Source organism: Roseobacter sp. MED193, assembly GCF_000152965.1.
Classification (GTDB): domain Bacteria; phylum Pseudomonadota; class Alphaproteobacteria; order Rhodobacterales; family Rhodobacteraceae; genus Pseudophaeobacter.
This window is the reverse complement of sequence record NZ_CH902583.1, coordinates 3,090,556-3,145,761: the sequence shown is the minus strand read 5'-3', so window position 1 is coordinate 3,145,761 and position 55,206 is coordinate 3,090,556. Positions and strand designations below refer to the sequence as shown.

The 55,206-nt window shown below is 56.8% G+C and carries 61 protein-coding genes and 1 riboswitch (2 of these 62 cut by a window edge); of the genes, 29 read left to right on the top strand and 32 right to left on the bottom strand.

Annotated features, from left to right (window positions below; genetic code table 11):
- From MED193_RS17555 to MED193_RS17545, 3 genes are all read right to left on the bottom strand, one after another.
- Positions 1-9: the beginning of a branched-chain amino acid ABC transporter permease gene (locus MED193_RS17555; protein WP_009811102.1), read on the bottom strand. Its footprint begins 855 nt before the window's first position; only the first 9 of its 864 coding nucleotides appear in the window; the start codon lies at positions 7-9; its stop codon lies beyond the left edge, outside the window.
- 62 nt (positions 10-71) lie between these two features.
- The gene (locus MED193_RS17550) at positions 72-1,289 is read right to left on the bottom strand and encodes an amino acid ABC transporter substrate-binding protein (RefSeq protein ID WP_009811101.1); all 1,218 of its coding nucleotides are present in this window, start codon (positions 1,287-1,289) and stop codon (positions 72-74) included.
- Positions 1,290-1,331: 42 nt separating this feature from the next.
- The gene (locus MED193_RS17545) at positions 1,332-2,759 is read right to left on the bottom strand and encodes an aldehyde dehydrogenase family protein (RefSeq protein WP_050757603.1); all 1,428 of its coding nucleotides are present in this window, start codon (positions 2,757-2,759) and stop codon (positions 1,332-1,334) included.
- A gap of 108 nt (positions 2,760-2,867) precedes the next feature.
- Between MED193_RS17545 and MED193_RS22360 the strand changes: the two genes are divergently transcribed.
- Complete coding sequence (locus MED193_RS22360; protein ID WP_009811099.1) at positions 2,868-3,731, top strand: AraC family transcriptional regulator; 864 nt, start codon at positions 2,868-2,870, stop codon at positions 3,729-3,731.
- 123 nt (positions 3,732-3,854) lie between these two features.
- Here the strand turns inward: MED193_RS22360 and MED193_RS17535 are convergent, their stop codons facing one another.
- Entirely contained in the window at positions 3,855-4,775 is a 921-nt protein-coding gene (locus MED193_RS17535; protein ID WP_039966350.1) for a nucleoside hydrolase, read from the bottom strand.
- Between the two features lie 217 nt (positions 4,776-4,992).
- The gene (gene ychF / locus MED193_RS17530) at positions 4,993-6,090 is read right to left on the bottom strand and encodes a redox-regulated ATPase YchF (protein ID WP_009811097.1); all 1,098 of its coding nucleotides are present in this window, start codon (positions 6,088-6,090) and stop codon (positions 4,993-4,995) included.
- Between the two features lie 227 nt (positions 6,091-6,317).
- On the opposite strand from ychF, the gene MED193_RS17525 reads away from it, so the two are divergent.
- The 3 genes from MED193_RS17525 (at position 6,318) to MED193_RS17515 (ending at position 9,004) form a co-directional block, all read left to right on the top strand.
- Complete coding sequence (locus tag MED193_RS17525; RefSeq protein ID WP_039966348.1) at positions 6,318-6,812, top strand: acyloxyacyl hydrolase; 495 nt, start codon at positions 6,318-6,320, stop codon at positions 6,810-6,812.
- A gap of 91 nt (positions 6,813-6,903) precedes the next feature.
- Positions 6,904-7,695, top strand: coding sequence for a tryptophan synthase subunit alpha (gene trpA / locus MED193_RS17520; protein ID WP_009811095.1), 792 nt, complete (start codon positions 6,904-6,906; stop codon positions 7,693-7,695).
- A 142-nt stretch (positions 7,696-7,837) separates the two neighbouring features.
- Positions 7,838-9,004 (top strand): alpha-hydroxy acid oxidase, encoded by a 1,167-nt coding sequence (locus MED193_RS17515; RefSeq protein WP_009811094.1) that lies wholly within the window; start codon positions 7,838-7,840, stop codon positions 9,002-9,004.
- 12 nt (positions 9,005-9,016) lie between these two features.
- Here the strand turns inward: MED193_RS17515 and MED193_RS17510 are convergent, their stop codons facing one another.
- Together MED193_RS17510 and MED193_RS17505 are read right to left on the bottom strand one after the other, a co-directional pair.
- Entirely contained in the window at positions 9,017-9,715 is a 699-nt protein-coding gene (locus MED193_RS17510) for an HTTM domain-containing protein (protein ID WP_009811093.1), read from the bottom strand.
- Between the two features lie 5 nt (positions 9,716-9,720).
- Positions 9,721-10,146: a hypothetical protein gene (locus tag MED193_RS17505; RefSeq protein ID WP_009811092.1), complete on the bottom strand. Its 426-nt coding sequence runs from the start codon at positions 10,144-10,146 to the stop codon at positions 9,721-9,723.
- Between the two features lie 276 nt (positions 10,147-10,422).
- Here MED193_RS17505 and MED193_RS17500 point away from each other — a divergent pair, with 276 nt between their 5' ends.
- From MED193_RS17500 to MED193_RS17475, 5 genes are all read left to right on the top strand, one after another.
- Complete coding sequence (locus MED193_RS17500) at positions 10,423-11,052, top strand: 50S ribosomal protein L25/general stress protein Ctc (protein ID WP_009811091.1); 630 nt, start codon at positions 10,423-10,425, stop codon at positions 11,050-11,052.
- Positions 11,053-11,641: 589 nt separating this feature from the next.
- Positions 11,642-12,388, top strand: coding sequence for an aminoacyl-tRNA hydrolase (gene pth / locus MED193_RS17490; protein ID WP_009811089.1), 747 nt, complete (start codon positions 11,642-11,644; stop codon positions 12,386-12,388).
- A gap of 77 nt (positions 12,389-12,465) precedes the next feature.
- Positions 12,466-13,629, top strand: coding sequence for a serine hydrolase (locus tag MED193_RS17485; RefSeq protein WP_039966347.1), 1,164 nt, complete (start codon positions 12,466-12,468; stop codon positions 13,627-13,629).
- A gap of 10 nt (positions 13,630-13,639) precedes the next feature.
- Entirely contained in the window at positions 13,640-14,029 is a 390-nt protein-coding gene (locus MED193_RS17480) for a DUF2237 family protein (RefSeq protein ID WP_009811087.1), read from the top strand.
- Positions 14,030-14,184: 155 nt separating this feature from the next.
- Positions 14,185-14,505 carry an antibiotic biosynthesis monooxygenase gene (locus MED193_RS17475; RefSeq protein ID WP_009811086.1) on the top strand — a complete coding sequence of 107 codons (321 nt, stop codon included), beginning with the start codon at positions 14,185-14,187 and terminating at the stop codon, positions 14,503-14,505.
- An 87-nt stretch (positions 14,506-14,592) separates the two neighbouring features.
- On the opposite strand, the gene trpB is transcribed toward MED193_RS17475, so the two are convergent.
- The 5 genes from trpB to rpsA form a co-directional block, all read right to left on the bottom strand.
- Complete coding sequence (trpB, locus tag MED193_RS17470) at positions 14,593-15,852, bottom strand: tryptophan synthase subunit beta (RefSeq protein ID WP_009811085.1); 1,260 nt, start codon at positions 15,850-15,852, stop codon at positions 14,593-14,595.
- A 142-nt stretch (positions 15,853-15,994) separates the two neighbouring features.
- Positions 15,995-16,645, bottom strand: coding sequence for a phosphoribosylanthranilate isomerase (locus MED193_RS17465; protein ID WP_009811083.1), 651 nt, complete (start codon positions 16,643-16,645; stop codon positions 15,995-15,997).
- Between the two features lie 9 nt (positions 16,646-16,654).
- A complete protein-coding gene (locus tag MED193_RS17460; RefSeq protein WP_009811082.1) occupies positions 16,655-17,005 on the bottom strand; it encodes a lipopolysaccharide assembly protein LapA domain-containing protein in 351 nt (116 codons plus the stop codon).
- Positions 17,006-17,290, bottom strand: coding sequence for an integration host factor subunit beta (ihfB, locus tag MED193_RS17455; RefSeq protein WP_009811081.1), 285 nt, complete (start codon positions 17,288-17,290; stop codon positions 17,006-17,008).
- 413 nt (positions 17,291-17,703) lie between these two features.
- Positions 17,704-19,380, bottom strand: a complete 1,677-nt coding sequence (gene rpsA, locus MED193_RS17450; RefSeq protein ID WP_039966346.1) for a 30S ribosomal protein S1 — start codon at positions 19,378-19,380, stop codon at positions 17,704-17,706.
- Between the two features lie 396 nt (positions 19,381-19,776).
- Between rpsA and MED193_RS17445 the strand changes: the two genes are divergently transcribed.
- Positions 19,777-20,541: a hypothetical protein gene (locus MED193_RS17445; RefSeq protein WP_009811079.1), complete on the top strand. Its 765-nt coding sequence runs from the start codon at positions 19,777-19,779 to the stop codon at positions 20,539-20,541.
- Between the two features lie 48 nt (positions 20,542-20,589).
- On the opposite strand, the gene MED193_RS17440 is transcribed toward MED193_RS17445, so the two are convergent.
- Positions 20,590-21,222, bottom strand: a complete 633-nt coding sequence (locus tag MED193_RS17440) for an NAD(P)H-dependent oxidoreductase (RefSeq protein ID WP_009811078.1) — start codon at positions 21,220-21,222, stop codon at positions 20,590-20,592.
- Positions 21,223-21,481: 259 nt separating this feature from the next.
- Here MED193_RS17440 and MED193_RS17435 point away from each other — a divergent pair, with 259 nt between their 5' ends.
- Positions 21,482-21,922, top strand: coding sequence for a BLUF domain-containing protein (locus MED193_RS17435; protein ID WP_009811077.1), 441 nt, complete (start codon positions 21,482-21,484; stop codon positions 21,920-21,922).
- On the opposite strand, the gene MED193_RS17430 is transcribed toward MED193_RS17435, so the two are convergent.
- The 14 genes from MED193_RS17430 to miaB all read right to left on the bottom strand — a co-directional run bounded on the left by MED193_RS17430 (position 21,919) and on the right by miaB (position 35,339).
- A complete protein-coding gene (locus MED193_RS17430; RefSeq protein ID WP_009811076.1) occupies positions 21,919-22,530 on the bottom strand; it encodes a d(CMP) kinase in 612 nt (203 codons plus the stop codon). The genes MED193_RS17435 and MED193_RS17430 overlap by 4 nt on opposite strands.
- On the bottom strand, positions 22,527-23,003 hold the full coding sequence (locus MED193_RS17425) for a hypothetical protein (RefSeq protein WP_157041401.1): 477 nt from the start codon (positions 23,001-23,003) through the stop codon (positions 22,527-22,529). Before MED193_RS17425 ends, MED193_RS17430 begins: the two co-directional genes overlap by 4 nt.
- A 32-nt stretch (positions 23,004-23,035) precedes the next feature.
- The gene (gene aroA, locus MED193_RS17420) at positions 23,036-24,382 is read right to left on the bottom strand and encodes a 3-phosphoshikimate 1-carboxyvinyltransferase (RefSeq protein WP_039966345.1); all 1,347 of its coding nucleotides are present in this window, start codon (positions 24,380-24,382) and stop codon (positions 23,036-23,038) included.
- Between the two features lie 120 nt (positions 24,383-24,502).
- Positions 24,503-25,279, bottom strand: coding sequence for a tRNA (guanosine(46)-N(7))-methyltransferase TrmB (locus MED193_RS17415; protein WP_039966997.1), 777 nt, complete (start codon positions 25,277-25,279; stop codon positions 24,503-24,505).
- Positions 25,280-25,421: 142 nt separating this feature from the next.
- Entirely contained in the window at positions 25,422-26,135 is a 714-nt protein-coding gene (locus MED193_RS17410; protein WP_009811072.1) for an ATP-dependent Clp protease proteolytic subunit, read from the bottom strand.
- 95 nt (positions 26,136-26,230) lie between these two features.
- Positions 26,231-27,091, bottom strand: coding sequence for a bile acid:sodium symporter family protein (locus tag MED193_RS17405; RefSeq protein WP_009811071.1), 861 nt, complete (start codon positions 27,089-27,091; stop codon positions 26,231-26,233).
- A gap of 108 nt (positions 27,092-27,199) precedes the next feature.
- Positions 27,200-28,381, bottom strand: coding sequence for a methionine adenosyltransferase (metK, locus tag MED193_RS17400; RefSeq protein ID WP_009811070.1), 1,182 nt, complete (start codon positions 28,379-28,381; stop codon positions 27,200-27,202).
- Positions 28,382-28,387: 6 nt separating this feature from the next.
- Positions 28,388-28,436: riboswitch (SAM-SAH riboswitch) on the bottom strand.
- Positions 28,437-28,497: 61 nt separating this feature from the next.
- Positions 28,498-30,078, bottom strand: a complete 1,581-nt coding sequence (gene lnt, locus MED193_RS17395) for an apolipoprotein N-acyltransferase (protein WP_039966344.1) — start codon at positions 30,076-30,078, stop codon at positions 28,498-28,500.
- A gap of 23 nt (positions 30,079-30,101) precedes the next feature.
- Positions 30,102-31,004: a hemolysin family protein gene (locus MED193_RS17390; protein ID WP_009811068.1), complete on the bottom strand. Its 903-nt coding sequence runs from the start codon at positions 31,002-31,004 to the stop codon at positions 30,102-30,104.
- Between the two features lie 22 nt (positions 31,005-31,026).
- On the bottom strand, positions 31,027-31,539 hold the full coding sequence (gene ybeY / locus MED193_RS17385; protein ID WP_009811067.1) for an rRNA maturation RNase YbeY: 513 nt from the start codon (positions 31,537-31,539) through the stop codon (positions 31,027-31,029).
- Positions 31,540-31,600: 61 nt separating this feature from the next.
- On the bottom strand, positions 31,601-32,608 hold the full coding sequence (locus MED193_RS17380) for a PhoH family protein (RefSeq protein ID WP_009811066.1): 1,008 nt from the start codon (positions 32,606-32,608) through the stop codon (positions 31,601-31,603).
- Between the two features lie 163 nt (positions 32,609-32,771).
- Positions 32,772-33,077: a hypothetical protein gene (locus MED193_RS17375; RefSeq protein WP_039966343.1), complete on the bottom strand. Its 306-nt coding sequence runs from the start codon at positions 33,075-33,077 to the stop codon at positions 32,772-32,774.
- Positions 33,078-33,091: 14 nt separating this feature from the next.
- Positions 33,092-33,658: an OmpA family protein gene (locus MED193_RS17370; protein WP_009811064.1), complete on the bottom strand. Its 567-nt coding sequence runs from the start codon at positions 33,656-33,658 to the stop codon at positions 33,092-33,094.
- A gap of 358 nt (positions 33,659-34,016) precedes the next feature.
- Positions 34,017-35,339 carry a tRNA (N6-isopentenyl adenosine(37)-C2)-methylthiotransferase MiaB gene (gene miaB / locus MED193_RS17365; protein WP_039966994.1) on the bottom strand — a complete coding sequence of 441 codons (1,323 nt, stop codon included), beginning with the start codon at positions 35,337-35,339 and terminating at the stop codon, positions 34,017-34,019.
- Positions 35,340-35,477: 138 nt separating this feature from the next.
- Here miaB and MED193_RS17360 point away from each other — a divergent pair, with 138 nt between their 5' ends.
- Positions 35,478-36,347, top strand: a complete 870-nt coding sequence (locus MED193_RS17360; RefSeq protein WP_039966342.1) for a hypothetical protein — start codon at positions 35,478-35,480, stop codon at positions 36,345-36,347.
- A 117-nt stretch (positions 36,348-36,464) separates the two neighbouring features.
- On the opposite strand, the gene MED193_RS17355 is transcribed toward MED193_RS17360, so the two are convergent.
- The gene (locus MED193_RS17355) at positions 36,465-37,262 is read right to left on the bottom strand and encodes a phytanoyl-CoA dioxygenase family protein (RefSeq protein WP_009811061.1); all 798 of its coding nucleotides are present in this window, start codon (positions 37,260-37,262) and stop codon (positions 36,465-36,467) included.
- Positions 37,263-37,415: 153 nt separating this feature from the next.
- Here MED193_RS17355 and MED193_RS17350 point away from each other — a divergent pair, with 153 nt between their 5' ends.
- Positions 37,416-38,336 carry a LysR family transcriptional regulator gene (locus tag MED193_RS17350; RefSeq protein WP_009811060.1) on the top strand — a complete coding sequence of 307 codons (921 nt, stop codon included), beginning with the start codon at positions 37,416-37,418 and terminating at the stop codon, positions 38,334-38,336.
- A 4-nt stretch (positions 38,337-38,340) separates the two neighbouring features.
- Here the strand turns inward: MED193_RS17350 and irr are convergent, their stop codons facing one another.
- Positions 38,341-38,757 (bottom strand): Fur family transcriptional regulator Irr, encoded by a 417-nt coding sequence (irr, locus tag MED193_RS17345; protein WP_039966341.1) that lies wholly within the window; start codon positions 38,755-38,757, stop codon positions 38,341-38,343.
- Positions 38,758-38,966: 209 nt separating this feature from the next.
- Between irr and fabA the strand changes: the two genes are divergently transcribed.
- On the top strand, positions 38,967-39,476 hold the full coding sequence (gene fabA, locus MED193_RS17340; RefSeq protein WP_009811058.1) for a bifunctional 3-hydroxydecanoyl-ACP dehydratase/trans-2-decenoyl-ACP isomerase: 510 nt from the start codon (positions 38,967-38,969) through the stop codon (positions 39,474-39,476).
- A 96-nt stretch (positions 39,477-39,572) separates the two neighbouring features.
- On the opposite strand, the gene MED193_RS17335 is transcribed toward fabA, so the two are convergent.
- Positions 39,573-40,049 carry a DUF4304 domain-containing protein gene (locus MED193_RS17335; protein WP_039966340.1) on the bottom strand — a complete coding sequence of 159 codons (477 nt, stop codon included), beginning with the start codon at positions 40,047-40,049 and terminating at the stop codon, positions 39,573-39,575.
- Positions 40,050-40,270: 221 nt separating this feature from the next.
- On the opposite strand from MED193_RS17335, the gene fabB reads away from it, so the two are divergent.
- Entirely contained in the window at positions 40,271-41,500 is a 1,230-nt protein-coding gene (gene fabB, locus MED193_RS17330; protein WP_009811057.1) for a beta-ketoacyl-ACP synthase I, read from the top strand.
- Positions 41,501-41,507: 7 nt separating this feature from the next.
- Complete coding sequence (locus MED193_RS17325; protein ID WP_009811056.1) at positions 41,508-42,299, top strand: enoyl-ACP reductase; 792 nt, start codon at positions 41,508-41,510, stop codon at positions 42,297-42,299.
- Between the two features lie 121 nt (positions 42,300-42,420).
- Here MED193_RS17325 and MED193_RS17320 read toward each other — a convergent pair whose 3' ends face one another.
- Positions 42,421-42,798 carry a VOC family protein gene (locus MED193_RS17320; RefSeq protein WP_039966337.1) on the bottom strand — a complete coding sequence of 126 codons (378 nt, stop codon included), beginning with the start codon at positions 42,796-42,798 and terminating at the stop codon, positions 42,421-42,423.
- Positions 42,799-42,978: 180 nt separating this feature from the next.
- Between MED193_RS17320 and MED193_RS17315 the strand changes: the two genes are divergently transcribed.
- Positions 42,979-43,383 carry a winged helix-turn-helix transcriptional regulator gene (locus MED193_RS17315; protein ID WP_368072273.1) on the top strand — a complete coding sequence of 135 codons (405 nt, stop codon included), beginning with the start codon at positions 42,979-42,981 and terminating at the stop codon, positions 43,381-43,383.
- A gap of 135 nt (positions 43,384-43,518) precedes the next feature.
- Here MED193_RS17315 and MED193_RS17310 read toward each other — a convergent pair whose 3' ends face one another.
- Entirely contained in the window at positions 43,519-43,947 is a 429-nt protein-coding gene (locus tag MED193_RS17310) for a peptidylprolyl isomerase (protein ID WP_009811053.1), read from the bottom strand.
- 217 nt (positions 43,948-44,164) lie between these two features.
- On the opposite strand from MED193_RS17310, the gene MED193_RS17305 reads away from it, so the two are divergent.
- The 12 genes from MED193_RS17305 to MED193_RS17250 form a co-directional block, all read left to right on the top strand.
- Positions 44,165-44,851 (top strand): haloacid dehalogenase type II, encoded by a 687-nt coding sequence (locus MED193_RS17305; protein ID WP_009811052.1) that lies wholly within the window; start codon positions 44,165-44,167, stop codon positions 44,849-44,851.
- Between the two features lie 14 nt (positions 44,852-44,865).
- Positions 44,866-45,699, top strand: a complete 834-nt coding sequence (locus tag MED193_RS17300) for an alpha/beta fold hydrolase (RefSeq protein ID WP_009811051.1) — start codon at positions 44,866-44,868, stop codon at positions 45,697-45,699.
- The gene (locus tag MED193_RS17295; protein ID WP_009811050.1) at positions 45,699-46,676 is read left to right on the top strand and encodes a threonine/serine dehydratase; all 978 of its coding nucleotides are present in this window, start codon (positions 45,699-45,701) and stop codon (positions 46,674-46,676) included. Before MED193_RS17300 ends, MED193_RS17295 begins: the two co-directional genes overlap by 1 nt.
- A 36-nt stretch (positions 46,677-46,712) precedes the next feature.
- On the top strand, positions 46,713-47,924 hold the full coding sequence (locus MED193_RS17290) for an endonuclease/exonuclease/phosphatase family protein (protein WP_009811049.1): 1,212 nt from the start codon (positions 46,713-46,715) through the stop codon (positions 47,922-47,924).
- Positions 47,925-48,004: 80 nt separating this feature from the next.
- Positions 48,005-48,796: a 3-oxoadipate enol-lactonase gene (gene pcaD / locus MED193_RS17285; protein WP_009811048.1), complete on the top strand. Its 792-nt coding sequence runs from the start codon at positions 48,005-48,007 to the stop codon at positions 48,794-48,796.
- A complete protein-coding gene (locus tag MED193_RS17280; protein WP_009811047.1) occupies positions 48,789-49,499 on the top strand; it encodes an alpha/beta fold hydrolase in 711 nt (236 codons plus the stop codon). The genes pcaD and MED193_RS17280 overlap by 8 nt, the downstream gene beginning before the upstream one ends.
- Positions 49,500-50,837 carry an adenylosuccinate lyase family protein gene (locus MED193_RS17275; protein WP_009811046.1) on the top strand — a complete coding sequence of 446 codons (1,338 nt, stop codon included), beginning with the start codon at positions 49,500-49,502 and terminating at the stop codon, positions 50,835-50,837.
- 80 nt (positions 50,838-50,917) lie between these two features.
- Positions 50,918-52,117 carry a tetracycline resistance MFS efflux pump gene (locus MED193_RS17270; protein WP_009811045.1) on the top strand — a complete coding sequence of 400 codons (1,200 nt, stop codon included), beginning with the start codon at positions 50,918-50,920 and terminating at the stop codon, positions 52,115-52,117.
- Between the two features lie 80 nt (positions 52,118-52,197).
- Positions 52,198-53,298 (top strand): Zn-dependent alcohol dehydrogenase, encoded by a 1,101-nt coding sequence (locus MED193_RS17265; RefSeq protein ID WP_009811044.1) that lies wholly within the window; start codon positions 52,198-52,200, stop codon positions 53,296-53,298.
- Positions 53,299-53,312: 14 nt separating this feature from the next.
- Positions 53,313-53,681 (top strand): hypothetical protein, encoded by a 369-nt coding sequence (locus MED193_RS17260; protein ID WP_009811043.1) that lies wholly within the window; start codon positions 53,313-53,315, stop codon positions 53,679-53,681.
- Positions 53,682-53,685: 4 nt separating this feature from the next.
- Positions 53,686-54,918: a mandelate racemase/muconate lactonizing enzyme family protein gene (locus tag MED193_RS17255; RefSeq protein WP_009811042.1), complete on the top strand. Its 1,233-nt coding sequence runs from the start codon at positions 53,686-53,688 to the stop codon at positions 54,916-54,918.
- A 177-nt stretch (positions 54,919-55,095) separates the two neighbouring features.
- Positions 55,096-55,206 carry the 5' portion of a metalloregulator ArsR/SmtB family transcription factor gene (locus tag MED193_RS17250; RefSeq protein WP_050757642.1) on the top strand. It continues 180 nt past the right edge of the window, so the window shows 111 of its 291 coding nt (coding positions 1-111); it begins with the start codon at positions 55,096-55,098; the stop codon falls past the right edge of the window.

Here is a 55,206-nt window from a genome sequence, read left to right as displayed (position 1 = left end):
AATATCCATTGATACTTAGCCTTTAATCAGTGTGATCCGCCCGAGATCCCGGGCGGATCAATCAGCAGGAGTTAGTTCCAACCGTCTTTGGCAACCGCGGAAACAGAATCTCCCATGCCGGTGTCAGCAACTGCCCGGAACACACCGTCACGCCACTGCCCCACAGACCAGTAACGTTCAGAATTGTTATTCTCATCGAAGGATATTGTGCCGATCACAGTGTCAAAACTGTTGGTCTTGATGAACTCCACCGTCGCAGCGCGATCAATGGTGCCGACACCTTCGATCGCTTGTTCCAGAACCTGCAGGCTGGAATAGTAGGTCGCAGAGGCCCAGTAATCGGCCTCCTTGCCTGTGACCGCCTTATGATTGGTACGGTATTCTTGCATGATCGGCGTATCCGGGTTCACCCCGCCTGCACCAATGTTGCCCTCAATCTTTGCACCAAACTTTCCCGCATAGGCAGGGAAAGCGGTGGCAACGGCTGTGTAGAAGACCTTTACATTCAGGTCTTCAATGATCGCCTGTTCGGTCAGCCCAAATGTATCTGGGGGATAAGACCAGGCCACAAAGGCATCTGGCTCTGCGTTTTTTGCGCCCTTGATGACCGGAGACAAATCCGGTGTCCCCAGCGGGTAGGATTTGTCATAGACGATTTCAAAACCCGCCTCTGCCAGCATTGGGCGCGCTTTGTCGGCCAGCTCGATACCAAAGGCATCTGCCACATTGACCATGGCCACCCGGTTACCGATGGTACCGGCATCGCGCATTGTCACCAGAGTATCGCGCACCCCTTCGACAAAACCCGAGGTGGTGCCAAGGGTAAAGAACATATTGGGAAAGCGTTTGGTCAGGGTTGGGATCTGGTCAGTGATAGCGCTGACGGCCACCAGCGGGTAATTGTATTTTGCGTAGATCGGAGCAGCCGCGATGTTGAAGCCAGTGCCATAGGGCGACAACATAAAGTCGACTTCATCTTGAGTGGCCAGACGCTGAACCGCTTTGATATGTTCGGCGGGGTTTGTCTTGTCATCGTAAGTGATGATTTCAACAGGACGCATCTCCCCGTCGACCTTCAGGCCTCCGCGCGCATTGACCTGATTGGCCCAGAATTCAATATTGGGTGTATGGGTCACCGCCTCCCCACCAGCCAAAGGCCCGGTCAGATGCGCAACAACACCAAATTTGATCGGCTCTGCTGCCAGGGCAGTAGATGTCATCAAGGTCGAGATGCCAAGCGCTGCACCAGCGCCAAACACCATCGCGCGGCGTTTCAGTTTATAGGTCATGGTTTCCTCCTCCGGTTTTTGTTCTTATCTGCGACCTTCGCCTTAGGCCTCAGATCTACGAGCACTGGTGAGCCAGCGTAGCTCGGTAAATTCGTGGATCGCCCAGCGCCCCCCAAAACGGCCGTAACCGCTTGATTTTACGCCACCAAAGGGCGCATGGGGCGTGTCATCGATGGTGCATCGGTTGATATGGCAAATGCCGCTATGCAACTGCTGTGCAACATTTTCAGCGCGCTCCTCATTCGCGCTGAACACCGAACAGGCCAAGCCGTATTCACTGTCATTGGCAACGGTAATCGCTTCCAGATCATTTGCGACACGGGTCACCGCCAAGATTGGACCAAACACCTCCTCGCGATAGACGCGCATATCCGGTTCAACCCGATCCAGCAGGGTCGGCTCAAGAAAGGCATCCCTCGCACGCGCGCCGCCAACCAGTTCTGCGCCCTTAGACATTGCGTCACTGATCAACCCGCTCAGCCGCTCTGCTGCGTCGATGCTAATGACAGGGCCGACCTGAGTCGCCAGGTTTCGCGGATCGCCAAATTTCAGTTTCCGGCGCCCTTCTTCGATACGGGCAATCAGCGCATCAGCAAGGTCATCGGCGACAATCAGACGCTCAGTCGACATGCAAACCTGCCCCTGATTTGTATAGGCCCCCTCTAGAGCCGCAGCAGCTGCCAGGTCGATATCCGCATCGCCAAGAACCAGCATTGCCGATTGTCCACCCAGTTCGAGCAGGGAGCGCTTGAGATGCTTGGCCGAGAGTTCCGCCACCCGCCTTCCCACCCGGGTAGAGCCCGTAAAATTCACCCGGCGCACCACAGGAGAAGCAATCAATGCCTCAACCACCTCTTCGCTGTCTTCGGCGCGGGTCAAAATCACCCGAGCAACTCCCTTAGGAAGCCCTGCGGCCTCTAGCACCTCGCCAAACAGCCGGAAGGTACGTGGGGCAAATTCACTTCCTTTCAGCAACACGGTATTGCCACACAACAGCGGCATGGCGATCGCCCGTGCCCCCAACACCAGGGGGGCGTTCCAGGGCGAGATACAAAGGCAAACCCCGCAGGGCATGCGCACCGCCCGACTATTTAGCCCCTGCCTCTGGGGGAGCGGCTCAACCTGCTCTACCTCTTGAGCATATGTGGCGGTTTCGCGCAGGATTTCTCCAGCGAAGTTAAGATTCTGCAGAGCCCACTCCACAGGTGCGCCGATCTCATCTGCCATTGCAGCCAGGAAATCGTCCCGCCGCTTCTCCAACTCCTGGGCAGCAGCCACCAGAAAACCCGCGCGCTCTGCAGCCTGCAAACCTGACCATCGAGGAAAAGCCGCCGCAGCCTGTGCGGTAAAGCCCAGACATTGCTCCTTATCATAGGCCGTCTCGAGGCTAACCACACGCCCATCTACCGGGCTTACTCGCTCAAGCCTGTAATCAACAGCGGACCGCTGTTGCGCTGACAATGCTGCCATAATTCCACATCAGGCCAAAGCCTGCCTCCCTGCGCCCTAGTATGATTGAAATACATTGACATGAAATGCTCATTTCTGGACAAGTATTGTGAAAAAATGGCATTCCGAATGAACAAGAGCTACGCAACTGCACAGGATGAATCAGAAGCGCTACACAACAGAGTGCTGCGTTTCCGCTTACCTGACGGGTTTTCAACGCTGCTATTACTAGAACAAGGCGAGCTTTTGGTCGGAGAAGGCGAACAGGATATCATTGGGCCCGCGCTATGTTATTGGCCAGTTGACCAACGTCCCACGCTATGCCTGAAGGCAGGTGCCCGTGCCCGCATTCTGGGTTTGAGCGATACAATCATTCTGGATTCAATCGGCGCACGCGCGGAATCCGTCCATCTGCGTATGCTCACGGAGCACCCGTTTTTCGCTCCGCTACAGCAACCAGCGCCCCTGGAGCAGATCATGGCCTTGGTCCACTGGTTTGTCACCGAACTAACAGAGGCCGAAATACAATCTCCGATGTCGCTCTCTGCACAGCTGCGCCTGATCTTTATTGGCGCCTTGCGGCTTCACCACCCCGAGAAGGGCGACAACGGCATGGAAAAGACCCATATACTACGACAGTTTCGCCATCTGGTGGAGCTACATTACCGTGCCCATTGGCCCGTCGCCGACTATGCCCAAAAGCTCGGTATCGACTATGATCGCCTGCACCGAACCTGCAAGCGGGAAACCGGGCGCAGCCCAGGTGAATTGGTGCATGAGCGGCTGACAGCAGAGGCCAAGGTACGCCTGGAAAAATCAGGCACCCCACTGAAACAGATCGCGGCGGACTTGGGCTTTCCCGATGCGACCCGTTTCAGCCACTTTTTCAAACGCCGTACCGATATGGCACCTGGAGCCTACAGGGCAATCGTTTCGCGCCCCGACGGTGAAGACCTCATCGAACTGCGGCGCGGCTTTTCTGACTGGCCTTAGGCGCAAGATCCCGAGGGGAAGGCAAACCAAAACCGTGGGCAGGTTTGGTTTTTGGATCGCACCCTAGCTGGCAAAGGCCCACCATTCCCGCGCACAGCCGCCATAACGCCTGTTGCCTGGCACCTAGGGCAAAAGGGCCAGGCGTGCCATAAACAGAGTTTTCACCGTCTCGGCCTCCACTGTCAGGCACACAGCTGTCGCCCCTCGGCTGCCTTTGGGCGCTTGCAGGGTCGCACCTGAAGTTTCCCCCTCACAGGACACATGAATTGGCATTTTTTTGACCTTGAACAGCTCTGGGTGGGAACAGGCGATCACCGCTGCGGGATCATGCAAGGAACAGCCATCAAGTTTTCCGACGGTTTCATAGAACCTCAGATAAAACTCTGACATGGACTGCAACATCCCCCCCAATTCGGGCGACTGCGCGGCAATAGAGGCAAAATCTGCCTTGGTGCACAAAATACGATGGGTGACATCCAGCCCCACCATAAGCAACTCGCCTCCGGCGGCAAAAACCACATCCGCCGCATGGGGGTCATGGTAGATATTTGCTTCGGCATGGGGGGTGATATTGCCCCCTTCCTCGAGGGAACCGCCCATAATGACGATACGTTTGAGGTTTCTGACAAATTCGGGATCCCGCTGGATGGCCAATGCGATATTGGTGAGAGGGCCGATCGGGCAGAGCACCAGTTCGCCCCGATGTTCGCGCGCCATACGGATCAGAAAATCAGCGCCGTCTTCGGCCACGGGCACGCCTTTGGGGTCCTCGGCTGGGATGTCGCCAAAGCCCTCTTGTCCATGCACCTGGGAAGAGGGGGCAAAGGGCGGCAGAGAGAGCGGCCCATGCGCGCCCTCAGCCACTGGCAGTTCCAAACCCGCCTTTTCCAACAAGCGCAGTGCGTTGCGCGTGGCAATCGGCGTGGTGACATTGCCAAAGATCGTCGTGAGCCCCAGCAACTCGATGTCTGTTGCTGCCGCAGCATAAAAAATCGCCATGGCATCATCAATGCCCGGGTCCGTGTCGATAATCAGTTTAATCATGGCTGCCTCCACCGCAGTCACCGTTTCTGGCAATCCGGCCTAGCACTTGCACCGCGGCCCCGACAAGGCCCACAGTGCACAGTTGCAGCTTTGATAGCGCACATAAAAACGCCCGTGCAAATGCGTTGCACGGGCGTTTTGGGATCACATGAGAACTCTGAGCATCTGGATATGAGAAAACCCAGGCCACCTGGACAGAGGCAGCAGCCGCAGGAGCTCAGGTATTGAACAGGAAGTGCATCACATCGCCGTCTTTGACGATATAGGATTTCCCTTCTGCACGCATCTTACCCGCTTCTTTGGCGCCCTGTTCCCCATTGCAGGCGATGAAATCCTCATAGGCAATGGTTTCAGCGCGAATAAAGCCCTTTTCAAAATCGCCGTGGATCACCCCAGCAGCCTGTGGCCCAGAGGTACCCTGCCGAATGGTCCAGGCGCGGGCCTCTTTGGGGCCGACGGTGAAATAGGTCTCCAGGTGCAGCAGCTCATAGCCTGCGCGGATAAGCCGGTCGAGTCCGGCCTCTTCAAGACCCATTTCCTCCAGAAACATCTGCGCTTCTTCGGCTTCGAGCTGGCTGATCTCTTCTTCGATCTGCGCCGAGATCACCACATGGGAGTTCCCCTGCGCCGCCGCCATTTCTGCCACTTTCGCAGAATGGGCATTTCCTTCAGCAGATTCCGACTCACCAACGTTGCAAACATAGAGCACTGGTTTTGTGCTCAGCAGCTGCAACACTTTCCAGGCCTTGGCATCCTCATCGTCGACTTCAACCAACCGCGCAGGCTTACCTTCTTCCAGCATCGCCTGGGCTTGGGCCAGCAAGCGCTCTTGCTGCTGGGCCTCTTTGTCATTGCCTTTGAGCTTGCGGACCAGATTGGCGCGTCGCTTCTCGATGCTTTCCAGATCCGCCAGCATCAGCTCGGTTTCGATGGTTTCAGCATCCGCCACCGGATCAACGCGTCCGTCGACATGGGTCACATCACCGTCTTCGAAACAGCGCAAAACATGTGCAATTGCATCGGTTTCACGGATATTGGCCAGGAACTGGTTGCCAAGCCCTTCCCCTTTGGAGGCGCCCTTTACCAAACCAGCAATATCCACAAAGGTCATACGCGTCGGGATGATCTGTTTGGAGCCAGCAATCGCTGCAAGTTTATCAAGGCGGCTGTCTGGAACGCCGACTTCACCCACATTGGGTTCGATGGTGCAGAACGGAAAATTCGCAGCCTGCGCCGATGCGGTTTTAGTCAATGCATTGAACAAGGTCGACTTGCCGACGTTCGGCAGGCCCACAATTCCCATTTTAAAGCCCATCTCAGCCTCCTGATGCCACTTGGGAAAGGCTTCTAGGCAGCATTGTCCCCCGGCGCAAGCCAGCAATGCCATTTGGCGCTGGGTCTCTCATATATGTTGACGCACCGCTTTTGATCGAGAAAGGTAGCAAACGCCTTCACAAATTGTCTCGTAAACGTGTGGGCAGGTTTAAACGAACAATCGCGACCCTATCTCCTCCCGAGTTCCAAGATGTTATGGGGAAAGAAATGAAAAATAGAATTGCCCTCTCAGCTGCCTTATCCGTGGCGCTGGCTAGCTCCGCTTTCAGCCAGGAAATCGTTCTTGGTGCAGGTTATTCCGATTATTCTCGACACGGCGCTGAGGATGGCGTGATCCTATCGATGGAGTATATCCATCGCCCCTTTTACGAGGGACGCGTCTTTTCTGCGCAGCTCGCAGGAGCGATCGAGTTGGTTGAAACTGGCGATGCCTTCCTTGGCGGAGGTGTGCGCGGAAAATGGGATCTGCAACAGGATTGGTTTATCGAGGCAAGCGTGCTGCCAGGTGCCTATATTGAAGGGACCGCCTTGAATGATCTTGGCTCAACATTTGAGATTCGCAGCCAGCTCGCGGTTGGGAAACGATTCAAAAGTGGTAAGGCCCTGTCCCTTGCGCTCAGTCATAAATCCAATGCCTCAACCGCCGATATCAACCCCGGTGTAAATGCCCTCACTCTGCGCTGGCATATTCCGCTGGACTAACAGTTGCAAAACGCAATTGAGCCCTGCGGCGGGATTGATTTCCCTTGCAACTTTCGGCACACCGGAGCGGTAAGTTGCAAGAGGCCCACTGATGACCCGTATTGACGCAAAATTCGCCGAACTCAAAGCCGCCGGCAAAAAGGCCTTTGTGTCCTATGTTATGGCTGGCGACCCAGACTATGATCGCTCGCTAGAGCTGGTAAAGGGCCTGCCCGCCGCTGGCGTCGATATCATCGAACTTGGCCTGCCCTTTACCGATCCCATGGCGGATGGCCCAACAATTCAGCTGGCAGGTCAGCGGGCGCTAGATGTCGGCATGACCTTGGAAAAAACCCTTCAGCTGGCAGCAGAGTTCCGCAAAGAAGACAGCACCACCCCCATCGTTTTGATGGGGTACTACAACCCGATCTACAATCGAGGTGTCGAAAAATTCCTGGTGGATGCCAAAGCCGCGGGCATCGACGGGTTGATCGTGGTCGATCTCCCCCCAGAAGAAGACGACGAGCTCTGCATCCCGGCGCAACAAGCTGGTTTGAACTTCATCCGTCTGGCGACCCCGACCACGGACGACAAACGCCTGCCTACCGTGCTGCAAAACACGTCTGGCTTTGTCTATTATGTTTCTGTGACAGGCATCACCGGTGCTGCCGAAGCCCAGGCAGGCGACGTCGGCCCCGAAGTGGCCCGGATCAAAGCCTCCACCGATCTGCCGGTCATCGTTGGCTTTGGTATCAACACACCGGAAAAGGCACAGAATATCGCCTCGATCTCAGATGGAGCTGTCGTTGGCAGCGCCATCGTCAGCAAAATGGCTGATAGCCAATCCGTTCCCGATACATTGGCCTTTGTCAAATCGCTCGCGGAAGGCGCCCATAAAGGGTAGTTTTAGCGGATTTTGATCCTGCTAGACTGGGCCGCACCTTTGGGTGCGGCCTTTTGCATTTTGCGCTGGGCCACTCAGAGTGTTGCAGTAAGAGGTATAAATTGGTAAGGAAACCTTACCACATCAAAACGAGGGTTCATCCGTGCCGGTCATCACCAATATCCAGGATCTTAAACGCATCTATGAGCGGCGCGTGCCGCGGATGTTCTTTGACTACGCAGAAAGCGGCAGCTGGACGGAACAGACTTTTCGCGAGAACACCTCCGACTTCGAGCAGATCCGCCTGCGCCAACGCGTGGCCGTGGATATGTCTGGGCGCAGCACGGCCGCCAAGATGATCGGCGAAGATGTCTCAATGCCAGTGGCGCTTGCCCCGGTGGGTCTTACCGGCATGCAACATGCTGATGGCGAGATCAAAGCAGCCAAGGCCGCCGAAGCCTTTGGCGTACCCTTCACGCTCTCTACCATGTCGATCAACTCGATCGAGGATGTCGCCGAGGCCACAAGCAAGCCGTTCTGGTTCCAGCTTTATACCATGAACGACGAAGACTATGTGCGCCGTCTGATCCAGCGGGCCAAGGACGCCAATTGCTCGGCCCTGGTGATTACGCTAGATTTGCAGATCCTGGGCCAACGGCACAAGGATCTGAAAAACGGCCTGTCCGCGCCACCAAAACTGACGCCCAAGACCATTGCCAATCTGATGACCAAATGGGCCTGGGGTATTGAAATGCTCGGTGCCAAACGGCGCGAGTTTGGCAATATTGTCGGTCATGTCGAAGGCATCTCCGATGCCTCCTCATTGGGGGCCTGGACCTCTGAACAGTTCGACCTCTCGCTGGACTGGGGCAAGATTGCCAAGCTTAAGGAGATGTGGGGCGGCAAGGTGATCCTCAAGGGCATTCTGGACGCAGAAGACGCCAAGATGGCCGTCAAGGTCGGGGCTGATGCCATTGTCGTCTCCAACCATGGCGGACGGCAGTTGGACGGCGCGCTCAGCTCAATCCGCATGCTCCCACAAATCTTGGATGCCGTTGGCGGTGAGGTTGAAGTCATCCTGGACAGTGGCATTCGCTCTGGCCAGGACGTGTTGAAATCCTTGGCCATGGGCGCTGATGGCACGATGATTGGCCGCGCCTTTGTCTATGGGCTGGGTGCCATGGGGCAAAAAGGCGTCACCACGGCGCTGGAGGTAATCCAGAAAGAACTGGATACCACCATGGCACTTTGTGGCGAGCGCAGCGTCGAAAATCTCGGGCGACACAATCTGTTGATCCCAAAGGATTTTGAAGGTGATTGGCAGGACTAATCCTGCCCCCACCTAGCCAAAAATCCGGTCCTGAAACCAGATCAGGGCCGGATAGGCACAAAGCCAGATCCAGAAAAACCGGTTCAGGCCAAAGAAACAGGCGTTGGAAAAATGAAACCCGGCAGCGCAGAGCAGCGCCAGCTTTAACGCTACAGGATCCAAGAGCGAGAGCGGAAAGACCAGCTCGAACAGGATCACCGCCCAGCCCATCACAAATAGAAAACGCGGTTGGTCGGCCAGGCGCCTCAGTCCCTCACTCACTGGATAGGCCGAAAAGCGAAACACATCGCACAAGGCCTCGCCGCGCCGCCACTCTGGATTCACCAGCTTAACCCATCCCGAGACAAAGTAGGACAGTACCAACTGCACCGCCAAATAGGACAGGGCCATCTCCTGCCAAAACGGTGTCGGCGCCATATGGGCCAGGCTCAAGCAACTGAGGATCAGCATCGTCATCTTGTCACTGCCACCATTATAGGGCCCCTGATAACGCCAGAGCATCGCAAGGCTGATCCCCCAAAGCCCCCAGACCGGCCAGGCACCGCCGACCCCCAGGCCCATGACAACGCAGAGTATTAGGCGTGGCACAAAGATCATCCGATCCCCCCGCGCCAAATGCTCCAGACTTTGCTGCGCTATGGCAAAGGACAGCAACACCTGCATCCAGCCCATCGCCTGCGCCGCTGTAAGCCCCTGCTGAAAAACGTCCATAACACTCACGCTGACGCTCCCTTCAGGCTGGCCAGAGATACCGGAGCACTTTCATATTCCACCAATTTGACGATCTGCTTGCCCTCACGCGACAAAAACACAAGCCGAAACTGCAAGTCCCCTGACCCAGCAGGCAGGGCCTTGGCAACCCGCAGATTGATCTCATCAATGCTATGCTGACTTGGCGCCTCGATCAGCCGCTCAGAACAGCTGACCAGATACAACTGCTCGTTCCAGTCAGGGTTCCACAACATCCGGCCTAGGATTTGCCACCCTCCCAGGTGCTCCGGCCGAGGGCGATCCTCCTGCCACCTGCCCTTGCTCTCGCCCGAAATCAGGCGATATTCAATCCGCGGCGAAGGGGCCACGGTCTTGAAAAACCGCCAGGAAGGGATCACGGTCGGCAAAAACAGAGCAAAAAGACGCAGCACCTTGGCAACTCCAGAACAAGAATACAGTGTTCCAGATTAGCCCAGGGCTTTTAAAACTTCCTTTTTCTGTCTCTCTTTGTCAGTCCCCGCTCTGCCCGGCTTCATTTGGCGAAAAATATCCCAGGGGGAGGCCCTGGGCCGGGGGGCAGCGCCCCCAATTTTTATTCGCTGACCAACTGTCCTCTTGCGGGAATCCCCAATCCCCTGTAAGGGCAGGCCTTCACGTGGGGTGACAGCCTTGGAGGCACCCTACTCAGACTATATTGGAGAATACAAATGGCAAAAGAGATTCCTGATCTCGTCGCCGAGGAACGTGCGGGGACGGGCAAGGGCGCCGCTCGCGCAGCACGTCGTGCTGGCATGGTTCCTGGTGTTGTTTACGGTGGTGACGCGGATCCGCTTTCGATTCAGATCCCATTCAACGTCCTGTTGAAAAAACTGAAAGCTGGCAAGTTCAAGTCCACCCTGTGGAACCTGAAAGTAGAAGGCCAGGAAGACGTCCGCGTGATCTGCCGCGACGTTCAGCGTGATGTTGTCAAAGATCTGCCAACTCACCTCGATCTGATGCGCCTGCGCCGCACTTCGGAAATCAACCTGTTCATCCCGGTTGAATTCATCAACGAAGACACCTGCCCTGGCGTCAAGAAAGGCGGCATGCTGGCCGTGGTTCGTCCCGAAGTCGAACTGGTTGTGACCGCTGGTGACATTCCTGAGAAGTTGACCGTTGACCTGGCAAACAGCCAGATCGGCGACGTGATCACCATCTCGTCGATCGAACTGCCTACAGGCGCGCGTCCCACAATCGACCGTGACTTCGTTATTGCAAATATTGCAGCACCCGGTGGCATCTCTGCCGCAGATGAAGACGAAGAAGGTGGCGAAGAAGAAGCTGCCGCAGAAAGCTAAAATCATCTCCCTTTAGGGATGTGATGAAACGGGGTCCTTTGGGGCCCCGTTTTGTTTTTTTGGTAGCATTTCGAGGGTATTTGCACCGAACTTCTGACGGGTCCCCCTTCCTATCTGCACACAATAAAAACTCCCATAATTCCGCAAAAACTGTCCAAAAAAAGGGACAAGCTCTAAACAGAATCCTCGCAGCTGCACACCACTCGTTTGCACTTTATCGCCAGACTTCTCCTACATACGTAAGGGGTGATGTGTGATGTTGGATAGGCTAGAACAGGAAGAAGCAAGACTGCGCAGAAGGCTGTTGTTCAGGATTTTACGGGGCTTCAGCTTTGATGCCCCAAAATTTGGCGGCGAGACCATAACGGATCCTATTCCGCCCCAACTGCTGGGCAAGGATGCGGACTATTTGCTCCCACAGCGCGGTGCCTAAGTGTGGTCCGCAGGTATAGGCGCGTCATTTCATTGACTGCCGATTGCTGCTCTGGATTTTTACAAATAATCTGGTCATACAGCCTTAATGACAGCGACTGGGCTCCCGGCGGGCAGCTGCGTTGCTGCACGGGCTAAAGATGGATTGAGACAGGCGATGAAACTCTTGGTAGGGCTCGGGAACCCCGGTGCCAAATATGCCCGCAACAGGCACAATATCGGCTTCATGGCACTGGACGAGATCGCTTCAGATCATGGGTTTTCGCCCTGGAAGACCAAATTCCAGGCCCAGATCTGTGAAGGCACCCTCGGCGGCGTCAAGGTTCTGTTGCTTAAGCCGCAAACCTTTATGAATCTCTCTGGCCAGTCGGTTGGTGAGGCTATGCGCTTTTACAAATTGACCAGCCAGGATGTCACCGTCTTACACGACGAATTGGATTTGGCACCTGGCAAATGCCGGGTCAAACAGGGCGGTGGGCACGCAGGTCACAATGGGCTGCGCTCGCTGCATTCCCATATCGGTGCTGATTATGGCCGAGTCCGGCTAGGCGTGGGGCATCCGGGGCACAAAGATGCGGTTGCTGGCTATGTACTGCGGGATTTTCCCAAAGCCGATGAGGCCTGGCTAGATGATCTGCTGCGCGGTATTTCAGATGGGGCTGTTGCACTCGCAGCCGGTGATAGCGGCAAATTTATGAACGCCGTGTCCCTGCGTGTCGCCCCCCCGCGCAGTTCTACCGGAACAAAGCCCCACAAAGACAAATCCTCTGCCAGGCAACAGGCACCGCAGCAAGCATCCAAGCAGCCCGTAGAAAAGCCAACTGTCACGCAGGACAGCGACGATACAGAGCCACAGCCTGATCAACGTTCCCCTCTGGAAAAGCTGGTCGACAAGTTCAATTAACCCGAGGCTTCCGCCGCGTCCTTCTTTGTCCCCTGCCCTTCTCGGTTTATGACTAGAAAACGAGGGAGGCAATGGACATGAAGGACCATTTCAAACGACTACTGCGAGCGATGGTGGTTTTTGCTATCATTCTGGCGGGCTTCGGGATTTGGAAACGCGAAGAAATCCAGCGGCTCTGGGCGGTGAATTCGCTGTTCACAGCTGACAAGATCGTCAGCAATTTTTCCAATATGGATGCGGCTTTTCTGACAACCCCGGTGGCACGGGGCAGCGGGCCTGTCAGCGCCCTCCCGACAGGGAGCAAAATGACACTCCCGCTGGAAACCGAGGCCTGGATCAAAGACCGGGCGGTCACCTCTCTTTTGGTTATGAAAAACGGCGAAATCCGGCATGAAAGCTATCATCTGGGCACCTCCGCCGAGGATCGCCGGATCTCCTGGTCAGTGGCCAAAAGCTACCTGTCAGCGCTCTTTGGGGTGCTGCTGGAGGAAGGTGCCATAGCTTCAATCGAAGATCCTGTAACCAAATATGCCCCTGAGCTGAAAGGCAGCGCCTATGATGGTGCCTCGATCCGCAATGTGCTGAACATGGCTAGTGGCGTCACCTTTGACGAAGACTATCTGGATTATGACTCCGACATAAACCGTATGGGCCGCGAAATCGCTCTGGGCGGCACCCTGGATCAATTCACCACCGATCTGAGCGAGACCTTCGCCAGCCCAGGCGCGCGATGGCAATATGTTTCGATTGATACTCATGTCATTGGCATGGTCATCCGCGGGGCCACGGGCCAAAGCATCGCCAGACTGTTGCAGGACCGGATTATCGCGCCCTTGGGGCTGGAGCAGGATCTCTACTATGTCACTGACGGGGAGGGGGTGGCCTTTGTGCTGGGCGGATTGAACATCACCACCCGCGACTATGCCCGCTTTGGCCTGATGATCGAACAGGATGGGCTCTACAACAGCCAGCAAGTGGTTCCGGCCGATTGGATCGCCGCCTCCACCACGCCCTCGGCCCCGACCAAGCCCGGAAAGATCGGATATGGCTATCAGTGGTGGATTCCGGTTGGCGCCGAGACCGGTGAATTCATGGCGCGGGGCGTCTATGGCCAATACATTTATATCGACCAGGCCCGTGATGTTGTGATTGTCAGCACCGCTGCAGATCGCAGGTTCCGGGAAAAGGGGGTAAACGAGATCAATATCGAAATGTTCCGAAAGCTGGCCCAAATGCTGTAGACTGCCCTGTATGAAACAGGACCAAAGCATAAACGTATTGGGCGGGGCGCTTGCGCCCTGCTCAAATCATCCCCTCACTGGCTTCTTTCGCGATGGCCATTGTAACACCTGCGCTGAGGATCAAGGCAGCCATACTGTCTGTGCAGTGATGACAGCTGAATTTCTCGCTTATTCAAAATATGTCGGCAACGATCTGTCAACGCCGCGCCCGGAATTTGGCTTTGGTGGTCTAAAGCCTGGTGACCGATGGTGCCTCTGCGCCAGCCGCTTTCTACAAGCCTCAGATGAGGGCTGCGCGCCGCTTGTGTGTCTAAACGCGACCCATGCCCGGGCCGTTGAAATCGTGCCATTCCCCTTGCTGCAAGCCCACAGTGCCGACGATTCAAACAGCCAGATCTAAAGCAGCCAGGATCTCTGGCGACATTCATGCGCTTGCCACACCTGAGCAATTGACCAGCGCCCGGTTTCTCAGCTATGGCACTGTGGTAGCCAGCAGATGCCGTCCCCTCGGGCGTTGAACGCCAGCCTGTTTTTCCATCAGATCAGGACACTGGCATGAGCTACATCGCTATGAACCGCTTCAAAATTCGACCCGGGCGTGAAGACGACTTTGAAAGTATATGGAGAAATCGCGAATCTCACTTGAGCGAGCTCCCAGGGTTTCGCGAATTCCGCCTGCTTAAAGGCCCGCAAACCGAAGAATTCAGCCTCTACTCCAGCCATGTAGTTTGGGATAGTCACGCAGATTTTGACGCTTGGACCAAATCGGAACAGTTCCGCGCCTCGCACCGCAATGCAGGCAAGCGCGAAGGCGAGAGCCCAATCATGGGTCACCCGCAGTTCGAAGGCTTTGAAACGGTCCTGCACGAAGCCTGATCAGGCCCGCAAATAAAAAGGGCCGACCCGGCTACCCTGGATCGGCCAAAATCTTTAAGTGTCTGCGCAGTGCCTCGCGCCGAGGATTTACTCCTCGAAGGTACGGCCTTCTTCGGTGTCGGACATGTCAAAGCCCAAATGCTTTGCGACGGTAAAGACGTCCTTGTCTCCGCGTCCGCACATGTTCATCACGATAATATGGTCTGCGGGCAGATCAGGTGCGATTTTCATGACATGGGCCAGGGCGTGGCTCGGCTCAAGTGCAGGGATGATCCCTTCCATGGCGCAGGAAAGTTGGAAGGCCTCCAGCGCCTCCTTGTCAGTGATCGATACGTATTTAGCACGCCCAGTGTCGTGCAGCCAGGAATGTTCAGGCCCGATACCAGGATAATCCAAACCGGCAGAGATCGAAAAACCCTCCTGGATCTGGCCGTCTTCGTCTTGCAGCAGATAGGTACGGTTGCCATGCAACACACCTGGGCGACCACCGGTAAGCGAGGCACAGTGCTGCATCCGGTCGTCAACACCTTTCCCACCGGCCTCGACGCCGATGATATTGACGGATTTGTCATCCAAGAAAGGGTGGAACAAGCCAATAGCATTGGAGCCACCACCGATGGCAGCAATCAGCGTATCTGGAAGACGGCCCTCGCCCTCCTGCTCCGCCAGCTGCCAGCGAACCTCTTTGCCGATGATCGACTGGAAATCACGTACCAGCGCCGGGTAGGGATGTGGGCCAGCTGCTGTTCCGATACAATAGAATGTATCGTTGACGTTGGTCACCCAGTCTCGCAGGGCGTCGTTCATGGCGTCTTTCAGAGTTCCACGGCCAGAGGTTACTGGGATCACTTCGGCGCCCAGCAGGCGCATGCGGAATACATTTGGTGCCTGGCGCTTTACATCATGAGCGCCCATGTAAACCACACATTTAAGGCCGAACTTGGCGCAGACTGTTGCCGTTGCAACCCCGTGCTGACCAGCGCCGGTTTCGGCAATGATGCGGCTCTTGCCCATGCGCCGTGCCAGCAGGATCTGCCCCAAGACATTGTTCACCTTGTGTGCGCCGGTGTGGTTCAGCTCGTCGCGCTTCATATAGACCTTGGCACCGCCCAAGTGCTCTGTCAGGCGCTCAGCAAAATACAGCGGGCTGGGACGGCCAACATAGTGCTTCCACAGGCTATCCATCTCTGCCCAAAAGCTGGGATCATCCTTGGCGCGCTCATATTCCTCCTCCAAGCTGAGGATCAGCGGCATCAAGGTTTCCGAAACAAATCGTCCGCCAAAGATGCCAAAGCGGCCCTTTTCGTCAGGTCCATTCATAAAGCTGTTGAAGAGATCGTTTGCCATGGTTCTTCCCCTTGTCGCGACGCTGGTTCCAGCGCTCGATATGACTAGCGCGCACGGGGCAGCGGGTAAAGAGAGGCAGGGCAGGATTCTGTCTGCCTGACCTTAGATTTACTGATCCGGTATAAAGCCAGGCAAAAGCCCGTCAGGCAGCAGAGCGGGCCGCAGCATTGAACTGGGCTATCAATGCTGCGTCTTTTTGCCCAGGCGCGGTCTCAACACCTGATGAGACATCGACCTGGCGCGCCCCGGTCATACGCACAGCCTCGGCCACATTATCGGGGGTGAGCCCGCCCGCCAGCATCCAGGGCCGCTGCCAATATTTGCGCCCTGCCAACAGCCGCCAATCAAAGGCCAGCCCATTGCCACCTGGCAGATCGGCATTCTTGGGCGGCTTGGCATCAATCAACAGCTGGTCAGCAACCTGGGAGTAGAGATCGATTTGTGGCAAATCCTCAGCCCCAGCAACACCGATGGCCTTCATTACCGGTAAGCCATAGCGCGCTTTCACCTGCGCGACTCGTTCAGCGCTCTCGCTGCCATGCAACTGCAGCATGTCCAGCGGCACGGCATCGGTGAGCGCGTCCAGCAGGGCATCATCGGCATTCACCGTCAACGCGACCTTACACAGGCCAACCGGCGCCTCCAGCGCCAGGTTTACAGCCTGCTCAATAGAGACGTTGCGCGGGGATTTTGGAAAGAACACAAAGCCGACGTAGGCGGCACCCGCGGCGGCAGCCGCAGAGACATCCTGCGGGGTTTTCAGTCCGCAGATCTTTACCCGTATCGCTGTCATTCGCCTTACTCAGCTAGCCTCTTCCAGAAGGGCAAGAACCTCGTCTTTACCTTCATGCTTTTGCTGCTTCAGCTTCTTCACTTCGCGCGCAAGCTTCTTGACCTCGCGTGTTTGCGTGCTGGCAGCGCGGCGATGCTTGTGCTCACGTAGCCACTCCCACACAAACCCGACGGCCAGACCCGCGCCCAGCCCCCCCAGAACCACGATGAAGAGGGGCAATGAGATCGATGGATTTATCCCGACAAATTCAGCAACTGCATCAGGCAATAGCTTCAGGGAAACGATCGAACGGTTTGCCACACAAACCGAAACCAGCAAAAGTCCTAGAGTTCCCAGGACAGCGTAGCGAATATAACGCATTTAGGCCTTTCCGTTCAGGCGATCCCTCAAGAGCTTACCGGTCTTGAAGAACGGAACATGTTTTTCTTCAACTTGGACAGTTTCACCGGTTCGGGGATTGCGGCCAACCCGCGAGTCCCGTTGCTTTACAGAGAAAGCACCAAACCCGCGCAATTCAACCCGGTCACCCCGAGACATTGCATCAGTCACTTCCTCAAAAACCGTATTCACGATCCTTTCGACATCCCGCTGATACAGGTGCGGGTTTTCGTCTGCAATCTTCTGAATCAATTCAGAACGGATCATACTTCCTGCCCTCCCAGATGTACGCAAGCCTTTGTCGGCTAACGACAACTATAGGTCCAAAAGCCCGCCCTAGGAACCAAAACAGAGGCCTTGCAACTGAATTTTGCCCTGCAAAATTCGTCAAACGACCAAAAATTGTCGGTTTCTCTGCCGAAAAGCACATAAAGAGGGGCAGCTTTTGTTTGAGAAGCCCTCGCACCCGTGGTCCCAGAAGTAATTGATTCGCAATTGGTTATCGCAGCAGGTCTTCCTGGTGGAACATTAGTCAGCCTGGAAAATGCAGCAGGGCCAACGCCCCTTAGCCCCTGCCCTGCACCTAAATTTGGAGTGGTGGAAATCCGCCCAAAAGCAAACGGCCCCACCAAAAGGTGAGGCCGTTTTTGGATTTTTCAACCTGATAACCAGGCCAGAACTTAGTCGTTGTTCAGTGCTGCGCCCAGGATATCGCCCAAGCTTGCGCCGGAATCCGAGGAGCCATACTGTTCAACTGCTTCTTTTTCTTCCGCGATCTCACGTGCTTTGATCGACAGGCCCAGACGACGGGTCTTGCTGTCGACATTGGTGACGCGAACATCAACCTTGTCGCCAACATTGAAACGCTCAGGGCGCTGCTCGGCACGGTCACGGGACAGGTCGGAACGACGGATGAAGCTCTTCATGCCTTCGTATTCGACCTCGATGCCGCCTTCTTCGATGGCAGTGACGTTCACGGTGACAATGGAGCCACGCTTCACGCCGCCAACGGCTTCTGCGAACTTGTCGCCGCCCAGGGCTTTGATCGACAGGGAGATACGCTCTTTTTCAACGTCCACTTCGGAGACAACGGCCGAAACCATGTCGCCTTTGCGGTAGTTCTGGATCGCATCTTCGCCGCGCTCGTCCCAAGACAGGTCTGACAGGTGAACCATGCCGTCGATGTCGCCTTCGAGGCCGATGAACAGACCGAATTCGGTGATGTTCTTGACTTCGCCTTCGACCTCGGTGCCCTCGGGGTTGCTCTCGGAGAACACTTCCCATGGGTTACGCTGAGTCTGCTTCAGACCCAGGGACACGCGACGCTTGGAACCGTCGATTTCCAGAACCATGACGTCAACTTCCTGCGAAGTAGAGACGATCTTGCCGGGGTGCACGTTCTTCTTGGTCCAGGACATTTCAGAAACGTGGACCAGACCTTCAACACCGGGCTCCAGCTCAACAAATGCACCGTAATCGGTGATGTTGGTCACACGGCCTTTGTGGACCGAGGAGAGTGGGTACTTGGCGCCAACCAGATCCCATGGATCTTCCTGCAGCTGCTTCATGCCCAGGGAGATACGGTGGGTATCTTTGTTGATCTTGATGACCTGAACCTTGACGGTTTCGCCGATCGCCAGGATTTCGGAGGGGTGGTTCACACGACGCCATGCCATGTCGGTGACGTGCAGCAGGCCGTCTACGCCGCCCAGGTCAACGAATGCACCGTATTCGGTGATGTTCTTGACGACACCGTCAACAGAATCACCCTCGGACAGTTTGCCGATAACTTCAGCGCGCTGCTCGGCGCGGGACTCTTCGAGGATCGCACGACGCGATACAACGATATTGCCACGGCGGCGATCCATTTTCAGGATCTGGAAGGGCTGCTTCAGACCCATCAGAGGGCCAGCGTCGCGCACGGGGCGGACGTCAACTTGCGAACCTGGCAGGAAGGCCACTGCGCCACCCAGATCGACTGTGAAGCCACCTTTGACACGACCAAAGATCGCACCTTCGACGCGTTCGTCGTCGGCATAGGCTTTTTCCAGACGGTCCCAGGCTTCTTCGCGGCGCGCCATCTCACGAGAGATAACAGCTTCGCCACGGGCGTTCTCAGCGGAACGCAGGAAGACTTCTACTTCATCGCCGACTGCGATTTCAGGAGCTTCGCCAGGGTTTGCGAATTCTTTAAGGTCAACGCGGCCTTCCATCTTGTAGCCTACATCGATCAGGGCCTGGCCCGCTTCGATCGCGATAACCTTGCCTTTAACAACGGAACCCTCATTTGGGGTGTCCATTTCGAAGCTTTCATTCAGAAGGGCTTCGAAGTCCTCCATAGATACGTTTTGAGCCATGAGGTCTCAGGTTTCCTTTACAAAGTTTTCTGGCCGTGCGGTTGTCTCCGCCGGTCTTGGGGTTTGGTCGCATGGGGCGTGGCACAAAGACATCTGAAACAAACAAACACAAAGGGCCGGAACTTGCCCCGACCCTGCTCAGATTGCCATTCGAGCGTTAGCCGCCCCTATACTGACAGCGCGGCTTATACGGGCAATACCCTCTGCAATCAAGCCCAAAGCCCCTTAGGGCGGCTCCTCAAACAGCCAACCGACCGAGTATTGAGGGTTTTGCGAAGTTCTTACGCTTGATTGCGCAATATGCATTTACCGAATCCCCCCCCCCCCCCGAAGGCACAATAAGGCGATTACCGGAAGGTATTTTCGCCTTTTGATTGATTTATTTGGGTGAACAGCATGATTTTTACAGAAAGAGAGATTCGCGATGCACTGAAAGAGGAACCAGAACAGACGAAGGTGATGATCGAAGCCAATGCTCTGGAGCTTCAAAACAAAACGCTTGTGGCCGAACGAAGGCACAACCTCCGTTCCTTTCTTACCCCGGTCTATGTCGTTATCGTGAGCGGGGTGATCAGCGTTGGAGCGAGCATCTATGTTTCGAGTATGGAAGCCACTGCCCGCATGAACTTAGAAGATCGCAAATCTACTGCGCAGAGGGATCTTGAGGGACTAAAAGCTAAAAATCTCATCGATTTGGAGCGCGAGAGGGCAGAGGCCGAGTTTGCGCAGCAAGCTTTTGTTCAAAACGACCTCAACCAGACAGCCAATGCTTTGCGATTTTGGGTCGAGGCTGGGGTCCTGCGCAAGGAGACATACGGCAATATCGATCTGCTTGTTGAACGATATGCCCCCAGTACGAGCACACAAACACAAGCCGCTGCTTCCTCAGATTCTGTGTTGCTAATGCTAGGTTCTGACAGAACTCTAGAAGCAGCACAGTATCACAAATCCCAAGTCATCGACGACGACAATGTCATCGTTATAGAAAACAGATCCCGATATCGGACAGCTCTTCTTTTTGACACTTTGGCAGAAGCCAACGCCCATCGTCAGACATTGACTGAACAGGTTAGAGCTTATGAACCCTATCCTATTTACCTAAGCGACTTCTGCCCGAACTGGCCGGATAAGCCCAGTGCGAACGGGGTCTATTTCTGTTAGGTAATTCTGATGAGTGAGGCCACCTTCACAGGTGGCCTCAACTCAACATTAGTCGAGTTCGGTGACCAGGGTTGTCAGCGGCTTGCGCACCTTCTTCATTGGCAGCAGCCAATCGCCTTCCTCGGCGCGGTAGCCCAGCGGCAGGAGCAAGACAGAGCGCAGGCCCTTTTCTTTGAGGCCAAGGATCTCATCCACCTGGGCGGGATCAAAGCCTTCCATCGGGGTGCTGTCCACTTCCAGCTCGGCTGCCGCCGCCATGGCAAAGCCCAGCGCGATATAGGCCTGGCGGGCCGCGTGGGCGTAGTTTTCCTCGGCGGTGCGGGGCAAATACATGGCTTTCAGATTGTCATAGTAACCTTTGAGCAGGTCATTCATGCCGCCGCGCTCGGCCGCCATCTGCTCGACCACCGCGTCAATACGTTCTTCGCTATAATTGTCCCAGGCTGCAAAGACCAAGAGGTGCGAACCATCGGTGATCTGCGCCTGGTCCCAGGACACGGGACGGATCGCCGCGCGGATGTCCTTGTTGCGGATCACGAAGAGCTCAAAGGGCTGCAGGCCGCTGGAGCTGGGTGCCATCTGCACGGCCTCGACAATCTTGGCCACCTTGTCTTCGGGAACCGCCTTGTTGGGGTCCATCTTCTTGGTGGCATAGCGCCAGTTCAGCTTATCTAGAAACATCGTCTTTCCCGTCATTGGAAGGTTTGTGTGGCCTTATATCGGAACTAAACCGTTCAGTTCAATATCTACCCGCCAATTATCTGCATGTGCGTTCCAGATCCTGCTCCACCGGATAAAGCGCGCCTGGAGATTTCCAGAACGTTACGACTGCAAACCTCCGCAAAACTCGCAATCCTGGGCTGTATTCCAAAAGGAAACTCGGAATATGCTCCCTAAAACTAGAGAGACGAAATTGACTTAAGCCATCAGGAAGCGCCCCATGCATCACCTCGCATATACCATTTACCAGAGTACCGCGCTGATTCGAGCCTCCTCAAAAGAGCACAACAAGATTCTGAAGGCCTGTCAAAAGCACAACCCTGACAATGAAATCACCGGGTTTCTACATCGGGAACAGGGCTTTTTTCTACAGTACCTCGAGGGACCACCTGATGCGTTGAACGCAACCATGTTTCGCATTGGCATAGATTTCCGGCACAACAACCTACAGGTTCTGGATACCGGCACCTTAGACCGACGTCGCTTTCCAGATTGGCAAATGGGGTTCGTAAACGAAGGCCAGCTCTCGCTATGCGACCTGCTTGATGTTGGCCCGGATAGGCTTAACCTCAAAGCAGAAGATCCCTTTGATCTGGTGGTCTTTATGACCGCAAACGCCGATAGCCTGCGCCACGACATATCCGAAATGGCTATACTCTAGCGTCGAACTTCGATCTCGCGCAAAGCGGCCTTCACTGCATCTTCAATGGCCAGATCACTGGTGTCGATCACCACGGCGTCTTCTGCCGGTTTCAGCGGAGCCTCAGACCGGTTCATATCGCGCTCATCGCGGGCCCTCACATCTGCCAGAACCTCTTCCAGCGTTTCCGCCTCGCCTTTGGCGGAGAGTTCCAGGAACCGGCGCTGCGCGCGCACTTCGGCGCTGGCAGTGACATAGAGCTTCACCTCGGCATAGGGGCAGATCACCGTGCCGATGTCGCGCCCGTCCAGAACTGCCCCACCAGCCCGACGGGCAAAGGCGCGTTGAAAATCGACCAGGGCGGCACGCACCTCAGCAATCACCGCCACCTTGGAGGCCGCCTGCGCCGCCTCGGGGCCGCGCAGATCATCGCGTTGCAGATCCTCTGGCGTCAGGTCCTGCGCCGCCGTGATAGCCTGCATGCCTTCCAGCACTTTCACCCCAACCGCGCGGTAGAGCAGCCCAGTGTCCAGATGCGCCAGCCCCAATTCAGCGGCCACCGCTTTGGAGATTGTCCCCTTGCCCGCTGCCGCAGGCCCGTCGATGGCAATGGTGAAACTCTGGCTCATGTCTTCTTCCACTTCTTAAGGCCTGCCCGTGTGGACAAGACCAGCACGATCACAAAGGCGCAGCTGTCCAGAGCGGACTTCAGCATTGTCATACGAGAGGCCGCGAAAATCGCATGCGCTTGGATATCTCCCGCGAGAAGGCCAGACACAAGATAGTTTTCCAGGTAGTCCGACGCGGTTGCCGCCAGAATAACGCCAATAAACACGGCGCGCCACAATCCTGACCGAACCAGCCACAACACCGGACCGATCAAAGAAATGCCCAAAAGCGCTGGATAGAACAGGTCCAAAACGCGCTGCGGTCCAGTGTACAGCGCCCGCCCCTCGGCACTCAGAGCGGTCAAAAAGGCACGCGCTTCCGCTTCGCTATAGCCAAAAGGCCGTAGATCAAAGGCTGGCAGGGCACCAGCCTCGCGCGCGATGGTCGGCAGGGTCCAGAGCACCATCGCCGCGTAGACAGAAAGGGCGGCCAAAACACAAAGCCAATATGCTGAGCGCCAGCTCATCATCCCTGTGACAGTTTGGCGCCAAGGCTGGTCATCAATGGCTCGAAGATCGGAAACGAAGTGGTGATCGGATTGCCGTCATCCACCGTAACGGGGCGCTGTGCTCCCATCCCCATGACCATAAAGGACATGGCGATCCGGTGATCCAGGAAGCTTTCGCAGATGCCGCCGCCAGGAACCCCATCCGGGCCGAGACCTTCGACAGACCACCAATCCTCACCCTCATCTACGGTGACGCCATTGGCCCGCAGCCCCCCCGCCATCGCGTCAATGCGGTCGCTTTCCTTAACGCGCAGCTCTTTGACGCCCGCCATCATGGTTTTTCCAGTGGCAAAGGAGGCCACAACCGACAAGACTGGGTATTCATCAATCATGGAGGCCGCACGGTCCGGCGGAACTTCGATCCCCTTCATATTGGGCGAATACTTCGCCCGCAGATCGGCCACCGGCTCGCCGCCCTCTTCACGTGGGTTCTCGAATGTCAGATCCGCGCCCATATCCTGCAGGGTGTAAAACAGACCGGCACGGGTGGGGTTGAGGCCAATGCCTGGCACCAAAACATCCGACCCTGGTGTAATCAGCGCCGCGCAGACCGGAAAAGCCGCCGAGGAGGGATCGCGTGGAACGGCAATCTCTTGCGGTTTCAGCTCAGGGCGCCCGGTGAGCGTAATCACCCGGCCCTCCTCGCTGTCTTCCACGGTGATCTCGGCACCAAATCCCGCCAGCATGCGTTCAGAGTGGTCGCGGGTGGCTTCCTTTTCGATCACCACGGTTTTTCCCGGCGCATTCAGCCCCGCCAGCAGTACTGCGGACTTTACCTGCGCCGAGGGCACCGGCACCACATAGCGTACCGGAGTTGGCTCTGCTGCGCCGACGATGGTCATTGGTAGACGGCCACCCTTGCGACCCACCGCCTTGGCGCCAAAGAGCGCAAGCGGATCAGTGACACGCGCCATGGGGCGCCCATTGAGGCTGGCATCGCCCGTAAAGGTAACGGTGATCGGCGAGGTTGCCATGCACCCCATGATCAGCCGCACCCCAGTGCCGGAATTCCCACAGTCTATCACCTGACCCGGTTCCGCAAAGCCACCGACGCCAACGCCGTAAACCGACCAATTTCCGCCACCATGGTTGACAACCTCAGCGCCAAAGGCCTGCATTGCCTTGGCCGTGTCGAGTACATCGTCGCCTTCCAACAGCCCAGAGATCTTAGTCTCGCCAATGGCCATAGCCCCCAGAATAAGTGATCGATGCGAGATCGACTTGTCACCTGGCACCTCTGCGACGCCCGTTAGAGGCTCAGCACGGTGGGAGGTCATCGGGATCGGGGTACCGTGTCCGGACATGGGGCTTCCTTTGTCTATGTCGTATCAGGCTGCCTGGTGCCAGCCTGCATATGTTTCCGCTATCGGTACCGAATTGCGATCCAAGCGTCCAGCACAGATCCCGGCCCTGTTGGCGCCAGCCTATCCGAGCCGACGGAACGTCAAATAGGTTGGAGCACGCCCTTCGCGCAGCGCTTTTTGCTCATACCGTGTGGAGATCCAATCGCCCCAGGGTGCACGCCAATCCGCAGCCTCAGAGGCCAGCCATTCAAACCCAGCCTTGGGCACCTCTTCCAAGGTCTGGCGAACGTAGTCAGGAATATCTGTTGCAACCCGGAAAATAGCTCCAGGTTTGAGACAGCGCGCCAGAGGCTCAAGATGTTCTTGCGTGACAAACCGACGGCGATGGTGGCGAGTCTTTGGCCAGGGATCAGGATAAAGCAAAAAGGCCTTAGCGATGGATTGCGGTGGGATTACATCCATCAGATCGCGGGCATCACCAGGATGTACAGCGATGTTCTCGCAGCCAGCCTTGCGGATTTTACCGAGCAGCATGGCAACCCCATTGATAAAGGGTTCGGCACCGATGATACCAACATCCGGATTGTTGCTGGCCTGATGCACCAGATGCTCGCCACCGCCAAACCCAACCTCAAGCCAAGTCTCACGCCCGCCAAACAACACGTCGAGATCCAGCGGGTTGCGATCCGGGTTTTCGTCCCAGCCGACGGGGCCCGGGCTCAAAGCTTCGAGATCTTCGGCCAAGTAGCGCCGCTGGCTGTCCTTAAGGGTCTTACCGCTGAACCGGCCATAGAAATTGCGCCAGGGCGCGCCGCTAACATGGGCGCCGTTTTCAGGCGCACCGCTTTGAGGGCCAGTGTCATTACCAGCCTCAGGGGGCGTTTTCTTTTCGGCCATGGCAGGGCTACTTTCTTTGTTCAGGCGCAGACTTTGGACAGAAGTGATCAAAGCGGCCTTTACAAACAAAGCCCCTGCGCAGTTGGCCGCTCATCTGCCGTAAGCAGCGCCGCAGGTCAAGAGAAGCGCCCCCTTGGGGCGGTTAACGCTGCTTTTTCTCTTCCAGTATCGCAGCCGGCAACTCCACCGAAATCTGATCGACCTCCCGTGGCCGCGCAACAATGCCCGGCACAGCGTCACGCAACACCCCAGAAGCAGTCAGTTCTTCCTGCGATGGATACCAGACCTCACGCGCCCCGGCCTGCATAGTCGTCACCACAAAGGCCGGATCCACCCCACGCGAGACCATGTAGAGCTGATGTGCGTGAATTTCGGCCTGGGTATCAGCATAGATCCAAGACCCAAACTCAAAGGGCGTATCCCATCGATTGCGATCTCGGTTCCTTCGATAAAAACGCTGCACCGCTTCGGCCGCCCAACTGCGCTGGTGAAAGCCAATTTTCGCCCCCCGCGCCATATGCCGCCGATTTCCCGCCAAAAAGATATCCACACAGGCGCTGGTACATTCGCCTTCAACATAGGTATCTAGCTGGTATTTCATCACAATCTCAGCCATCTCAGTTCCAGCATGAACGCTGCCGCCACTGCTGTTGAGCTGTAACTCCTTAATCTCGAGGTTCTTTCTCAGTGACAATTTCAAAGCCCGAATATCATCATCCAGGATCTCGCTGTTGTTCTTCTCAGTGTCATAGATCAAGATCGAGCCCTTGACCTCGAATTTGTCCGAGAGAGGCTCTTTGGCCCAAAGTGAGATCGGCCCCAGTACTAAACTGGCGGTGACAAGAGACCTGATCATCGTGCAAATTCTCATGGCTAGACCTAATCCGTAGTATACCCCCCCTAGCATGACTCGCGGGGGCACTCTGGGCCAAGGGTAAATTCGCCCTGGCATCACCCCTTGGGAAAGACGGCGCGCAGCAAAAACATCCCTGGAATCGTTACGATGTACATGGTGATCCCGTAAACCGCCGCAGGAATGGCATATTCAGGGATACCGCCCGTTTGCGCCACGAGCCCCGCAACCGCAATGCCAAGCGCCGCGTTTTGCACCCCCATTTCAATCGAGATGCAAAGCCCGTCGCTCCCCTTCAGCCCTAAAAGAGCGGCACTGCACATTCCCAATAGCAACAACAGCAGATTCAACCCAATGAGAACCGGGCCGAGCTGGCCAATGCTTGCGATGAACAGCGGCCAATTGCTGATCAGGGCCACAGCCACGATGACCACAAACAGAAGGGTCGCTATCAAGGAAACCGTCTTTTCCGTCCGGATCGCAAAATCAGCCTTCAGGAACCGCACCAACAGGCCAATCGCAACCGGCACGGCGGTGATCGCAAACATCGATATGCCAATACTTGTCACATCCACTTCGGGTGCGGCCTCTCCCAGATAGCGACCGGCGGCCCAGATAATCAGCAATGGCACCGTAAGCACCGAGAGCAGGCTGACAATGGCGGTCAGTGTAATGGACAAGGCAACAGTTCCGCCCACCAATTTGGTCAGAATATTTGAAGTCACCCCGCCAGGGCAAAAGGACAACAACATGACACCAAAGGCCAGCGCGGGCGGCAGCTCAAACACCATGAGCGCCAGAAAAGCCACAACAGGCACCGCAATGACCTGCAGGAAGATCCCCGCCAGTACCGCTTTGGGCATGGAAAAAACGCGGCCAAAATCAGCCGGCGTCAGTCCATAGCCCAATGAAAACATGATAAAGGCCAGCGACAATGGCAGCGCCACTTCGATAAGCATCCGGAAATTCCTCCCTCGTTAGAGGCAAACCGTGGCATAGAATGGCAAAAGGGCCAAAGCTTTCCGTAACGGAAGGCTTTGACCCCTGTCATTGAGCTGTTGCTTGTCTTAGAGCGCTTTTTTAAGCACCTCGGCCAAGTCGGTACGTTCCCAGCTGAAGCCGCCATCGGCATCAGGTTCGCGACCAAAGTGACCATAGGCCGCGGTGCGCTGATAGATCGGTTTGTTCAGACCCAGGTGCTGGCGAATGCCGCGAGGGGTCAGATCCATGGCCTGATCGATCGCCTTTTCGATGGCCGCTGGGGCGACTTCACCGGTGCCATGGGTATCAGCATAGATCGACAGCGGCTTAGAAACACCAATCGCATAAGACAGCTGAATGGTGCATTTCTCAGCCATGCCAGCGGCGACAACATTCTTTGCCAGATAGCGTGCCGCGTAGGCCGCAGAGCGGTCAACCTTGGTTGGGTCTTTACCAGAGAAAGCACCGCCACCATGCGGGGCAGCCCCCCCGTAGGTGTCAACGATGATCTTGCGCCCTGTCAGGCCAGCATCCCCATCCGGGCCACCGATGACAAACTTGCCAGTTGGATTCACATGCCAGATGGTCTCATCCGTCAGCCAGCCATCAGGCAGGACTTCGTGGAAATAAGGCGCAACAATTGCACGGATATCTTCAGAGCTCAGATTTTCATCCAAGTGCTGGGTGGAGAGAACCAGCGAGCTGACACGAACGGGCTTACCATCTTCATAAACCACGGAAAGCTGCGATTTGGCATCTGGCCCCAGTGCAGGCTCTGTGCCGTTCTTACGCACCTCAGCGAGGCGCCGCAGAACCGCGTGGCTGTATTGAATAGGTGCGGGCATCAACTGCGGGGTTTCGGTAGTGGCATAGCCAAACATGATACCCTGGTCGCCGGCGCCTTCGTCTTTGTCAGCCGAAGCATCCACACCCTGAGCAATATGCGCAGACTGTTCATGCAGCAAGTTGGTCACTTCCACGGTCTCGTGGTGGAATTTGTCCTGCTCATAGCCGATCTCTTTGATGCAAGCGCGAGTAATCGCGTCGATCCGGCCCATGTAATCATGCAGCTTGTCCTGATCGGACAGCCCCACCTCACCGCCAATGACGACGCGATTGGTAGTTGCAAATGTTTCCGCAGCTACGCGGGCTTCTGGTTCTTCGGCCAAAAAGGCATCCAGAACAGCATCCGAAATCTGATCACAGACCTTGTCCGGGTGGCCTTCAGAAACGGATTCCGAAGTAAAAGTAAAGTTCTTACGAGACATGAAAAATGCTCCATTGGGTTAACCTCGTCACGTCAGGAAGCCGTTGTGAGAGGACTTCGTACCAAGTACGCGGGGATGATCTAGAGGTCAAATACTAATCCCTAGATGTTAACCCGCTATGAGCGTTCTGCGGATTTACGCCGTTGTTTCATCGCCCCCAAAACCAGGACAAGACAAAAGAAAAACAGCGGGTAATCTCCGGTACGGCTATAAATAGTCGCAGCTAGCGCCTGTGGCAGAAAGGCATCGATTACACCGGCTTGCCCCAGCGCAATTGTCTCGCGCAGCCTGCCGTAAGGATCGATCATTGCCGTGATGCCCGTATTGGCCGCACGCAGCAATGGCAGCCCCTGCTCTGCTGCACGCATGCGAGCCTGTACCAGATGCTGATAGGGACCGGATCTGGTGCCAAACCAGGCATCATTGGTGATCTGGATCAGCATATCAGGGCGCGACGGCGCTGCATTCACATCCCTTGCAAACACAGCCTCATAGCAGATCAATGGCAAGGCCTTGCCGATCCCCAAATCCATCAGAAGGGCACCGGAACCAGCAGAATAGCCAGCGCCGCTTTGCGCCGCAAAACCATAGATCCCAAACCGGGCCATCAGATCGCCAAAAGGCACATATTCCCCAAAAGGCACCAAATGCGATTTGTCGTAGATCTGATCAACGCGGCCCTGGGCCTCGACCAAAACGGCAGAATTATAATAGCGCCCCGCTTCGCGCCGCTGGATCCCCAGCAGCACCGGCACGCCTGCAACCCGCTCTGAAATCGCAAAAAGTGTCTCATCAGCATTGTTCAACAGCTGCGGCACCGAGGTTTCCGGCCAGATGATCAGATCTGGCTCGAATTTCGTGGCAAGAGCAAAAGGTTCGGCGTTCTGAGCAAGTTGGTTCCCTCCGGTCTCGCTCAGCTCAATCGCTTGACGGACAAAGTCCCAACGCCTTTCGGGCAGCCATTTTTCTGCCTGAGGTGCATTGGGTTGCACCAAACGCACCAAATTTGAGGTCATGCCCGGCTCAGGCAGGCGTGGCAGAGCATAGCCTGTCAATGCAACCGCCAACACAGGAGCAACCGCCAGTAAGGGCCTCCTGCGTACCAGTGACAGCGGCAACGTCACCGCAAGGGTCAGCATAGATAACCCCTGCCCTCCGACCCAGGGCAACAACTGCGCCGCAGGGGTATCTATCCAGAACTGCCCAAATCCTGCCCAGGGAAAGCCAGTAAACAGATAGGCTCGTGCCAGCTCTGCCAGGGACCAAAACGCGAGCAACATCACAAGCCGCCTGCCATCTTGCCGCCCCTCCTGTCTGCCGCTCGAAAGGCTGCGCTGTCCGCTGTCAGGACTCCAGCGCACCGCCAACCCAAAGCCACAGGCCCAGAACAGCGCTAGCCCGGCCGCTAGAAACACCAGAGCAAAAGGCGCCATCCAGGCATAGCGCTCCGCATCGATCTGAAAGGGCTCGACAATCCAGGACAGGGCAAAGCTAAAATACCCAAGCCCAGCCAGCCAACCTATCGCTGCCGCCTGCAAGGGCGACCGCGCCCAAAGCGTCAGCATTCCCAGGCCAGCTAGGGCCAGTGGTAAGCTCAACAGGATATGTAGCGGAGCCAGCGAAACCGACAGCAGGGCCCCAAGACCAAAGGACGAAAATCCAGCAACCCAGCTCGACCTTTGTCCAGCTGCGCGCAAACATCTGCCCCAAAGGCCGCTGCTCACGTGGCAGGGTCCGGCATCATCACCCGCAACCGTTTGATCCGGCGCGGGTCTGCATCCATGACTTCGAATTCTGGGCCCTCAGGGTGCACAATAACTTCTCCTCGTGCCGGAACCCGGCCAGACAGCATAAAGACCAGCCCGCCAAGCGTTTCGATCTCTTCACCATCGACATCTTCGTGTCGGGTCAGCGACCGACCGATCTCAGTCTCGAATTCATCCAATGGTGTTCGCGCAAGCGCGATATAGCAGCCTGCCTTTTCTTGATACCAGGTTTGATCCTCGCCAGGATCGTGCTCATCTTCGATCTCACCGATCACCTGCTCGATCAGATCCTCAATGGTCACCAATCCGTCCACGCCACCATATTCGTCGATGACGAGCGCCATGTGTCGACGCTCGGCCTGCATCTTGGCCAAGAGCACACCAATGGGCATAGAGGGAGGCACAAAAAGCAGAGGGCGCAACATCTGCGACAGCTCAAAGGGTTTGTTGCCACCATTGAACCCATGGGTCAGGGCAAAATCCTTGAGGTGAGCAAAACCAAGTGGCGTATCAAGGGTGCCCTCATAGACTGGGATCCGGGTGAAGCCACTATCCCGGAACACCTGCACCAGATCGTCTCGATCAATGGAGACCGGAACCGAGAGTATCTCGGCTGAAGGTATCGCAACATCTTCCACCCGCATACGGCGCAGGTTTATCATCCCATGCGACTGAACCTCGGGGCTCGGTCCTTCCGGTTCCACCTGTGGCTGTTGCGCTGGTGTATCCGGCGTAAAGGAGCCAAAAATACGCTCCCAGAAGCCTGGTCGTTGAGCGGCACTGGCTTCTGCCACGGTGCCGCTGATGTTCTGCAGCGCGCCATGCGCCGCGTTAGAACTGCCTTCTATATCGCCCATCTGTCCTATCCAAAATGCCCTGCTAAAGGCTGTCATCCACAGTATATGGGTCATCCAGACCCAGATTGCCAAGTATCTCGACCTCCAAGCCCTCCATCACTGTGGCGTCAAGGTCGCTAATGTGATCATAGCCCAAAAGATGCAATACTCCGTGAACAATCAAATGCCGCAAATGATCCGCTAATGGCTTATTTGCGGCATCAGCTTCACGCAGACAGGTATCGTAGGCAATGGCGATATCGCCGAGCGGGATCTCGCCTGTAAAATCCGCCTCCGGCACGGCTGGCTGTCCTCCCGGTTCTGAGGCCGCAAGATCCTCTGCGGGCCAGCTCAGCACATTGGTTGGCACCGGTTTTTCGCGGAATTCAGCATTCAGGCCAGCGATTTGATCATCGTCGCAGGCCAACAACGCGATTTCGCAATCCTCTGGATCAAGGCCAAAATGCCCAAGTGCAGCACCAACTGCCTGATGTGCGAGAGCTTCAAGTCCGGCCTCCTGCCAGCGACTGTCCTCAATTGTGATCTCCAAAGCCATCTATACCGTCACCCTTAAACCGCCTCAGCTGTACTGACCCGTTTCGCCAATGACCTGGGCGTCAGGCCGGTGGCGTCTCGGCGTCATAGGCCTCGATGATGGCGGCGACAAGCGGATGTCGCACGACGTCACGCGCGGTGAAGTAATTAAAACTGATTTTGGAAATCGGCGTCAGCAACCGCTCGGCATCCGCCAGGCCAGAGGTAACCCCGCGCGGCAGGTCCACCTGAGTACGGTCGCCGGTGATCACCATGCGAGAGCCTTCGCCCAGGCGGGTCAGGAACATTTTCATCTGCATCGAAGTGGCATTCTGAGCCTCATCCAGCACCACAAAAGCATTGGACAGGGTACGCCCGCGCATAAAGGCCAAAGGCGCAATCTCTATCTGCTTTTCCTCAAGCAGCTTCGCCAGCTGCTTACCAGGCAGGAAATCATTCAGCGCATCATAGAGCGGCTGCATATAGGGGTCGACCTTGTCCTTCATGTCACCCGGCAGATAGCCAAGCTTCTCTCCAGCCTCTACTGCAGGACGAGACAGGATGATCTTATCCACCTGCCCGGTGATAAACAGGTTCACACCGACGGCCACCGCCAGATAGGTTTTGCCGGTCCCAGCAGGGCCAATACCAAAGGCAAGCTCGTGCTCAAACAAAGAACGCACATAGGCCTTTTGTGCATCGGTACGCGGCTCAACCAGCTTTTTACGGGTCTTAATCTCAACCGCACCCCCCTTGAACATTTCAAGCTGGTCATCGGCAACGTCATCGTCGGAATGCCCCATACGCAGCTCGCGATCAACATCGCCGTGCTCGACACTCCGACCAGTTTCCAACCGATCATAAAGCGAGATGAGCACTTCCGCGGCCTGATCGCGCAGCGCCTCCTCCCCTAAAACCGAAAGCTGATTGCCACGGCGAACAATCTGGACGCCGATTTTTTGTTCGATTTCTGTTAGGTTGCGGTCGTATTCACCACAAAGATCAATCAGCAGGCGATTGTCAGGAAATTCAAGCAGAACCTCATGTGCGCTGCTGGTGGTCGGCGACTGGATCCGGGCACTTGTGGCCAATGGGGGGAGCTCCTAGGCTGGTGTTTCTCTCTCCAGTCTGCCTCTGCCACCGCGCAGGTGCAAGCGGGCGTCCCGCAAATTCACAGAAATGAGACAAAAAAGGTCGCCCCCACAGGAGCGACCGATTTTTTTAAGCTAGACGTTTTACGCAGGCGCAAAAGCCTTACAGCGAATCCGGGAAGCTTGAACCATCCTTGAACGGGCCAGTTGCTACGTTGCGCGGCAACGGGCTGTTACAGACGGGTTTGCCATCCGGGGTACGCCGCAGATCAGCATAGCCTTCAAGCCCATCATCAATGATCCAATGTTCACATCCCTGCGGGTCAACCCAGATCCCTGCTGTCATATTCGACAGATGGGTATTGGACCCATCCCCGGCGTGTTGATCGCGGGTTTTGTCCTCGGTGATTTCACAGGCGGCCACTGCGGTCAGCGCAAGGGACAGCGCGGTTGCTTTGAGTAGGTGCATCTTGATGTCCTTCTTTAGCGCAGGCAATAGATTTCGACGCGACGGTTTTGCGCCATGTTTGACGCGCTGGTATTGGGTACACGTGGGTCACGCTCACCGTAAGCACGAATATCAGCAATCCGCGCGCCAACCGACTTAGCAACGCCTGCAACCGCATTCGCGCGACGCTGCGACAGACGGATATTATATTCGTCAGAGGCACGGCTATCGGTATGCCCCGCGATCACAAAGGAGCGCACATTGCCTTTGTTAGAGTTAAAGAACTCCTTCAGGCGCGTCTTACCCGCGGCACTGATATAGTGCTTGTCGGTGGCAAAGAACTGGTCCGTCTCCATCACACCGCAAAGATTACCACGACGACAAACTGGTTTGCCATTTGGCGTCACATGCGGCGTCATGTAGCCTTCGGCACCGTCGTCCATCACCCAGTGCTCACAGCCATCAGGGTCGACCCAGATAGTCGGAACATAACGCTCCCCAACAACCGTGCGCTGCTGCGCCTGAACAGACCCTGTCGACAGGCTCACCGCAGCCACCGTAGCGGCCACAAGCGCGAGCATGTTCTTTGCATTAAATGTCATCACAACCAGATTTCCTTCACCTAAGTCCCCCCAGAGTGTCGCCCAGGGAAGCTTGCCGCCTAAAATTCCTAACACTCAGGTTATTAGCAACAATCTACACGGCTTTTGTATTAATACATCCCCCACCCATATAGGCTTTTGGCAAGATTAAGCCCCTTCAGGCTACACTCATACCGTTTTGTTGCAATTGTCGCCGAGAGCGCTGCAATTATGACTCACTCTGTGAAATCGCATTGCATGAAAAGCGGGCATCGCAGGAGAAGGGACAGGCTGTTTTCACAAAAAGAATCGCCCTCTACCAGCGCACAGGCCCAAACTGACGATGCCCCCATAGGGACTTATCAGGCAAAACCAAATGCTAGTCGATCAACTCACCCGCCAGGGAGTTGGTCCGCGAAGAAACGATACGCACACGTGCAAGATCCCCTGCCTTGCGGTCACAGTCAGCCACATGAACGGCATGCAAATAGTCTGACTTCCCCAACATCTGGCCAGGCTGACGGCCCGGTTTTTCAAACAATACGCCGACCTCACGCCCCACCATACTGTCCTGAATTTCGCGCTGCTGACGCGTAAGCAATGCCTGCAGCCGCTGAAGACGGTCATCAGCCTCTGCAGGGTTTACCTGCGGGCGCTCTGCAGCAGGGGTTCCGGGCCGGGTCGAGTACTTGAATGAATACGCGGTGCCGTATTTGACCTCTTCGACCAGATCCAAAGTAGCTTGGAAATCTTCTTCGGTTTCTTCCGGGAAACCCACGATGAAATCTCCCGAAATCAGAATATCGGGCCGCGCCGCGCGAATACGTTCAATCAGACGCAGATAGCTCTCCGCCGTATGGCTACGGTTCATCCGCTTCAGGATCTTATCGGACCCGGCTTGCACGGGGAGATGCAGATAGGGCATCAGCTTCTTGCAGGTGCCATGGGCTTCGATCAGGTCATCCATCATATCGTTAGGATGACTGGTGGTGAAACGGATCCGCTCCAGCCCATCAACCTTGTCGAGCTCCCAAATCAGCTGTGCAAGGGTCAGATCACCATTGGCCCCAGCGCCGTGATAGGCATTCACATTCTGCCCCAAGAGAGTGATTTCACGCACGCCGCGTTCAACCAGATCACGCGCCTCGGTGAGGATACGATCCGCCGGCCGAGAGACCTCGGCCCCGCGCGTATAGGGCACAACACAAAAGGCGCAGAATTTGTCGCAGCCCTCCTGGACGGTCAAAAACGCCGTGGGACCGCGCGTGGCCTTGGGGCGGCGTTTCAGCTTCTCAAACTTATCTTCTTCAGGAAAATCAGTGTCCAGCACCTTCTCCCCCGCACGCGCCTTTTCTTCCATCTCTGGCAAGCGGTGGTAGCTTTGTGGCCCGACCACCAAATCCACCAACGGCTGACGACGCATGATTTCCTGCCCCTCAGCCTGTGCCACACAGCCTGCAACACCGATCTTCAGGTCCGGCTTTTCCGCCTTCAGCTTTTTGAATCGCCCCAGCTCGGAATAGACCTTTTCCGCCGCCTTTTCACGGATATGGCACGTGTTGAGCAAAATCATATCCGCCTCATCGGCCGATTTCACCTCACTATACCCCTGCCCACCAAGCGCTTCGGCCATGCGTTCACTGTCATAGACATTCATCTGACAGCCATAGGTTTTGATAAACAGCTTCTTGGGCGCAGTCATATCTTTGGTGCCTTCCAGCAGGGATCGGGAACAACGGCCTGCCATAACGGCAAATCTCGTGGCTTGCAATGCCGGTGGGATTACTCGATTTTAAGGACAAATGCCAGAAGGGCAACACAAGAGCAGAGACCAAGAAGCATGATGTACGCGTCGCTGGAAGAATTTCTCAGGCTACAAAAGGGGCTCCTGGCCAAGGGCCCGATTGCGCTGATCTTTGTCGAAGACGATGTCGAGGTTGCGACGACCCTGCGCCATCATTTGCAATCTGGCTTCAAAGCAGTTGTCGCCCTGATGCCAGATGCCTTTGATCTGCCTCGTGACATTAAATCCAAGATCCACCGCATCCCCTTTGACTGCAGTGCCCCGGCCAAAGTCTTCAAGGGCATCAACAAGATCATCGCCTCTGCAAAACCAGGTTGTTGGCTCTACTATTGCTACAACGCCGAATTCCTGTTCTTCCCCTTCTGCGAAACCCGAACAGTGGCAGAAATGCTGACATTCCATACGGAGGAGCGCCGCTCGGCGATGCTGACCTACGTAATCGACCTCTATGCGGGGGATCTGGACAAGCATCCCAGTGCAGTCTCTCTGGAAACCGCCTTTCTCGACAAATCAGGCTACTATGCGCAGGCACGCTGGGACGATGATACAAATGCACCGCGCGAAAGGCAGCTGGACTTCTTTGGCGGCGTGCGATGGCGCCATGAAGAACATATCCCCTGGACCAGCCGCAAAATCGACAGGATATCCCTGTTCCAAGCCAAAGAAGGTCTGGAACTACTAGAGAACCACACCTTCAACGACCAAGAATACAATACCTACGCCTGTCCCTGGCATCACAATCTGACCGCCGCCGTATGTTCTTTCCGCACGGCCAAGGCCCTCAAACGCAACCCGGGATCCGATTTTGCCATCGATAGCTTTCGCTGGCACAACTCCACCCCTTTTGACTGGCACTCCCGGCAATTGCTCGACCTTGGCTTAATGGAGCCCGGACAGTGGTTCTGACGCCTCGATTCAACCCTGCCGCCCCAGGCTTCATTTCGCCAAAGATATCACTGGGGTAAATACGCCGCCAAGGCTCAAGAGGGGGCAGCGCCCCCCTACAGAATCCCAACCTCAAAACTATCGCTGCAACAGTACAGGGAACCAATCCTCCCGCAGCCGCTGTCCCGGCATCATATTATGTCCCGGATAGGGCGGCGAGGTCGGGCCGGGGCGCTCAACATAGCGCACATCCTCCCCGACCAACCGCAATGAGAAGGCCCGGCGACGGGTCTCACTGGTATTCGCACGTGCACCATGCAGGGTCTTGAAATCAAACGCTACCGCATCCCCAGGCTCCATCTCCCACTCCAGTATGCGCATACCTTCGGCCTCAGGGTCTGGCACAGGCATATATTGCCCTACGTCGGCAAAGAACCCCTCCTCAGAGACCCAGCGGGTTGGCAGCACCTCCTTCTCCCACCGATGAGACCCTGCAACGCAGCGCAGGCTCGCGTCACTCACCGGATCCAGTGGCGACCAGAAACTGATGGTCTGACGCCCTTCCACAAAATAGTAGGGCCCATCCTGGTGCCAGGGAGTCGCCATGGACGTCCCAGGCTCCTTCACCAAGACATGATCATGGAACATCTGCACCCGGCCCGACTGCATCAAGTCAGCGGCAACCTCTGCCACAGGAGACGATTTGATCGCCTCTTCAAAATCCGGAATACGTGGCCAATTGCAGTAGTCATCAAAAAAACGCCCGGTCTGGCCTGCTTTTTCATTGTTCGAGGCGTAGGGACCAGGATCCGCCATATTCTGATCCACACCGCGGCGCAGCTGATCTACCTGACCCTTGAACAACCCCTTGATCAAAACAACACCATCGCGTTGGAACTGGCTGATATGCTCTTGAGTGATAAGGGGGTGCACCATGCGTGTCTCCGTCCAAGTTAAATCAATCAGGCTCCCCAATGGTCACTCATGTGCCCAAAGCGCGCCTGCTCGAAAAAGTTTTCTCGCAGCCCAGAGCCTGTCGCCCTTTGTTATTAGTTTCAAATAATATATTTCTAATGTAGCCATAAATTCATGCTATACCTCACCCTACGCCACTATGAATATATCTGCGCTGTAGCCGAATACGGCAGCCTTTCTGCGGCCGCAGAGGCTCTGCATGTCAGCCAACCTGCGCTCTCAACGGCGCTGGCCCGGGCAGAGGACCACCTTGGTCACGCGCTATTTGTGCGCCGTCAGGGAGCCCCCTTAAGCCTCACCCCACAGGGGCGTGATTTTGCAAAGGCAGCGCAAAAGCTGGTGGAACAGGCTCGCCGTCTGGAAGCCCCCGATGGTGCCAAATCGCCCTGGCAAGAACTGACCATTGGCTGCTTTTCGGATCTGGCACCCTTTGTCCTGGCACCCGCGCTGCACTGCCTGCGCCAGACCTTTCCCCAACTGGCCGTGAACATGCGAAGCTTAGGCTTCTCCCAACTCACTCAAGCGCTGCTCCAGAATGAGATTGACCTCGCGGTGACCTATGACCTCGGTCTGGACGCTGGGTTTGATCGCAAAATCATCGACCGGCGCAGACCTCAGGCCCTGCTCTCCCCCAATCACGCCCTGGCGCATCACAGCAGCCTGTCTCTGGCGGAACTGTCCCGCGAGCCCTTGGTGCTGTCTCAAGAGGGGTTATCCGTGCAGCACATGCTAACACTGTTCAAAACTCTCGACCTCACACCGCGTATCGCCCATCGCGCGGCCTCCCTCGAAGTGCTGCGCAGCCTGGCTGCCAATGGCGAGGGCATCGGCATCAGCTATAGCGCCCCAGCCATACCCCACAGTTATGACGGCAAAGAGATCCTGCGTATTCCGATCCGAGATTCCTGCGCAATTGAACCGGTGATTATCGCGTGTCATGGGGTCCCATTGCCCGAATCGCGCCTATCGCGCGTTCGGGAAATCCTGTCAAACGCCCTGGCTCAGGACGCCTCTGACGCCGGCAAAAACTGCTGACTGGTCAGATCTTGCGCAGGCGAATGACCACATCGACTGAAGCGATTTCCATACCCTCAGGCGCCTCTGGCAGCCGCTGAATCACCAATTGATCAGAAGGCGCATCGGTGACCCGATTGCCATCCTCCCAATAATAATGCGGATGATCATGGGTATTGGTGTCAAAATAGCTCTTTGACCCATCCACGGTAATTTCTTGCAGAACCCCGGCCTCGCAAAATGCACGCAAAGTGTTGTAGACAGTGGCCAGAGAAACGGCAGCCCCCTTGGTCTTGGCCGCGTCAAACAGGCTTTCGGCGGTCACATGGCGATGCTTACCATCGCCGACCAAAAGTTCCGCCAGGGCAAGCCGTTGACGGGTTGGGCGCAAACCGGCCTCTACCAGCCAGTTCGTTGCCAAGTCTTCGCTGTTTGGCGTCATGTGCGGATCCTGCATCGCGTTGCTATGGGCGTTTATACTGCGAATGAATTGCATTTTTCAAACAGAATCCCCAATTTCCGACCAACGCCGCCCCGATCCTGTGACATCGTCACGCCGCGCAGCATCGCTCACTGCCCTTGCAGGACCCTTGAACCGGGTGCTACAGGAGGGAAAAGACATGAAACACCTCAGGCAGGAGACGCGCCAGCATGGCCGATTACCCCAGCAGCTTTGACAAAGACGATCTGTTGAAATGTGCCCGCGGAGAGCTGTTTGGCCCCGGCAATGCCCAGCTGCCAGCACCGCCAATGTTGATGATGGACCGCATCACCGAGGTCAGCGCCGACGGTGGTGCCCACGGCAAGGGTCATATCGTTGCGGAATTCGACATCACACCTGAGCTGTGGTTCTTTGACTGCCATTTCCCTGGTAACCCCATCATGCCCGGCTGCCTGGGCCTGGATGGGTTGTGGCAGCTCACCGGGTTCAACCTCGGCTGGCGCGGCTGGAAGGGCCGCGGCATGGCCGTGGGCGTGGGCGAAGTAAAGCTCACCGGCATGGTCCGCCCCGAGCGTAAGATGCTGACCTATAAGATCGACTTCAAAAAAGCGATCCAGACCCGCCGCCTGACCATGGGTGTGGCGGATGGTATCGTCGAAGCCGATGGCGAGATGATCTATGACGTCAAGGACATGAAGGTCGTTCTGTCCGAGGCCTAATTTGCTCGGCGAGCTTGAGACTGAAAAGAGGCCTATGGGCCTCTTTTTTTATTGAGGAATGTCCGCTTCGAGACCAAAGTAGACAAAAAACTGGGATCAAGCAGAGGCCGCACTCATCTTGCCAAGCCACCAGCCTTCGGCCTCAGATATGAATAGCTTCGCGCACTGTTCAGCAATTTCATTTACTTCCGAAGTGCTACCCCTAAACTCTCCATAGCTTGTTTTTCCATAACTAAACCAATTGTCGCCTTCACCCCCAGAGCCTAATCGACTTCGTTCTCGTGTGGCTGTAACTCTAAGGGCTCTCGGCTCAGCTTCTGGCTCAAAAGAAACATTTCTTCTTTCAGGGTCAGCGTAACCTAAGTTTATGCAAAAGCTTCCCCCGGATGAGAAAAACTGAAAGTTAACCAGAGCGACAAAGTTCTCATGCTCTCTGTAAAAGTTTGGAAACGTTCCTTTGAACCCTTGGTTACGCAAAGCGGGTATGCATCCAGCCTTTAACGCCGTTTCCATCGACTTACGATCCGCGTTGTGTTTTGGCTTTCTCAACGGCCCAAGGAGTTTCTCAAACATGCTTCTATCTTAGTGCAGACCAAAAGAAGTTTAAAGTCCGCTTTGGCAGCGCCCGAACCGCCCCCACGGGGCGGGCGCTTCGCTCGGTTCGGACGCGGGGGCTTTCTGAAAAGGCGTAATGGCAGCCAAGCCAGCTCTCAACCTGAGCCACACCACCATGCCATCTTGCACCTCTGCTTCGCAATGCATACTAAGACATAAGCAATCAAGGGAGTGCACGTATGCGTCGTGTCGTCGTCACCGGTCTGGGGATCGTCTCCTCCATCGGAAACAACACCGAAGAAGTCATCGCCGCGTTGAAAGCGGGGAAATCCGGCATCGTTGCCAGCCCGGAAATGACCGAGCACGGCTTTCGCAGCCAGGTCGCCGGCACGCTGAAAATCGACATCAAGGAACATGTCGACAAACGCGCGCTGCGCTTCATGGGGCCTGGTGCCGCTTATGCTCATATCGCCATGAGCCAGGCCATTGCCGATGCGGGGCTCTCTGAGGATCAGGTCGTCAATACCCGCACTGGCCTAGTTGCTGGTTCCGGTGGTCCGTCGACCTCTGCCATGCTGACGGCGCATCAGGTTGTTGCCAAGACCGGCGCCACCAAGCGCATTGGGCCTTTTGCAGTGCCTAAGTGCATGTCCTCGACCATTTCGGCCAACCTCGCGACGGCCTTCAAGATCAAGGGCATCAACTATTCCATCACCTCGGCCTGCTCGACCTCCCTGCACTGCATCGGCAATGCTGCCGAGCAGATCATGATGGGCAAGCAGGACGTGATGTTTGCCGGTGGCGGCGAAGAGCTGGACTGGACCCTGTCCTGCCTGTTTGACGCCATGGGCGCGATGTCCTCGAAGAAAAACGACGACCCCGAAGCGGCCAGCCGTGCCTTTGATCAGGACCGTGATGGTTTTGTCATCTCCGGCGGTGGCGGCATCGTGGTGCTGGAAGATCTCGATCACGCCCTGGCACGCGGTGCCAAGATCTATGCCGAAGTGGTTGGCTATGCGGCCACATCCGATGGTCACGATATGGTTGCGCCCTCTGGCGAAGGTGGCGAACGCGCCATGCGTCTGGCCCTGTCCACCCTGCCCGAAAGCCGCAAGGTCAGCTATATCAACGCCCATGGCACCTCGACACCCGTCGGCGATGTCGGTGAGGTAGAAGCTGTGCGCCGCGTCTTTGGCGAAGGTCAAACCCCGCCGATCTCTTCAACCAAATCTATGACCGGCCATGCCCAGGGCGCCGCGGGCGCGTTGGAGGCAATTTTCTGCCTGTTGATGCTGGACAATGATTTCATCACCCCTTCGATCAATGTGGACACCCTGGCCGAAGGCATTCTGCCCGGCGAGATCGCCACCGACCTCGTAGAAAACGCAGGCCTCGACTGTGTCATGACCAACAGCTTTGGCTTTGGTGGCACCAATGGATCGATGGTATTGAGCAAGTACAAAGGATAACCCGACAATGTCAGGATTTTTGACGGGCAAGCGCGGATTGATCATGGGCGTTGCCAATGAGCGATCAATTGCATGGGGCATTGCCAAGGCCATGGCCGAGGCTGGCGCTGAACTGGCCTTCACCTACCAGGGAGAGGCCTTTGGTAAGCGACTCGAACCACTGGCTCAAAGCGTTGGCAGCGATTTTATGGTGGATGTGGATGTCACGGATGACGCCTCTCTGGACGCCGCTTTTGACCAGTTGGGCGGCCGCTGGGAGAGCATTGATTTTGTTGTCCACGCTATCGCCTTTTCGGATAAATCCGAACTGACGGGGCGTTTCTTGAACACCAGCCGGGCAAACTTCAAGAACTCTATGGATATCTCGGCCTATTCCTTCATCGAAGTGGCGCGTCGCGCGCATCCCTTCATGAAAGACAATGGCGGCACCCTGCTGACGCTGACCTATGGCGGGTCGAACCGGGTCACTCCGAACTATAACGTCATGGGGGTTGCAAAGGCGGCATTGGAAAGCGCCACACGCTATCTCGCCAATGATCTTGGCCCTGAAGGGATCCGCGTCAATGCGATCTCTCCCGGCCCGATGAAAACCCTTGCCGGCGCAGCCATTGGTGGGGCCCGCAAGACCTATAAGCACACTGAACTGAATACCCCGATGCGCTCCAATGCAACACTGGAGGCCGTAGGCGGCACTGCTGTCTACCTGGCCTCGGATGCAGGCGCCTGCACCACCGGTGAGATCATCCACGTCGATGGCGGCTTTCATGTTCTGGGCATGCCGCAACAGGAACATCTGTAAACTGCAGCGGCATGATCCAATATTGACAAAGGGCGCCTCAACAGGCGCCCTTTTGCTTTGAGGCTAGCTCACCGCTGCCGCCTGTAGACAAACCCCTAATGGACGATGCGGAGATCCAGCATCAGGCACTACCTGTCAGGTCTTCAGCGAGCATCAGCGCATTGCCATCAGGATCAAAGAAGGTGGCAGTCTTGACCATTCCTTCGATGACTTCCGTTGCGCCATCAAAGACGACCTTTGCCTGTTCCAACTTGCGACGCGCTTCATCTAAATCAGCGATACCAAAGACCGGTACACAATTGCCCGGAGCCGGGCGCGCCTGCTCCCCAAAACCAAGTGTCACTCCAACTGTATTGGTCTGCACCTCGGACCACCCCGCCTCATCCGCGTGATAAAGTGTCTCAAAACCAAGCATGTCCCTATACCACCTGGCGCTGGCATGTCGGTCCGCCACCGAGAGAGCAATTGTGATCGTTTCCTTAGGTGAAATGAGCGACATGCTCTTTCCTTTCGTCATTAAATTTATTAACTATACTTTATGTACATAGATCTTTTTGTCAATATCACTTCCAGGGCCTGGGCGCTTCCAATCCTTGCGAGCCTGCATGAAAAGGTGCCGGGGCGTCAGGCAGCGCTGCTTTCAGCAACCGGCGCAGGTCGGGCCGCATTTGGTGCGAGCATGCAGCACCTCATCGAGATTGGATTGGTAGAACGCAACCCAGGTCACGGTCACCCTTTGCGGCCAGAGTTTCGCCTGACCCAACTGGGAATGAGCGCTGCGGCCACCGCACATAAACTTTACAGAGCCGCCGGAACAGAGGGGCATGATCTGATGCGTCGATCCTGGACGCTACCCATTTTGACCACACTGGATACGTCCTGCCACTTCAATGAGGTCAAACGCAAGCTGCCAAAGATCACGGACCGCGCGCTGTCTCAATCCCTCAAACTGATGGAAGGGCAGCAATGGGTCCAACGCAGGGTCATCAGCGCGAAACGCCCGCCGCAGTCAGTTTACAGTGCCATCAATGCAGGCGCGTTAATCAGCCAGACCGCTGGGGCGGAGATCAGCTTCACCTGTTAATTCTTCATAGTTTGCCATCGGGGCAGCAGCGCTACAGACAAAAAAACCTGCCAGGGCATTCGCACCCCCGCAGGTTTATCAGAGCCCCAAGCACAGGACTAAAGTTCACATCACTGCAGCACAAAGCGGCAAGGATCAGCCGATCGAGACCAGCTCGATGTCAAAATTCAGGTCCTTACCCGCCAGTGGATGGTTGGCATCCAAGGTCACAGTGGCTTCGGTCACTTCCACCACAGTCACAGGTAGCACATGGCCTTCAGGGCTTTGCATTTGCAACTGAGTGCCCAGCTCCAGCGGGATATCATCTGGAATACCTTCGCGCGGGATCGCCTGACGGGCCTCGGGGTTCAGCGGGCCATAGGCATCCACTGATGGGATTTCCAGACGCTTCTTGTCGCCAACGGTCATGCCTGGCAGCCCGGCATCCATGCCTGCAATCACCTGACCAGAGCCCACAGTGAACTCCAGCGGCTCACGCCCTTCAGAGCTGTCAAAGACAGATCCATCCGTCAGGGTGCCCGTATAGTGAATGCGGACGGTATCGCCGTTCTTTACCTCGGTCATCTGACCTCCAGTCTTTGTGTAGGTTACAATGGCCGGCACCCTACAGTTCCCGGCGGCAAAGTAAAGGCGCCGCACTCTCCTGTCAGGGCGCCCCCTGCCAAAGCCGCGATACAACCCAGCTGCAGCCTGGTTTAGCAGCCAGAATTGTATCCATCACAAGTTCGCGCTTTGCGCAGCGACCAAGGCCATGACAGGATACGCGCAAAGGGAGAAAGCAATGCCGATCACCACCTGCGTTTTTGATGCCTACGGTACTTTATTCGACGTCACTGCTGCGGCCCGCCAAGCCGCGACCGAACCAGAGTTTCCACTGCTGCAAGACAACTGGGCAACGCTTGCAAATCATTGGCGGCTGAAACAGCTACAATATACTTGGCTGCGTGCGATTACAGATGCCCATTGCAGCTTTTGGCAGGTAACCCAGGATGGGCTCGACTGGGCGCTAGAGGCGACCGGGCTCGCCGGGGATCCCAAACTGCGCCAGCGGTTGCTGGATTTATACTGGGAACTTCAGGCCTATCCAGAGGTCCCTGCCATGCTCAGCGCCCTGAAGAAAGCCGGGATGAATACGGCGATCTTGTCCAATGGCTCCCCCGACATGCTGGATGGGGCGGTTCAATCTGCTGGTATCGGTTTGCTCTTGGATGACGTTTTGTCAGTTGAAAGCGTGGGCATCTTCAAACCGGATTCGCGGGTCTATGATCTGGTCGGGCAGCGGTTCGGCTGCAAAAATGACGAGGTGCTTTTTGTCTCGTCCAATGGATGGGACGCAGCCGGCGCAGCGGGGTATGGGTTCACCACCGCCTGGGTTAACCGGGCCTCGGAGCCGATTGATCGGTTGCCCTGGACCCCGCAACAGGTGTTGAGCAACCTGACCTCCATCCCAGATCTGGCTGCCAAATAGGCGAGGTTCGCTGCATGAGTTTTTTCACCACCTCCGACGGGCTCTCGCTGTTCTATCAGGAAAGCGGTGCACCGACTGGCACGCCACTGATCTGCCTGGCAGGCCTCACGCGGGAAAGCCGGGATTTTCGTTACTTTATACCCCATGCCCAGCAGTATCGCGTGATTACGCTGGACGCACGGGGGCGCGGAGAATCCGACCGCGATCCAGAGTTCACCAACTACAACGTCCCGCGTGAGGCCCAGGACGTGCTGGAGCTGATGGATCATCTCTCCCTTCCTAAGGCCGCGTTCCTTGGCACCTCGCGTGGTGGCATGGTCGCCATGATGTTGGCAGCAAGCGCCAAGTCGCGGCTTTTGGCGGTAGTGCTCAACGATGTTGGCCCGGTCATTCCAACCGATGGCATCGACCGCATTATGCAATATGTCGGTCGCCGCCCCGCCGCCAAAACTCATGCACAGGCCGCCGAAACCTTGATGGCGCTGATGGGACCTGCCTTTGGCGATGTGCCCGCCCAACGCTGGCGTGAAGAGGTTGAAACCTTCTATGATGCCGGTGATGACGGCCTGCAACTGCGCTATGATCCCCGGCTTCGCGATGCATTGCTGGCGCAGGCAGATGCGGGACCTGTGCCGGATCTCTGGCCCTTGTTCATGGCATTGGAGGGTCTGCCCTGCGGTGTCATCCGGGGCGTCAATTCGGATGTGCTGAGCCATGAGACCTATCAGGAAATGCAAGAGCGCCTACCAACGATCCAGGCCATGGAGCTCGCCAATCGCGGCCATGTTCCCTTCCTCGATGAACCCCAATCCCTTTCACTTATTCATTCCGTTTTGGAGTCTCTTTGATGTCATCCTTTGAAATGATCCAGGCCGCTGCTAAGCGGTTGCAGGGCCATGCCCGCCTCACACCGATGCTTTCCTCTCCCTTTCTGGATGAGATCGCCGGACGTCGCCTTTTGGTCAAGGCTGAGTGCCTACAACACACAGGTTCCTTTAAATTTCGCGGCGGTTGGGCGGCAATCTCGGCCCTTTCCGACGCCGAGAAATCACGCGGTGTTCTGGCCTATTCCAGTGGCAACCACGCCCAGGGCGTTGCCGCTGCGGCCAAGGCCCACGAGGTCACGGCTGTGATCCTGATGCCCGCCGATGCGCCTAGCCTCAAGATCGAAAACACCCGCGCACTAGGCGCCGAAGTCGTGCTCTATGATCGCGTCGGAGGAGAGGACCGCAGCGCCATCGGTCGAGACCTGGCACAGAAACGTGGCCTCACCCTGATCAAACCCTATGACGAGCCGCAGGTAATCGCCGGTCAGGGCAGCGTTGGCCTGGAAATCGCCGAACAAGCCAGAGCCGAAGGCGTTTGCGAAGCCGACGTGCTGATCTGTTGTGGCGGCGGCGGCCTCACCAGTGGTGTGGCACTGGCACTGGAGGGCACAGCCCCCGGATTGCGCGTGCGCCCAGCTGAGCCAGAACGATTTGATGATGTCACCCGTTCCCTGGCCAGTGGGCAGATCGAAAGCAATGCAGAAATCTCTGGATCAATCTGCGACGCGATCCTCACCCCCTCCCCTGGGGAAGTCACTTTTCCTGTGCTCAAACGCCTTTGTGGTCCCGGAGTGGTCGTCACCGAAGAAGATGCCCTACGCGCCATGGCCTTGGCCTTTCTGCGGCTCAAGATCGTGCTGGAACCTGGCGGTGCAGTTGCTCTCGCCGCTGCTCTGTTCCACTCGGATAACATCAAAGGCGATGCGGTGATTGCCGTGGCAACCGGCGGAAATGTTGATGCCGCTCTGTTCCAACAGGCTCTCAGCCGCTATGCTTGACCCCAGAAGGCCTCTATTCATCTGACGGAGTTCGTCATGAGCCGCTTTACCATCGCCTCCTTCAACGTCAAAAACTTGATCGGGCCGGATCAGGAGTACTACCGCTTCCAAAGCTACACCCCAGAGGAATATGCTTGGAAGTCAGACTGGATGGCCGACCAGATCCTGACCCTGGACGCAGACATTGTCGGCTTTCAGGAGATTTTTGAGGAAGAGCCCTTGCGGGAAGTGATCGCGGAGGCTGATGCCCGTGGCATTCAGGCCAACGCAGCCACGGTGCCGGACCGCTCCAAACGCTACCACCGCAAGGCCATTTTTCGCAAACTGGCCTATGGACCCTATGGCGATGCAGGGCTCGCCTTTGCGCCGAACATAAATGACACGGACAAGCCAGGTCAGCGTCGGCCCGGCCTGGCAATCCTGTCGCGCTTTGGCTTTGTCGGCACGCCCGAGGTAATCCAGGAACTCGATCCGCCATTGGACATCCCCATGTCCCATCTTGGCGGCGAAGAAGAAGCGGGTCATTACACCCTGCGCTGTCTTTCCCGGCCGATCCTCAAGGCGCGCATTCCCATAAACGGTCAGATTGTCACCGTCTTCAACTGCCATTTGAAATCAAAGCTGGGCGAGTTCATCACCCCGCCCGGCGCACCCCAAGCCCCCGAAACCGTGCTGACCGCCTATGATCCGGCGGGTCGAGCGCTCGGGGCGCTTCGCTCGGCCCTGCGTCGCATGGGGGAGGCCTGGGTCCTGCGTCGGGCTATTTTGGACGAACTGGAACAGGACCGCCCGGTGCTGGTGTTGGGAGACTTCAACGACGGCGAACATGCGGTCAGCAGCGAAATCATCTCCGGCGAGGTGCCTTTCCGCAATTACTCCTGGATGCTGCGCCACGACGCCAAACATGGCAGTGATCGCTATAGCCGCCAGGAGAACGACCAAATCCAGGAGGCCATCGATAAGGTCCGCCTGCGCTCGGCGGAAAAGACCTTCCTGAAGCGCTCGCTGCGGGATGTGGTTTATACCACCGCCTTTGGCGGCGTGCATGAAAGCATCGACCAGATCTACATGTCGCGCCATTTTGATCCCGATTGGAAAGGGGCCACCGGAAGAATGCATTACTTCAGCGTCTTCAATGACCACCTGACCGATGGCAGCCACCCTGAGGCCCCCTATAACAAGCTCGCTTCTGATCACGGGCAGATCATGGCCCATATGGAGCTGGCAACCACGGACCCTTCGGAATAACCCAGCTAAGCAGCGCACACAGGCTTTACCCTGCCAAGGCAGCCCCGTAGATTGCGCCAAAGTTCTACCGGAGAGACCACATGCAGATCGCAGATCTGGGCGATGTCCAGCTTCACTACCGTATCGACGGCGACCCAAATGGCGCGCCCATCGTCTTTGCAAACTCCCTGGGCACCGACTTGCGTGTCTGGGACGCGGTAGTCGACCGTCTGCCTGCAGGACTGAAAATAATCCGCTATGACAAACGCGGCCACGGGCTGTCCTCTTGCCCACCTGCGCCTTATTCCATGGGGGCCTTGGTGCGCGATGCCGAGCGCCTGCTCGACCAACTAGATGTCCGGGACTGCGTCTTCGTCGGCTTGTCGATCGGTGGCATGATTGCACAGGGGCTCGCCGTCAAGCGTCTGGACATCGTTCGCGCGCTGGTCTTGTCGAACACTGCCGCCAAAATGGGCACTGCCGAAATGTGGCAGGCGCGCGTCAAGGTCGTAACCGAAGAGGGGATCGAATCCCTAGCGGACCCCGTAATGGAGCGCTGGTTTGGCCGCGATTTTCGCGCCACACCAGAGTTGCAGCTCTGGCGCAATATGCTGGTGCAACAATCACGCACAGGCTACGCCGGCTGCTGCGCAGCCATCGCAGGTACCGATTTCTACACGCCGACCAGCGGCTTACGCCTGCCCTGCCTCGGCATTGCGGGGTCAGAAGATGGGGCCTCCCCCCCAGATCTAGTACGCGAAACCGTTGATCTCATACCTGGCAGCCAGTTCCACCTGATCCGCCGCGCCGGCCATATACCCTGCGTAGAGGCCCCGGACGCATATGCCGACCGTTTGACGCAATTCCTGCAGGAGACCGGGCACATTGGCTGATTTCCTATTGATCCATGGGTCCTGTCATGGCGCCTGGTGCTGGCGCGATGTCATTCCCGCTCTCGAAACCCTGGGGCATACAGCCCGTGCCATAGACCTGCCTGGTCATGGTGATGAGCGTGACCCGACCTCGGTGACTCTCGCAGAAACCGCACAGGCCATCGTCGCGGCCTCCAGGCCCGACACAATCGTAGTGGGGCATTCCTGGGCGGGTTTTCCGATCTCAGCTGCGGCTGAGATTGCCCCCGCTGCACTGCGCGGCCTCATCTATCTCTGTGCCTATGTCCCCAATTCTGGGAATTCCCTGATAGACATGCGCAAGGCTGGCCCACGCCAGACCATTGGCAGTGCCGCAATCAAAAACGCCAGCGGCACCAACTACACAATTGATCCCGCCGCAGCTCCGCGTCTGTTTTATCAGGATTGCCCGGCAGAGGCCGTGGCCTATGCGCTGCCCCGGCTTTGCGCCCAGCCCATCTTGCCGCAGGCTACTCCGCTGGAGTTGGGCGACAATTGGAAGAACACCCCCATGGCCTATATTCGCTGCACTGAGGACCAGACCATCCCGCCGGAGTATCAGGCGCAGATGGTGGCGGATTGGCCGCGCAACCGTGTACACGAGATGCACTGCTCTCATTCGCCCTTTTTCGCCGACCCAAAGGGCCTGGCGTCACTCATTGGGCAAATCGCAAAGGACTTCTGAATGGCGGGATCCGTCTTTGACAGCCAGATCTATGGCGACCTCTTCACCTCTGGCGACGTAGGCCGCCTGTTCACCGATACCGCCGAGGCCCGCGCCATGCTGCTGGTCGAAGGGGCACTCGCCCGCGCCCAAGGGGCGGCCGGGGTGATCCCCGAAGACAGCGCAGCCGCCATCGGTCGCGCAGTGATGGAAGTTGCCTTGGACCCTGGCACTCTGCGCAAACCAACCGGACAGAACGGCGTTCCGGTGCCGGGGTTGATTGCCGCTTTTCGTGCAGAGATGAATGCGCCGGAACATGCGCAATATGTGCATTGGGGCGCCACCTCGCAGGATATCATGGACAGCGCTCTGATGCTGCGCCTGCGTCAGGCGCTGGCCCTGATCGAAGACGACCTGAAATTGGCGCTGGCTGCGCTCGCTACACTGGCGGAGACCCATGCCCGCCTGCCAATGCCTGCGCGCACCTATGGCCAACACGCTACACCAACAAGCTTTGGGGCTGTTAGCGCCTCTTGGGGCATGCCCCTCTTGGCTTTGATCAATGAATTGGAAGAGCTGCGCCGCAGCTGTCTGTTGATTTCTCTATCTGGCGCGGCCGGCACCTCGGGTGCCTTGGGGGCAAAGGCTGGCGAAGTGCGTGCCGAAATGGCCAAGGCCTTGGGGCTGAGCGACCCTGAGCGCAGCTGGCACACAGACCGCACGCCCGTCTTGCGCCTGATGGACTGGATGGTACGGGTCAATCTGGCACTGGGCAAATTCGGTGAGGATTGTATCGCGCTGGTACAAACCGGAATAGGAGAGATCTCACTGGGCGGCACCGGAGCCTCCTCCACTATGCCACAGAAACAAAACCCCGTGGCCCCCTCTGCCCTAGTGGCGCTGGCGCGCCAGGGCTCTGGGCTGCTGTCGATCCTGCATGGCAGCGCACTGCACCAGCATCAACGCGATGGGGCCGCCTGGTTCAGCGAATGGCTCTGTCTGCCACAGATTGTTCTAGGCGCCGCCAGTGCAGCCCGCACCGGGCGGGGTCTTTGCGCAGGGATCAGTCCGAATGCGTCAGGAATGAGCACTGCACTCGCCTCTGGTCTGGATATGATCCACGCGGAGGCGCTGAGCTTTGCCCTGGCGGGAGAAATGCCGCGCCCCGAGGCTCAGGCCGCGGTCAAGCTGCTGTGCCGCGAAGCCGGGGACAGCAACACCCCCCTTGGCCAAATGGTGGCGCGTGACTATCCACAACTCGACGTGGACGCGCTATTTGATCCGGAGGCACAGCTCGGTGCTGCCCCAGCGGAAGCCTTGCGTTTCAGCAAAAAAGTCGCGGAACTGGCGGCCAGTTAAACCGGGACAGCTGATGGCGCGCCTGCGGGCTCTGCGCGCGCGCCACTGCGGGATCAGCCCATCAGTAAGAGACGATGCCAATGCGCCTGCCTTTGTTCTTTGTCCTGACCACCGTCATGATCGACGCCATGGGTATCGGGCTGATCATGCCAATCATGCCTAACCTTCTGCTCGAAGTGCGGGGCGGAACTCTGGCTGAAGCGGCAATCTGGGGCAGTGTGCTCAGCACCGTCTTTGCCGTGATGCAGTTCTTGTTCAGTCCCGTGCTTGGCTCGCTCTCGGATGCACTGGGACGACGGCCGGTATTGTTGGTTTCACTCTTTGTGATGACGCTCGATTATCTTGTCATGGCCCTGGCCGGATCGCTGTGGCTCTTGCTGGTGGGACGTATCATCGGTGGCATTACTGCTGCCACCCATGCCACTGCCGGCGCCTATATTGCAGATATTTCGAAGCCTACGGAAAAGGCCGCGAACTTTGGCCTATTGGGCGCGGCCTTTGGCGCCGGCTTTGTGTTGGGGCCACTGCTGGGAGGGGTTCTGGGTGAACTAGGCACCCGCGCGCCATTTTACGCAGCCGCACTGCTGGCAGGGCTGAACTTCTGCCTTGGCTGGTTTGTTATGCGTGAGACAGTTACCGATGAGACACGTCGCAGCTTTGACTGGCGGCGCGCGAACCCGCTGGGGGCCTTTCGCGCCATGTCCCGTATACCCGGCATCACTGGCCTGCTTTGGGTCTATTTCCTCTACTCGGTGGCAATCTATGTCTACCCGGCAATCTGGTCCTATTTCACCGTGGAACAATTTGGCTGGCAGCCACGGATGATCGGGATTTCCTTAGGGGTCTATGGCATCTGCATGGCCTTGGTGCAGGGGGGATTACTGCGCTACATGGTGCGATGGTTTGGCGAACGCAGGACTGTTTTATGGGGCCAGGTCTTTGATTTTGTTGCCTTTGGAATATTAGCAGTGATCAGTAGCGGGACACTTGCCCTGATCCTGATCCCAATCTCAGCATTGGGAGCGGTGGTACAACCCGCCTTGCAAGGGCTGATGTCGCGCGCTGTAGAGGACAACCAGCAAGGGGAGCTGCAGGGGGTAATGACGGCAGTTCATGCCCTGTCTATGGTTGTCTCACCGATGATGATGGCCGCGACTTTTGCCTTTTTCACTCATAAAGAGACCGCCTATTACCTGCCCGGCGCGCCCTTTCTTCTGGCCCTCATATTGATGGCGATTGGTGCCTTGGTTTTTCTGCGCTGCCGGCCTTCCGTGACGTAAAAAGACAGGAGCCTGGCGGTTTCCGTCTTGTGACATGCAGGTCTGCGGGCCAACCTGCGTCAAACAGCTGAGAGATCGCCATGAAAACCATCAAAGCCGCCGTCTGCCACAGCTATGGTGCCCCCCTGGTTATCGAAGACATTCACTTGGCGCCCCCGCGTATGGGCGAGGTGGAGGTCACTCTGGATGCGGTCGCCATCTGTCATAGCGACATCTCCTTTGCCGAAGGCGCCTGGGGCGGGCCGTTGCCTGCCGTCTATGGGCATGAAGCCGCCGGGGTAATTACAGGAGTTGGCGATGGCGTTTTCGGTTTTTCCGAGGGAGATAGCGTTGTTGTCACCCTGATCCGCTCCTGTGGCAGTTGCCCCAGTTGTGCCGGTGGCAAACCCACCATCTGTCAAACCCCCTATGACGGCATCAACAACGGACCGCTGAAAACAGCGGAGGGCGGCCCCTTGATGCAGGCGATGGCCTGTGGAGCCTTTGCCGAAAAGGTCGTCGTTGATCAGCGCCAAATCGTCAAAATTCCTAAAAGCCTAAGCAAAGAGGCCGCTGCGCTCATTTCCTGTGGTGTCATCACGGGCGTAGGGGCTGCTGTGAATGCGGCCCAGCTACGCGCCGGGCAAGATGTTGTGGTTATCGGCGCGGGCGGCGTGGGGCTAAACGCTATACAGGGCGCGCGTATAGCCGGCGCCCGCCGTATTGTTGCCGTCGACATGAATGAAGAAAAGCTGGAGATCGCCAAAGAGTTTGGTGCCACTGATGGGGTGCTTGGCACCTTGAAAGCGCCCTGGAAAGCCGCGTTCAAGGCGCTTGGTGGCAAAGGCGCGGATGTCGTTTTGGTCACAGTTGGCGCCATTCCGGCCTATGAACAGGCGCTGCGCTACCTGGGATATGGAGGCAAAGTCGTGATGATCGGCATGCCACATTCCGGTCAAAAGGCCACCTATGAGCCGGTGATCATGGCAGCCATTGGTCAGGGCATGATTGGCTCCAAAATGGGGGATGTGGTGATTCAACGCGATATCCCCTGGATGGTCGATCTCTATGAGCAGGGTCGTTTGAAACTGGACGAGCTGATCTCAGGCCGCTGGAGCCTGGATCAAATCAACGAGGCCATAGCCGATACAAAGACTGGAAGTGCCAAGCGCAATGTGATCCTGTTCAACCGGACCGACTAAAACGGAGAGCGCCCGTGTTGCAATTTCTGACCAGCTTGTTCAAACCCAAGCCTGCGGTGGCACCGCCCATCACATCGGAAACTTCGATGAATTTCGACCAATCCGAGATTGGCCCCTTCTTGATCAGACTGGCGGAAAACCCACGCTTTACCCTGCCACGGGATTTTACCTCAGAAATTACCGAGGCCATTCCGAAGCTGACGGTGGAGAACACCCGCCGTTGGCGCGTTGATGGTGACTTTGACGGCGCCGCCATGCGGCTGGAGATTGAGGTGTTCATGGATGATATCGACGCACCAGATCTATATTTTTTCAGCGCTCCCGGAGTGATTGCGGAGATCGAAAAAGAAATGAAACTGCTCGACGACTGGGACAGGAACTGACACCATGAAACTGCAAGATCTCGAGATCATCGTCACGGCCCCGCCCGCACCTGGATGGGGCGGACGCTATTGGATCCTGGTCAAACTGACTACTGACACCGGGATTACCGGCTGGGGCGAATGCTACGCGTCCTCTATTGGCCCAGAGGCGATGAAGCCGGTAATTCAGGATGTGTTTCAGCGCCATATGGAAGGAGAGAACCCGGAAAACATCGAGTTGATGTTCCGACGCGCCTATTCCTCAGGCTTCACACAGCGCCCCGACCTGACAGTGATGGGCGCCTTTTCGGGCCTGGAAATCGCCTGCTGGGACATTCTCGGCAAAGATCGCGACCGGCCGGTGCATGCGCTGATTGGCGGGCGGATGAATGATCGCATCCGTGCATATACCTATCTTTACCCATTGCCACATCATGACATCAACGAGTTCTGGACCTCTCCAGAGCTGGCTGCCGAATCCGCGACCGAGATGGTGCGACAGGGCTATACGGCGGTTAAATTCGATCCGGCGGGCCCATATACAATGCGCGGCGGCCATATGCCTGCAATGCGCGACATCTCGCTTTCGGTAGAATTTTGCAAGGCCATTCGCGGTGCCGTGGGCGACAAAGCAGACCTTCTTTTCGGTACGCATGGTCAGTTTAACACCGGCGGCGCGATCCGCCTGGGACAGGCTTTGGAACCCTATGCGCCGCTCTGGTTCGAAGAGCCCACACCGCCAGACAATATCGACGATATGGCCCGCGTGGCCAAAAATGTGCGCATCCCCGTCGCGACTGGGGAACGGATGACAACAAAATCTGAATTCGCCACAGTTCTACGCAACGGAGCCGCTGAGATTCTCCAGCCCGCTCTGGGGCGTGCAGGTGGAATTTGGGAGATGAAGAAGGTGGCTGCGCTGGCCGAGGTGTTTAATGCGCAGATGGCCCCGCACCTTTATGCAGGCTCCGTGGAATGGGCCGCCAATATCCAGCTTGCAGCTTCGATCCCCAACATCCTGATGGCCGAATGCATCGAAACCCCGTTTCATGATGCGTTGATACAGGGCAGTATCCGGGTGGAAGAGGGGTTCATCACCGTGCCCAACACGGCGGGCCTGGGCATTCAGGTGGATGAAACCCTTGCCCGCGCGCATCCCTTTACCGGCACGGATCTACATCTCAATATGCGCGAAGAGCCCTGTGACTATAAGAATGGTAACAGCTTTGCCGGCGGCGCTCCGCCACTTGAGAGCTAGCCAGAGACTATACGCAATGCAGGGGGTGACTTCCCCTTGGGAATTGGGGCATTATGCGCGCATCAGTTACCTCAGGATGTTTGATACGTGACCCTTCAGACCCCAGAAACCACGCTTGCTCCCGACACCACCGCCGAGGTGGAAGAGGCTGGCTTGCATCCCGAAACCCCCATCAATATGGCAGAACGCGCCGCAGAAGCAGCCCGTTTTCTAAAGACCATGGCCCATGAGGGACGATTGATGATTCTGTGTCATCTTGGAGCTGGGGAAAAATCCGTTGGCGCCCTC

What these genes read in the sequence shown, in the direction of transcription:
- MED193_RS17550 (WP_009811101.1), bottom strand. Translation starts at nt 1,289, where the DNA reads ATGACCTATAAACTGAAACGCCGCGCGATGGTGTTTGGCGCTGGTGCA.
- MED193_RS17545 (WP_050757603.1), bottom strand. Translation starts at nt 2,759, where the DNA reads ATGGCAGCATTGTCAGCGCAACAGCGGTCCGCTGTTGATTACAGGCTT.
- MED193_RS22360 (WP_009811099.1), top strand. Translation starts at nt 2,868, where the DNA reads ATGAACAAGAGCTACGCAACTGCACAGGATGAATCAGAAGCGCTACAC.
- MED193_RS17535 (WP_039966350.1), bottom strand. Translation starts at nt 4,775, where the DNA reads ATGATTAAACTGATTATCGACACGGACCCGGGCATTGATGATGCCATG.
- ychF (WP_009811097.1), bottom strand. Translation starts at nt 6,090, where the DNA reads ATGGGCTTTAAAATGGGAATTGTGGGCCTGCCGAACGTCGGCAAGTCG.
- MED193_RS17525 (WP_039966348.1), top strand. Translation starts at nt 6,318, where the DNA reads ATGAAAAATAGAATTGCCCTCTCAGCTGCCTTATCCGTGGCGCTGGCT.
- trpA (WP_009811095.1), top strand. Translation starts at nt 6,904, where the DNA reads ATGACCCGTATTGACGCAAAATTCGCCGAACTCAAAGCCGCCGGCAAA.
- MED193_RS17510 (WP_009811093.1), bottom strand. Translation starts at nt 9,715, where the DNA reads ATGGACGTTTTTCAGCAGGGGCTTACAGCGGCGCAGGCGATGGGCTGG.
- MED193_RS17500 (WP_009811091.1), top strand. Translation starts at nt 10,423, where the DNA reads ATGGCAAAAGAGATTCCTGATCTCGTCGCCGAGGAACGTGCGGGGACG.
- pth (WP_009811089.1), top strand. Translation starts at nt 11,642, where the DNA reads ATGAAACTCTTGGTAGGGCTCGGGAACCCCGGTGCCAAATATGCCCGC.
- MED193_RS17485 (WP_039966347.1), top strand. Translation starts at nt 12,466, where the DNA reads ATGAAGGACCATTTCAAACGACTACTGCGAGCGATGGTGGTTTTTGCT.
- MED193_RS17480 (WP_009811087.1), top strand. Translation starts at nt 13,640, where the DNA reads ATGAAACAGGACCAAAGCATAAACGTATTGGGCGGGGCGCTTGCGCCC.
- MED193_RS17475 (WP_009811086.1), top strand. Translation starts at nt 14,185, where the DNA reads ATGAGCTACATCGCTATGAACCGCTTCAAAATTCGACCCGGGCGTGAA.
- trpB (WP_009811085.1), bottom strand. Translation starts at nt 15,852, where the DNA reads ATGGCAAACGATCTCTTCAACAGCTTTATGAATGGACCTGACGAAAAG.
- MED193_RS17465 (WP_009811083.1), bottom strand. Translation starts at nt 16,645, where the DNA reads ATGACAGCGATACGGGTAAAGATCTGCGGACTGAAAACCCCGCAGGAT.
- MED193_RS17460 (WP_009811082.1), bottom strand. Translation starts at nt 17,005, where the DNA reads ATGCGTTATATTCGCTACGCTGTCCTGGGAACTCTAGGACTTTTGCTG.
- ihfB (WP_009811081.1), bottom strand. Translation starts at nt 17,290, where the DNA reads ATGATCCGTTCTGAATTGATTCAGAAGATTGCAGACGAAAACCCGCAC.
- rpsA (WP_039966346.1), bottom strand. Translation starts at nt 19,380, where the DNA reads ATGGCTCAAAACGTATCTATGGAGGACTTCGAAGCCCTTCTGAATGAA.
- MED193_RS17445 (WP_009811079.1), top strand. Translation starts at nt 19,777, where the DNA reads ATGATTTTTACAGAAAGAGAGATTCGCGATGCACTGAAAGAGGAACCA.
- MED193_RS17440 (WP_009811078.1), bottom strand. Translation starts at nt 21,222, where the DNA reads ATGTTTCTAGATAAGCTGAACTGGCGCTATGCCACCAAGAAGATGGAC.
- MED193_RS17435 (WP_009811077.1), top strand. Translation starts at nt 21,482, where the DNA reads ATGCATCACCTCGCATATACCATTTACCAGAGTACCGCGCTGATTCGA.
- MED193_RS17430 (WP_009811076.1), bottom strand. Translation starts at nt 22,530, where the DNA reads ATGAGCCAGAGTTTCACCATTGCCATCGACGGGCCTGCGGCAGCGGGC.
- aroA (WP_039966345.1), bottom strand. Translation starts at nt 24,382, where the DNA reads ATGTCCGGACACGGTACCCCGATCCCGATGACCTCCCACCGTGCTGAG.
- MED193_RS17415 (WP_039966997.1), bottom strand. Translation starts at nt 25,279, where the DNA reads ATGGCCGAAAAGAAAACGCCCCCTGAGGCTGGTAATGACACTGGCCCT.
- MED193_RS17410 (WP_009811072.1), bottom strand. Translation starts at nt 26,135, where the DNA reads ATGATCAGGTCTCTTGTCACCGCCAGTTTAGTACTGGGGCCGATCTCA.
- MED193_RS17405 (WP_009811071.1), bottom strand. Translation starts at nt 27,091, where the DNA reads ATGCTTATCGAAGTGGCGCTGCCATTGTCGCTGGCCTTTATCATGTTT.
- metK (WP_009811070.1), bottom strand. Translation starts at nt 28,381, where the DNA reads ATGTCTCGTAAGAACTTTACTTTTACTTCGGAATCCGTTTCTGAAGGC.
- MED193_RS17390 (WP_009811068.1), bottom strand. Translation starts at nt 31,004, where the DNA reads ATGGGCGATATAGAAGGCAGTTCTAACGCGGCGCATGGCGCGCTGCAG.
- ybeY (WP_009811067.1), bottom strand. Translation starts at nt 31,539, where the DNA reads ATGGCTTTGGAGATCACAATTGAGGACAGTCGCTGGCAGGAGGCCGGA.
- MED193_RS17375 (WP_039966343.1), bottom strand. Translation starts at nt 33,077, where the DNA reads ATGCACCTACTCAAAGCAACCGCGCTGTCCCTTGCGCTGACCGCAGTG.
- MED193_RS17370 (WP_009811064.1), bottom strand. Translation starts at nt 33,658, where the DNA reads ATGACATTTAATGCAAAGAACATGCTCGCGCTTGTGGCCGCTACGGTG.
- miaB (WP_039966994.1), bottom strand. Translation starts at nt 35,339, where the DNA reads ATGACTGCGCCCAAGAAGCTGTTTATCAAAACCTATGGCTGTCAGATG.
- MED193_RS17360 (WP_039966342.1), top strand. Translation starts at nt 35,478, where the DNA reads ATGATGTACGCGTCGCTGGAAGAATTTCTCAGGCTACAAAAGGGGCTC.
- MED193_RS17355 (WP_009811061.1), bottom strand. Translation starts at nt 37,262, where the DNA reads ATGGTGCACCCCCTTATCACTCAAGAGCATATCAGCCAGTTCCAACGC.
- MED193_RS17350 (WP_009811060.1), top strand. Translation starts at nt 37,416, where the DNA reads ATGCTATACCTCACCCTACGCCACTATGAATATATCTGCGCTGTAGCC.
- irr (WP_039966341.1), bottom strand. Translation starts at nt 38,757, where the DNA reads ATGACGCCAAACAGCGAAGACTTGGCAACGAACTGGCTGGTAGAGGCC.
- fabA (WP_009811058.1), top strand. Translation starts at nt 38,967, where the DNA reads ATGGCCGATTACCCCAGCAGCTTTGACAAAGACGATCTGTTGAAATGT.
- MED193_RS17335 (WP_039966340.1), bottom strand. Translation starts at nt 40,049, where the DNA reads ATGTTTGAGAAACTCCTTGGGCCGTTGAGAAAGCCAAAACACAACGCG.
- fabB (WP_009811057.1), top strand. Translation starts at nt 40,271, where the DNA reads ATGCGTCGTGTCGTCGTCACCGGTCTGGGGATCGTCTCCTCCATCGGA.
- MED193_RS17325 (WP_009811056.1), top strand. Translation starts at nt 41,508, where the DNA reads ATGTCAGGATTTTTGACGGGCAAGCGCGGATTGATCATGGGCGTTGCC.
- MED193_RS17320 (WP_039966337.1), bottom strand. Translation starts at nt 42,798, where the DNA reads ATGTCGCTCATTTCACCTAAGGAAACGATCACAATTGCTCTCTCGGTG.
- MED193_RS17315 (WP_368072273.1), top strand. Translation starts at nt 42,979, where the DNA reads ATGCAGCACCTCATCGAGATTGGATTGGTAGAACGCAACCCAGGTCAC.
- MED193_RS17310 (WP_009811053.1), bottom strand. Translation starts at nt 43,947, where the DNA reads ATGACCGAGGTAAAGAACGGCGATACCGTCCGCATTCACTATACGGGC.
- MED193_RS17305 (WP_009811052.1), top strand. Translation starts at nt 44,165, where the DNA reads ATGCCGATCACCACCTGCGTTTTTGATGCCTACGGTACTTTATTCGAC.
- MED193_RS17300 (WP_009811051.1), top strand. Translation starts at nt 44,866, where the DNA reads ATGAGTTTTTTCACCACCTCCGACGGGCTCTCGCTGTTCTATCAGGAA.
- MED193_RS17295 (WP_009811050.1), top strand. Translation starts at nt 45,699, where the DNA reads ATGTCATCCTTTGAAATGATCCAGGCCGCTGCTAAGCGGTTGCAGGGC.
- MED193_RS17290 (WP_009811049.1), top strand. Translation starts at nt 46,713, where the DNA reads ATGAGCCGCTTTACCATCGCCTCCTTCAACGTCAAAAACTTGATCGGG.
- pcaD (WP_009811048.1), top strand. Translation starts at nt 48,005, where the DNA reads ATGCAGATCGCAGATCTGGGCGATGTCCAGCTTCACTACCGTATCGAC.
- MED193_RS17275 (WP_009811046.1), top strand. Translation starts at nt 49,500, where the DNA reads ATGGCGGGATCCGTCTTTGACAGCCAGATCTATGGCGACCTCTTCACC.
- MED193_RS17270 (WP_009811045.1), top strand. Translation starts at nt 50,918, where the DNA reads ATGCGCCTGCCTTTGTTCTTTGTCCTGACCACCGTCATGATCGACGCC.
- MED193_RS17265 (WP_009811044.1), top strand. Translation starts at nt 52,198, where the DNA reads ATGAAAACCATCAAAGCCGCCGTCTGCCACAGCTATGGTGCCCCCCTG.
- MED193_RS17255 (WP_009811042.1), top strand. Translation starts at nt 53,686, where the DNA reads ATGAAACTGCAAGATCTCGAGATCATCGTCACGGCCCCGCCCGCACCT.